Source organism: Ammoniphilus sp. CFH 90114 (genome assembly GCF_004123195.1).
GTDB lineage: Bacteria > Bacillota > Bacilli > Aneurinibacillales > RAOX-1 > YIM-78166.
In genome coordinates this window covers 346,029-394,587 of the sequence record NZ_SDLI01000005.1, presented here as the reverse complement: position 1 = coordinate 394,587, position 48,559 = coordinate 346,029, and the positions used below count along the sequence as shown (strand labels likewise).

Sequence of the window (48,559 nt, the reverse complement as noted above, 5' to 3'; positions counted from 1 at the left end):
AGTATAGTGCGCTGCCAAGCGCACTAAAAGGCCCTCTAAAAGAGGGCTCTGTTACACTAAAGTTGTTAAAGCATACCACCATGATTTAATCAGGTTCAATCCTTCACAGGTAATGTAATTGTTACCTCAGTTCCCTCTCCTTCAATCGAGCCAATATCAATCGTCCCACCCATGTCTTCTATGAGCTGGCGACTAATCGCAAGTCCAAGCCCAGTACCCGTTTCCTTTGTGGTGAAAAAAGGATTCCATATCTTACTCAACATATCAGAAGACATTCCTTGGCCATTATCCTGTATAACGAGATGGATAACCTTTTGCTCCTCCTTATATATTGCCTCTACATGCACCTTACCATGGCCACCTGTTGAAACGGCATCCATCGCATTACGAATAATGTTAAGACAGATTTGCTCCAGATCACTCGGTGAACCATAGAGCTCAATTTCACTTTCCGGGAGTTGATAGGTAAAGAACACGCTTTTCTCGAGAGCATAGAATTGAGCAAGAACATTCAATCTTTCCATTACAGATTGAAGAGTAAACACCTCGGCAGGTGCTTGTTTAGATTTATTGCGGGCTAGTGAAAGAAAATTAGAGACCACAGATTCAAGTGAATTCATTTGTTCTTCACAAACTTCCAAATAAAATTTTAGATCCTCTTTACCGAGTGTCTCTTTATTCATTTGTTCCATGATCAGATGGATAAAGCCCTTAATTGACGTTAAAGGATTACGAATTTCATGCGCCATACCCGCGGCCATTTGACCAATTAAGGAAATCTTCTGATGATGAAGATCAAACACCTGCTTGTCCTTTAATTGAAGATAGCCCTGGAGAAAGCTATGATCAGATGTAGAGAACGTCAGATATAAACGTTCAATGATATCCGGTTTATTGATGGATGATCCGAGTTCTGTTTCTAACAATTGGGCCACCGTCCGCATAAGATGCATATATAAATTTTGATTCAGTTGTAGTACATCATTCGCTGTTAGTTCAGGAATCTTCAGGAGAAACGTACTTCCTAGTTCTCTATTATCCTCCTGAAGTTTACGAAGATAAACTTGATACTCCTCGTCGCTCATGAAAATCGACTCCATCATGCCCCTTATTCCTTCCGTAAGAACAGGCTTCATTAAGAGTAAATGTTGATCGAAGAAGTTCTGAAATCTTTCGCTGCGGCAACACATATCACGTATATTGGATTGTAGGATTATAGGTGCTTGTCCAAGCAAACTCGCTTTTAATTGGTTGTTTGTCATTATAACTTTCCCTTGGAAAAAGTAGTCAATTATCAATATTATATCTTAAATCTCTTAAGATACATAGAATGGGAACTGCAAATAAAACTCATCAATTGCAAATTTAATAATTAAAGCTGCAAATATCATATTTAGACAATGGATGTTATTTAAAGTTCATATCAGCACAAAAACCTACCTGAAAGAATAGAATATCAAAAATCTAGGCAGGAGGTCATCATTGTGGAAAAAACGTCATTAACCATTGAATTGGATGTTGAATTATTAAAAAGAGTAGAAGAGATAGCTGAAGAAGCTGGAGTTTCAACTGCAGAATGGTGTGCTTATGCTATTACTCAACAATTCACAATGCAGGAATCGATGGAGGATTTATTAGTTCAAGTGGAGAATCTGGGATTGAATGTCGAAAAGTTGGATTTCGAGACCATCACTCAGCAGCTTTTTTCATCGGTTATTGATCTAGATCCTTTGGTGGAGGTTATTAACGAGAATGACGATGCACCTAAAATAATCCTCCCCAACTCTGCAACAAAGAAAGATACAAATAAGGACTAGTCATGTAAAAAGCATCAGGAGCAGGCATGAAGCCTGCTCCTTCTTTATGAAGAGAAAGAGCACTTTCAAGTACCATTCGTTGTTTCGCTTTGCATGATGATCGTGATGATCTCGTCACCAAATGTTGTCTGTAGTAAATCGCGACACCATTCCCAAGCGGGACGGTATCCATCAATAGAAAATAACTCAGGTGAAATCTGCTCAGCCTCTCTTATCTCCCTATTTACACAGAGGTGATCTTTGTATTCATATCCCCATCGAGAAAATGCTGTCGTTTCAGGGGTAATCGCGGTGACAAACAAAGTTGAATCCATTTGAATAATATCTAAAGGAAACAAAGAACAGCTCATTGGTTTTAAGTCTAATGGAGAACGCTGATGATCAAGTGCGTATCGGTGGATGCTGCAGTAGGATTCATCGTCATCTTTAACAAAAAAGAAACAATTTCCCTCACACAGTTTGATAGTCGGATGCTGCGGACCCACGGCGAACTTCTCCATATAACCAGATTGATCAGCCTCCCACTGTCGCTTCTCGTCAAGATAGGTCTTGATGATCGAAGGGGCAGCTTTCCTTAGCTTTTCCTCACTTTCCGGGTCTGTAGAATAAGGCTGTCCCCCCTCGCAGCACGTCATCACGTGCACCCGATGGCAATTTTTGCAATCAAGGTTTACATTAGTAAAAATAGCTGGATCAATAATAAAACGACCAGAACTAATAAAGGAATGCTTTTTGTAATATTTCTTGAGATGAAAAGCTTCCTTCTTAGATAATTGGTCCTGTGTTCCGTAATAGAAGAGAGACACTTACATCGCCCCGGCTTGGTCTATTTTTGGCATTACTTTATCCTTCATTCCCGTTGCAAATGTTTCAAAACCTAACCTCTTATAATAAGGCACCAATGCCTCCGTACACAATAATTGAATATGAAGACTGTCTTTTCTACATTTCTCCACTAACCTGTTAAACAGCTCCTTTCCTATTCCTCTGCCCTGATGCTCCGGATGTACAACTAGGCCACAGATCAAGGCTTGGATCGTCCCATCGGATATCACGCGCCCTGTTCCAATTAATTTATTCCTACTGTCATAAGCACTCATCACACACCAGCTTTGAACCATAGCTTGATGTAATTTTTCGGGTGGTGATTTTAGGTAATTGTTCCATCTTACCGCATCATATAGTTCAAATAAATCCTGGGGACTTGGAACATCTCGCGTATAACGAATGTCCATTCCAAGCTGCCCTCTCCATTCCTCTTCAAGAATACTCATCTCCACGAGATTCCAATACTCATTTTCAAATTTGCGAATATCCCTTAAAACTCCGTCCTGTTTAAACCCTACATTTCTGTAACAAGCCAAGGCTGTGGTATTAAAATCAAATACACCTAGGCTAACACGATGCAGTTTAAGTTCATCAATAGCGATTTTCAATACTTCCTTAACCATCTTTTCTCCCAGCTTCTGCCCGCGAAAATTCGGATCCCCAATCAACACTCTTCCAATCCTTGCCGAGCCATTTTGTACATCAATAGCTCCTAAGGAAATATGACCCACTACCGTTCCGGTCTCTCGATGTACGGCCTTATAGATCAGGCGATCGGAACCCTGTACATTTGCACCTTCAATGTAACGTTCTAGCTGTTCAACATCCAAAGGATATTGAAAACTTGGACCTGCCCATTGAAGCAAGAATCGGGAGGAGCCTGCCCATTGTATTAATTGTTCAAAATCCGCACTTTTAAAATATTGTAGTTCAACTTCCATTCTTGTTTTCTCCTTCTATCTAGCTTTTATGTAATAAAGAATAGATTACATTTACTCAAAAATAAATCTTTTTTTCGACACTACCATGACAAAAAACCATTTTCTATGCTACCATCTAAAAATCATCCACATCGAGTAATTAAGGGGAAGGGAGAAATACCTTTATGTATATAACCAATATCCAACCTCGTCTATCAGAAACGAACGGTACAGGTCATATCAGTAATACTGTTGTCCCTGTCTGGCTTGAAGCAGGTATTACTGAAATCAATACGTTATTTATACCTGACGTAGACTTTGCAAAGTGGAATCTCATTTTAGCTCACTCTTCGATCGATTATGTAGGACAACTTTACTATGGAAAACCAGCAGAGGTACAGACAACGATCCAAAAGATTGGCAATTCGAGCTTCACGATTTATCAGGAAATCTACCAGGACCATCAATTATGTGTAAAAGCTATTACAGTATATGTCCACTTTAATTATGAAACCCAAAAGCCTGAAGCCATTCCGGATTCTATACGGAGTGAACTTGAGAAACATAAGGACGAATAATTTTTCTAATAGAAGAACTCTCTACCAACCCAGGAAGAGAGTTCTTATTTATACTATGCAAGATATTTATCCAAAGCTTGCTGTAAGGTACCTTTCGTAATTGCTTTATTCTCGAAAGTTAAGCCATTGCTAATCATCATTTTTACAATTTCAGCGCGTAAGCCTGTTATAACCGTTTCGCAACCCATCATGCTAATACCATTAAGGACACTCATCACGCGCTGAAGAACAGCGGATTCCATACCCGCTACACCAGAAAAGTCAATAATCAGAGTTTCTATATTAAATAAACTAACGTGAGATATCACTTTATCTTCAATGGTAGCCATACGAATTTTATCGACGGTTCCGATTAAAGGCAATATACACATCTACTGCGTGAGGGGAATAATGGGTACAGACAGATCTTCAACGATACTCCTTTGCTCTTGTATTAGATGATCCTTGTATTCAGAATAGCTCATAAAGAAATAATTTAGAAAACGATCCATCAGTTCATTGACACTTTTTTCAAGGTTATAAATGTCTTCTTTACTATAGGAATCCTTTGATAGACGATCATAGTTAAAGAGAAAATCCCAAATTACTCTTCTTATCGCTTGTATCCATTCTAGCTTAAATGCGAGGGTTAACGAAAATTTGGCCCATGCCACTCCTTCATGTCTAGCAAAAGTAATTAATTCATGTTCCCTACCCTCTACAATATAGAGCACTAGCTTATGAGCATTATTAAGAAGGTCAATATTACCTATTTTTAATATTTCATCAATTTTATTTTTTACATTGACGGCCTCTGTGAGCAAACGCTTCTCGAAAAGATTTTGATTACTCAAAAAGAACGATTTCATATCTTGACCTTCTTTAAAATTCGGTTTCAGCGTAATCACTCCGCGACTTTGCTTAATCGTTTCTTTTGGTAATTTAATAATAAACTTTGAACCTTTACCTTCTACGCTCCGCACCTCAATCTTTCCATTGTGATCATAAATGACAGAAAAAACTTGCGTTAATCCCATTCCTGTGCCGTCTGACTTTGTTGTATAGAAAGGGGTTCCAAGCATTCGAATCTTTTTTTCGGGGATACCTATTCCCGTATCTTCAATAGAAATAAATATGTAATTACTTTCTTCATAATGTTCTACTGTGATAGTTCCCTCACCCGGGATGGCTTCAAACGCATTTTTCAATAAATTAAAAAGGGCTTTTTTAAGTTGATTTTTCTTTCCATAAACAGTTGAATCCGTGTGAGTGAGGTGTCTTTTTATCTGAACTCGATAGACTTGATCTTGAAAAAGGGGGAATAGTGCCTCTAATTCAACACTTGTGTTTAAGGATTGATAGGGCTCATCCTGTAAATCTGGTTTTGATACATCTAATAAATTCTCCAATGTTGAGATGGCATCCTCCAACTCGGTTTGGGCAATATCTATATATGCATCGTCATGCTTTTCTTTTAATAATTGTAAAAAACCCTTGACTGCCGTTAATGGATTCTTCACTTCATGAGCAATCCCAGCAGCAATTTGTCCTACTGAGGCTAGTTGATTCAGATGGACCTCATCTTTTGAGATCTTATCTCCATCATTTTGAGACAATGTGACTTCTCCTCTCAACACATTTTTAATATTTATCTACCTTTATTCTATTCTATTAAATGGTAGACAAACCCTTTTATTACTAACTTTCTTTTATTATGCAGTAAGGCGGAAATGAATCCCAAGGTTTGATAATGAATTACAAACATTTTCTGGGCCTGACGAATACATTAGGAAGCGAGGTGACCCTACATGAACAGACCTATAGTACTTGGCCTACAAGGTGAAAACTATATTACCTTAACATTTAACTTAGTGGATATACCCCTGCAGTATTTTGAGCTATATCTTGATCGTACCTATATCGGCTCTTACCTCCCTGTCCCCGTGTTACAGATCCCTACAACGTGGTTTAATAGCGGACATAAAAGTCTAAATATCGTTAGTATTTTTCTAGATGGAGGTAGAGTTCGGACCAGTTTATTCTATAATCATCATATTCAAACTGAAAGAGATCCGCGTGATTTCCAGCCTGGTGATATTCTTGTTGCCAGTGATAATACCAACGGGCTTCAACCCGGGTATATGGGACATTCGGCTCTAATCATTGATAAGAATACCATCGCAGAAGCCGTCATGACAGATCCCCAGGTTAGATTCTATCCTCTCGAGCATTTTTTATCAGAACACCCTAGACATGTACAATATAGACCTAAAGATCCCAATTTAGGCCATAAAGCAAGGAATTACGCTTATCAATATGTCCTGCAATATCAAAAAAACAAAAATAGTGGAAAGGAATACCCTGAGTTTTCATTTCTTCCCGACGTACCTCTTAATGATCAATGGGGTTCCATCTATTGCTCCAAGCTAATCTGGCTGAGTTATTACTATGGTGCGGGTCTTACATTAGAAAATGATTTCATTGTTTTTGCCCCTTTAAATCTTTCGTCATCTCTGGAAAACGACAACCGTTTCCAGCTTGTTTATAAACATCCAGATTTTCATTTCTTTATTGAGTTCCATTAAAAAATAGGACTTGAAGTCGAATAATGGGTGTTTGTCTATAACGCCCGTAGACTTTTTGAATAGGTTATAGAGAACCTATATTACTGGAGGCGATAATGAAATGAACCGCGCTGATCAATTCGATATGCTTAAACATCATATGGCTAAGATGAATTATTACAAGCAGAAAGTGGCTCAAGCAACGGACCAACCAACATTTCAAAAATACATGAGCAAGATGAACGAACACGCTATGAAAGCCTATCAGATGTATCAAGCTGTTGGAATGCCTTTCCTTCAGTTTAACCCTCAGTTACAGACGCATTTGCAAATCAATCCGCATCTCGAAGTGAACCCGCAGACTCAAGCATATTTTAACTTTGATCCTGACTTAAATATTAATATCGGCAATCGTTAATAAACTAAAGGGTAGCCTCTAACACTAGAGACTACCCTTTAATTTCACATATCCTTCATTCAGAGGTATACACTAAGGGATATTAATCTTAAACAATGGGAGCGGCATATGAGACTTGGGTATTCGTCCATCAATTTAAGTTTAGAAGGAAATTATCGTACTTGTCGAAAGGCAACATGGGAAAACCAAGGCTATTCCATTATTAAAGAATTGACCATTCACAATTTCGCTCGGCTCTTACATATTTTGCAGTGGAATATAATGCACCGCATTTTCTTTCATCGAATGAGTACGAATATTGTTCCGCTCGCAAGCTTTCCAGGGATGGACTATCGCTGGTGGGAAGATCCCGATGTTACAAAATGGACAGAGCAAATTCGACAACTCCAACAGACCTACGACCTGCGACTTTCCATGCATCCCGCTCAATACACTGTTTTATCTGCGGAGAATCCGGCTATAGTCGATAAATCTATCGAGGACTTAATTTATCATAATCGAGTGTTAGATTTAGTGGGTGGCACTGATCTCATTATTCACGGCGGTGGAGCTTATGGCAACATCGAGTCAGCTAAAAACAGATGGATTGCCAATTATCTCCGGCTAGAGAAAGGAATACGGGATAAGCTTCGTTTAGAAAACGATCACAACACTTATCATTTAAGAGACGTATTGGACATTTCCCAAACCCTCAAAGCGGAACACGGGGAGAAACTTGCTGTCTGCTTCGATATTCATCACCATAACTGTCATCATAATGATGAACCCCTGCCACCCATGCTAGATGAAGTATTTCATTCATGGAATGGGTTAGGAAAGCCGAAAATGCACATCAGCAGCGGTCGCACACATCCTTTGGATCCGAACCATCATGAATACATTTTCAAAGATGATTATGATCGTCTTATGGTTCTTCTTAACGGACGGGATATTGATTTAATGATTGAGGCCAAGCTGAAAGATAAAGCATTGTTAAGATTGTACGAAGACATTGGAGTGATAGACCCATTACCGGTATAATACTTTGAATAAGAAAAAGGAAGCTCATTCGATTAGAGCTTCCCTTTGTTTTAAGGGCTTATGGTCTAGAAATTGGTTTTCACAAAATAAGTTTCCCCATTCTTTTTGTACATCATCACACCCTCAATGATCTTAAGAGAAGTAATTTCCTCTTTAGTCAAATCATCAGCCTTAAATAAGAAGGCTCCCTTCAACGTAATAAAATCATCCTTCTCCATCATGCCATCAACCGTGAGTCTCAAGTTAGATTCTTTCATCCTAACTTTCACATCATTGAGAATGACAAGTTCAGCATAGTCAACTTCTACAGGAACCGAAGAAACATTTTCAACTCTAACCTCGTATGTATATTTTTGATAATTTGGATCGTGTTCAAACAACCCTACAGATGTATTCATATTTGTCATTTTTAATTCCAAAGATTCTTCCGTTGTTCCACAACCAGTAAGGGCTAAAACAGTAATAAGGAAAGCCAACACACTATATTTATATCTCACAGAAATCCCCCCTCTTAGAATATTGACGTAATTGAGAGGATTAAAGTTGCATCGTTTCATCACCTTATTGATTACATTAGTTCCTCATCAATATGTAAGCCATATAAATGACATAGGCAACTGCTAATATCATTCCTTCATATTTCCCAACCTTATAATAGGTGCGGGAAAATATAAGTAAAACACTTGTGAGCACAATCATTAGGATCACATCTACATAAATTTTACTGTCTACAGCAAGTGGAGATATCACTGACGCTGCACCGAGAACAAAAAGGATATTAAAAATATTACTTCCGACGATGTTACCAAGGGCGATTTCACTTTGCTTTTTTATCGCTGCGGTAATCGAGGTAATTAACTCAGGTAAAGATGTACCGACCGCTACAATGGTCAGACCTACTAATGTTTCACTCATCCCAAATGAAATAGCTAGTTCAGTTGCACTACTTACAACCAAGTCTCCGCCAAAGATTATGGCTGCTAAGCCACCAAGAGTAAACACAATATTCTTACCCCATGAAATCTCCATTGGCAATGCGCTTGCGCGCTTCCCTTTTTCTCGATTATGTCTAGCCACTTCAAAAATATAGTAGAGAAAAATCGCGAAGAAAAGCAAGAAAATAAGTCCATCACTTCTCGTAATAAGATTTTCACTCATCCCTTGAAGTAGAACATCATTAATCAAGACAAGTAGAACCGCACTGGCTAAGAGAGTAAAAGGAATTTCCTTTCGAATCGTTTCATCTTCGACACTAAGTGGATTCAAAAGCGCTGTCAATCCCACTACAAATGTAATATTAAAAATATTACTTCCCACGACATTACCTATGGCAACCCCCGCATTATTTTCAAAGGCCGCAACAATACTCACTGTGGCCTCTGGTGAACTGGTACCAAACGCTACAATCGTCAAACCAATCAGCAAAGGGGAAACCTGGAGACCTTGAGCAATCTTAGAAGCCCCTTCCACGAAGTAGTCTGCACCTTTGATGAGCAAGGCAAAACCGAGTATTAATAAAAGGTAGGTCACTTCAAATCACCATCCATAATGACAAGTGTAAATAATATCCAGTATACATTATTAAGGAATCAAATGGAATTCAAGCCAGCAAAATGAAAAAAGAAACGGTATGTTTCAACCGTTCCTTTTCACCTTTACTATTAATATCCCCATCCTGTACGACTAACAATGACAAGTAAAACGTAAAGCACCAAAATGAAGGCGATACCACCGCCGTATCCAACACCTACAGCACTCATGAGATAGACCTCCTTTCATTTCAGAAGATACTCTATCATATGAAGAATCCTGTGAAATGTAAGGGCGAGTATACTAGTCAATTGCGTAAAATGGAAGACCTCTTACTTCTCCTCCAATAGCTTCACTCGAAACAAGATGACGCGATCATATTCAAGCATCTCTTCAGGGACTTCACCCGTTTCGTCATACTGCGCAAAAAGTCTTCCGTTATAACTGATTCCATTACCGTCATCATCTTCTAATATTGTAAGGACAGTTACCGGCCGGTTCATCATTAGATCTACTTTTTCGTTTAAAGGGCTAGTTAATCGTCCTCCAGAGAGAACGGGAAGAGCCACCTCTCGTTCGGTACTCGAACTTCCCCCTTTATCCATAATCGATGCAGAAATATGCATGCTTCTTTCCTTTGAACCCTCTACCTCTTTAAAATCATATGAAAAAAGAACCTGGCTCTTTTTTCTTTGCTCTTGCATCGCATTTGACTTCCCCATTCCCATATGTAGCAAATCTTCTTGCTTTACCCCGTTTTCAAACCATTCCACCGACAAATGAACCATAAGAGGTTCAATCGTATTATTTTCTAAATCAAAAACTTGCACTTGGTCAAGTCCTAATCCACCAATTATCCGTTTTGTTTCATCTGACAATGAGGCTACCGATAAAGTTGGGGTAATCTCCGTGTTGATCGCTGGCTCGGGTTCTTTCTCAGTTTGCTCCACAGGTTGGCACCCAATCAAAAGAATTAGTAACAACAGTACGATAGGCATTGATATCCACTCTCCTCCCTCTTCTATAGACGATGAGCGACCTCCATTAGTTACAGTACCTTTACCTTTATTTTCATCCGAAAGGTTTCATAGATTCCTGTCCATCCATCCAAAGGCTGTGAAAGCCTTTTACTAAATGAAAAATAAAACCCTATTCCAAGAATAGGGTGATGTGAACAAACTTGAGTTTTTTCATTCATTTTTATCCCTCTTTGACCAAATCGATAGCAATCTTCCGTAGATATTCGGGAATGACATTTTCGCTTTTGCAGTTATCACAATAAATTTTTTTAACCGCTTCTTGGTGAATATATTGGATGAGTACGTGGGGAGATAACGGCTTAGGCAATCCACAGTCCTGGCAAAACATCAAATAAACGGTTTTCATCATTCCCGACCTCCTTTTGAGATTACAACAGCTACTATATAATATACTACACTTTTCTAAATTTTCCTTCTTTATAATATTACACAAGATATTTTCTTAATAAAACAACTACCGTAATTAATCAGTTTTGTAACCGATACCATATTTCGACGGATTTCGCAATACGTTTACTGAAATAAATATTGACGCACCACCTAATTTGGTATACGATGTACAACGTAGATAAATTAAAAACATTGGAGATGGCACGACACATGTTTAAGTATCTTTATGGTAAATTCGCAGAAAAGCAAGCAGAAAGAAAGTTACGAGAGATTGATCAAATGTTACACTACACAGAATATCACCAAGATGCTAGAAAGATTAGGTTCTTTTAATATAATGAATGCGAGAAAACCATCCTTTTGCGGATGGTTTTTTCATGTGATACGTAACGGTAGTTATCTAATGAAAGGTTGAAAACTCTCCCTGCCTATGCAACTTAGCCCCTTAATACTACTTTTCACACTGAAATTATCGCCATTCACAACCGATTTATGCGTAACATTCTAAAATTTATTATAATTATGCTAACCTAAATTCTAGATAATTACTCTATTAAAGGAGGAAAACCATGAAGGTAACGAAAAACAGATGGCTCATTGCTTTATCCGCTATTGCGATCCATATTTCCATCGGTGCTGCCTATGCTTACAGCGTCTACAAAAAGCCATTAGTTGAAACGGCAGGGTGGTCCGAAACAGATGTTACTTTATCTTTCACCATAATGATGGCGCTTGCAGGAATGTCTGCAGCTATTTTCGGTAAGTTTGTGGAAAGACAAGGACCAAGAAAATCAGCCTTACTTGCAGCAGTATTGTTCGGGTTAGGACAGGTAGGTTCCGGCTTTGCAGTATCGATCGACTCTTCTAAGCTCTTCTTGCTTACTTATGGTTTGTTAAGTGGCTTAGGTCTTGGAATCGGTTACATTTCTCCTGTATCTACTCTGGTTAAATGGTTCCCTGATCGAAGAGGATTAGCTACCGGGATGGCGGTACTTGGGTTTGGATCTGGCGCTCTTGCTACGGCTCCCGTAGCTGCAACTCTCATTGTATCAGTCGGAATTCCTAGTACGTTCTATATCCTAGGCGCATGTTATATCACCCTCATGGTGCTTGGTGCTTCTTATATCGCCCCTCCTAAAGATGGTTGGATGCCAGATGGCATGAAGAAGGCAATCGCATCTGGGCAAAAAGTGATCATTAAAGATTTAAGACAATTAACTTCTAAAGAAGCGGTAAAAACCAAACATTTCTGGATGCTGTGGTCTATGATGCTTATCAACACAAGTGCAGGAATTATGATGATTTCCGTAGCTTCACCTATGGCTCAAGATGTAGTAGGATTGTCCGCCGCAGCAGCTGCGACGATGGTCGGAATTATGGGTATCTTTAACGGTGGAGGAAGATTGGGCTGGGCTGCAGCTTCCGATTATATTGGTAGGCACAATATTTTCTTAATTTTCTTCATCATTCAAATCATAGCGTTTGCAACTCTTCCTCTTACGACCAATGTTCTTTTATTCCAGCTGCTCATCTTCCTTGTCGTCAGTTGCTATGGTGGTGGATTCTCTAACCTTCCTGCTTTTATTGGAGATTTATTCGGAACAAAGCAACTTGGGGCGATCCATGGATATCTTTTAACCACCTGGTCTCTTGGGGGAATTATCGGTCCGCTGCTAGTAAGTAAAATTCAAGGCGCAACAGGCAGCTACATTCCCGTCTTTTATGTTTTCCTAGGAATGATTACATTAGCTTTCTTCATCTCCATTATGCTTCGAGCTGATATTAAGAAGTACCGTAATCAAGAGCAACAAAAACAAGCAATTGCTTAATACAAAGAAGGATCTACTCGTCTGGAACGGTAGATCCTTCTTTTCCTTACTTTTTCAAACAAACGAGCTTCATTTCAGTCATTTCCTCAACCGCGTACTTTAATCCTTCACGGCCTACCCCACTTTCCTTTACTCCTCCATATGGCATATGATCCACACGGAACGTTGGGATATCATTGACCATCACACCGCCTACCTCTAAACTTTCAGCAGCTCGCAATGCAGTAAAGACATTGTTTGTATAGATCCCTGCTTGCAATCCATAACGTGAATCGTTAACATAACGAATGGCTTCGTCAACAGATGCTACTTTATTTATTAACACGATAGGAGCAAATACTTCTTGGCAAGAGACCTTCGCTTGTGGATCAACGTTAAGTAGGACAGTAGGTTCCAAAATGTTTCCATTCCTTTGGCCACCTGCGGCAACGATTGCCCCTTTTTGCTTTGCTTCCTCAATCCAGTCCAAAGAGCGCTCCACGTCCTTAGGGCTAATAAGTGCGGATACTTCTGTTGCTGGGTCCATTGGATCGCCTAAAGTTAGATTCTTTGTTTTCTCTACGAACTTTTCAACAAATTCATCATACATCTTTTCATGGACATAAACTCGCTGTAAAGAAATACATACCTGACCTGCAAAGGCAAAAGCTCCCATAATGGCACGACTTAGTATGGTGTCCACATCTGTACCCTCATCTACGATCAGCGCAGCATTTGAGCCTAGCTCTAAGGTGACTCTTTTTAATCCGGCTTTGTTTCGAATACCTATTCCAACGGCAGGACTTCCTGTAAAAGTAATGACTTTCACCCGATCATCAGCAATCAACTGCTCTCCAACCGTACTGCCGCTTCCGGTTACTACGTTAAAGGCACCGGCCGGCAATCCTGCCTCGTGTAAGAGCTCGGCCAAAAATAGAGAGCTCAGCGGGGTTTGAGTAGCCGGTTTGAGAACGATCGTATTCCCTGCGGCGATGGCAGGACCTACTTTATGAGCTACTAGGTTCATAGGAAAGTTAAACGGAGTAATCGCAGCGACCACACCTAAGGGTTGGCGAATCGTAAACGCGATTCTGTCTTCCCCCCCAGGGGCTGCATCCATGGGGATGGTTTCCCCATGGATGCGTCTAGCTTCTTGAGAGGCAAATTTATACGTCATAATTGTTCTTGCTACTTCCCCCTTCGCGGTGCTTAAGGGCTTCGCAGCTTCTAACGCGATGATGCGAGCTGCTTCATCTGCCTTCTTTTCAAGCAGCTGAGCGAGCCTTTCTAGTATATCTGCCCGCTGATGGGCAGGCATCTTGGCCATGATGGGGCGCGCATTCTCAGCGGAAGCAATCGCCATTTCGACTTCAGCGGCATCGGCGTAAGGAATTTCGGCAATTTGCTCCCCGTTATACGGACTGTATAGAGGACGATATTCTTTCGCTTCTAGCCATTCTCCATGAATATAAAGCTGTTTTCTCACTTAGTTATCCCCCCTTAATTTAAGCAAGCTCTTTGAAAATATCTTCAATGACGTCTAATGCTTCAGCCAACTGCTCATCGGAGATAACTAACGGAGATAGGAATCTTAATACGTTACCGTACAGACCCGCACTTAGTACGATGACTCCTCGTTGATAGCACGCCGCTACGATTTTAGCTGTCAATTCCTTATTTGGTTCTTTGCTAACAGGATCTTTCACCAGTTCGATTGCACACATCGCACCTAATCCACGAACATTTCCAATCACAGCGTACTGTTGCTGCAATCGTTCAAAACGGGAGATAATCGTTTGGCCAATGACTACGGATCGATCAACGAGCTTCTCTTCTTCCATCATCTTAATGACTTCAAGCGCAGCCACACATCCTAACGGACTTCCGCCGTATGTTCCTCCGATTTCTCCCGGAGCTGCTGAATCCATGATTTCTGATCTTCCTGTGACGGCACTAATCGGAAGCCCTGCACCGATGGACTTGGACATGGTCATGATATCAGGTACAATATCGAAGTGTTCCATCGCAAACATTTTGCCCGTACGTCCAAACCCTGTTTGAATTTCATCGGCAATAAACAAGATGCCATACTTTTCGCATACCTTTTTCACGCCTTGAACAAAGGTCTTGGATGGTACGATAAATCCGCCTTCCCCTTGCACAGGCTCCATAATGATAGCCGCGATCTCTTCCGCAGGTACTTCGGACAAGAAGAATTCTTCTAACTGATCAAGCACCATTTGATCTAGCTCTTCTTGGCTGACTCCAAGCGGGGCACGATAGTAGTAAGGGTAACGCATCTTGTACGTATCCGGAGCAAAAGGGCCAAATCCAAACTTGTAAGGTTTTACTTTACTGGTTAAAGACATCGCTAAGAGCGTACGCCCATGAAATCCACGGTCAAAAGAAATAATCGCTTTTTTCCCTGTAAATTTACGAGCTAATTTAATCGCATTTTCTACTGCCTCAGCCCCACTGTTAAGGAATATCGTTTTCTTAGCGTGGGATCCTGGTGTCATGGCATTCAACTTCTCTGCTAATTCAATATACGGCTCATACATCATCACATTGAATCCTGGGTGAATATACTTTTCCACTTGTTCTTTAAGAGCTTCAACCACCTTCGGAGGACAATGCCCTACATTCAGTGTTCCAATCGCTCCAGCTAAGTCGATGAACGTATTCCCATCAACATCCGTTAATAAAGCTCCTTCTCCTTTAGCAGCAAAGGAAGGAACCGTATTGGACACCCCTTGCGCTACATTGTTCTTTCTTCTTTCTAATAAATCGGATGCCTTCGGCCCCGGGATAGCTGTTTTTAGTTCGATATATTTTTGTGTTGTCTTTTCCATGGTTTCTTCCCCCTCTAAGTTAAGTGATCCCTAATGGATCTGTTACTTTTCATTAAGCAAAAGTCATGCCAACACTTTAAAGGTAGAATTTACGGGATTATTGCCATTTAAGTAGAGAGATTATTAGTAAGGTTATTCAAAAATGAATATATATTATTCAGTTTTGAATAATGATGAAAGATCCGTTAAACCGACTCCTAAGGGCACTCTCTCCCGTCTACAGTTTGCATCTTATGGCTAGAAAATCGCACCTCATTACTCAAAATTCATTTTTTCACTCAACCTGTTAAAATGCCGACTCATGGTTGGTTGACTTATTTCTAGAGCTTTTGCTGCTCTGGTTAACGTCTTGTATTCAGCGAGGGCCATTTTGATCAATTGATACTCTGTCAATTCCACGGCTTTTTCCATCGGAATAATAGCATTTACTTGAACAGGCGGTTTACGACGAGCGCTACCTGCTCCACTTCCATCAGGAACATGACTTCCTCCTAGAATCCGACTTAAATCGTTTGCCATGATCAAATGACTGGACGAAACCACCATGACTCTCTCCAGTACATTTTGCAGCTGCCTCACGTTACCCGGCCAATGATAGGCTTTCAGAAGTTCGAGTGCATCTTCCGAGAAGTGCATTTTCGTCGCAAACTTTTCATTGAAGTAATCTAAAAAGTGGTGCACTAGCGGTTCAATATCTTCAATCCGTTCCCGTAACGCTGGGACGAATAAAGGAATGACGTGGAGACGATAATACAGGTCTTCTCGAAAGGTTCCTTTAGCAACCATATCTTCTAGATCTCGGTTTGTCGCCGTAATAATACGGACGTCCACACGAACAGGATGCGTCCCCCCTATTTTCATCACTTCTCGCTCTTGGATTGCTCGAAGCAATTTCACTTGCAAATTTAGCGGTAGCTCTCCTACCTCATCTAGGAACAGCGTTCCCTCATCCGCTATTTCGAACAGTCCCTTTTTCCCCTGATGAAGGGCTCCGGTAAAAGCTCCTTTCTCATAACCAAACAATTCGCTTTCGAGCAGATTTTCCGGTATGGATCCGCAATTGATCTTTATGAAAGGCTTCTCTTTACGAGGACTGAGATGATGAATTGCATGAGCAATCAGCTCTTTTCCTACACCGGATTCCCCGTAAATGGTAACCGTGGAAGACACGCGAGCCACCTTTTCCATCTCAAATAGAAGTTCTTCCATTCGTTCCGACTTATAGATAATCGGCTTCTCATTCTCATGCTGCACCTTGCGTAAGATGTTCATTTCCTGACGGTACTTCTCATTCAGCGATCTTGCTTCTTCGAGCTCTTCCTTAAGATTGGTTACCTCCGTAATGTCCCTAGACGCAATCACGATCCGCTCGATTTCTTTCTTCCGATTAAAAATGGGATTCCCAACAGCTAGAATCTTCCGACCAAAGCGGTTTTGCTGTACAATGGAAATCTTCTTTTTTTCAGTTAACACTCGGCGAGTAACGGATGGTTTGAACCAGCCTTTTTCCTCAAGGTCCAGCATGTTCTTGCCCACGACAGAAGATAGGTTGACTCCCCATAGATTTAGATGACTTCGATTTGAAACCCGAAGCACCGTCCCTTGGCCATCGACCACCAATACTTCATCATAAATAGAATCAACAATTGCCTCTAAGTCAGTTGCCAAGTCTCTTAATTCTTGGGAGAAGGTTTGCTTAATATACTGAAGCTCAGCCGATCCCGCATCAAGCCACCCCACGATCTCTCCCGCTTCGTTCTTCACGATTAAGTATGGAGCTTGAAGATCTCCATGGGATAGGACACGGGATTGATCGACAACTCTAAAATCGGTCCGGTAATCTACTAGTTTTGAAGGAGTCTCGCTTTGCATAAGGAGATCATAGCTATCACATAGACCGATCGGCCTCTTATCTTTCATCATGATTATTACTCGCGCTTGCTTCTTTAGCATCAAGCTCGTGGCTTGCTTTACGGTTGAAGACTCATCTATTAAGATAAAATCGGTATTCACATCTTGAAGGCCCATCCCTTTATAACCCCTCTCGGTTGTATAGATCTGGCCGTCTATTTTCCATATAATTCAGCACTCCCTTAGAGGAAGTCGTTTCGTTAAGCGTAATCGGTACTACAGCCAAATCTTCATTATTTAATGATTTATACAAAGAAGTTCCCGTGGGGTGGATAATTTCACTTTCCCCAAAGAAGAGTGTGTCATTCTCCAATCCCACTTTATTGGCTGTAGCGACAAAGACATGATTTTCAATCGCGCGTGCACGGAGGTAGATATGCTGATAAGGCTGATACGGAATCATATTCGAGCTGAGGATCAAGATGATCTGGGCTCCTTTGATCGCAAGAACCCGTGCCATCTCTGGGAATTCCATATCATAGGTAATCATGATCCCGAATTTTCCTTCCGGAGTGTCAAATACCGGTATTTTTTCTCCGGCGGAAAAGTACTCCTTTTCATGATCGAACAGATGACTTTTTCTATACGTTCCTAAGATTTCTCCTTGTCGTCCGATAAATGCAGCAGAATTATAGATCTTCTCCCCAACTCGTTCCGGGAAACCAACGATTGCTCCTGTATTTAGACGCCTGGCCTGTTCCCTGACCCTTGTGATCGTATCTTCCTCCACGGTTTCAGCTAAATCATAAACACGATCCCCTAGGAAGTATCCGGTTGTATATAATTCAGGAAATAAAACATAGTTCGCCTGATTGGCGCTAGCCATGGCCATTGTCTCAAGCACACGGCGAATATTGGCTTCCTTCTCAAATAAATTGCTCCGCAATTGGGCTAAGCCCAAGTTCCAAGTTGCCATGTCCTATTCCTTTCTATATTCTTTCAGTTTTTTTACAATCGTAGATTGGTCCACTTCAAGGATTTCTGCCACTTTGTATGTATTCCCATAGAGTCGGTAAGCCTTCTGAATCAACTCTTTTTCTAGCTGTTTCTTTGCTTGTTTCAGCGGAGGAAACTGAAGTTCATCGTTAGACTGGGGAAAATCTCCTTTACCTAAGCCTTCTTGACTATTAGTCACAACCATTCTCTCAATCTTATTCTCTAACTCTCTTATATTACCTGGCCAATGATAATGCAAAAACTCATCTTTCACCTTCGGATGCAGTTGCATGAACAGTCCATATTTTTTATTGTATTTGGACATAAAGTAATTAATTAGGTGCGGAATATCCTCTTTCCTCTCACGCAAGGCCGGAATTGTTAGAGGTACGACGTTCAAACGATAAAATAAATCTTCCCGAAAAGCCTTTTCTTTCACCAACTGGGATAAATCCTTATTCGTAGCGGCTATGATACGTACGTTTATTTTCTTATTCTCCGTGCTTCCCACTTTTCTAATCGTATTTTCCTGGAGCACGTTGAGCAGCTTTGCTTGAAGGCGATAAGGAAGCTCCGCAATTCCATCGAGAAAGATCGTTCCCTCATGAGCAACCTCAAACAATCCTGTAGCACCACCCTTTTTTCCACCAGTAAAGGACCCATGCTCATAGCCGAACAACTCTGCTTCAATCAGATTTTCTGGCAAGGCTCCGCAATTCACGGCAACAAATGGCTTACTCGCCCGGTTACTAATGCGATGTATCATATTGGCAATGGCGCTTTTCCCTACTCCTGACTCTCCTAAAAGCAACACCGTAGAATCGACTTGAGAAACAGCCTGAATGATCTTGATTACGCGTTGCATAGACTCGGAATGCATTATAAGCCGATTATCCCCAGAGTTAAAACTCTCATCGATAGCAAGGCCCGTTGATGGTATAGTAGACAGATTAAGAAGAGTTAAAACGTATTGTACCCCATCCCCTGGATGGTGAATCTCCTTCCAGACATAGACCACCATCTCTCCTTGGTGGGTCATAAGAAGTTGGTGTTTCTTCTCTTTTTCCGGTGGGGTCACAAAACAAGCGTTCCAATCCACATCATAAATCGATCTTCCTGGCCGAAAGATACCGACTGGATCCTGAGTTTGGTTATTTCCAGCCAGATAACGTATATAGAGATATTTATCCAATAACAACGAAAGGCAACCTTGAAGGCCTGACTTGTGCGAGTTCATGGTCTCCCCTTTCTTTCCTCTGAAAAGGAAACAACTGATGATGAAAAAAATCATCAAGATAACTTGAACCTTGGTAGATATTGATTTGTTCCTATCTTTCGATTTATCAGGATGAAAAAAATCATCTTTTCTCCTTATTATAGGTTTTGAACTTCTCTAAATCAACAGAATTTATGCAGTTGCCAGACTTGGCATCCTTCTTGCAAATAAACTTGCAATCAATACTTAAGGAGGAATTTTATGAAAGAAGAAGTGGCCTTAAAAAGAGAACTAAGCTTGTACCAGGTCGTATTATTCGGGTTGGCCTATTTGACGCCTATGATTGTGTTTGGAATGTATGGCACACTTGCCGATGCCAGTCATGGTGCTGTCGTTCCGACCTTTGTCCTAGCACTGGTCGCGATGCTGTTCACGGCTTTCAGTTACGGAAAAATGGTAAAAGCCTATCCCATAGCCGGTTCCGCCTATACCTACACCCGAAAAACTCTTAATGGTCACATCGGCTTCATGGTTGGTTGGGCTATTCTACTTGACTACATTTTTATCCCTATGGTGATCTGGTTGATTGGGGCTCTATACTTCGGGACCATTTTTCCAGGCGTACCGATGTGGGTATGGATTGTCACTTTTATTATCCTCACTACAGCCGTCAACATTCTAGGAGTCAAAGTTAGTAATAAAGTAAACTTTTTGCTTATGATTTTTCAGTTCTTAGTTATTGGTATTTTCGTTATATTAAGTATCAGGAGTCTAATGACAGGTACTGGCGCAGCAACGATTTTCTCCATCCAGCCGTTTTTTAACGAGAATACTTCCTTTAATTTTGTACTCGCCGGTGCGGCGATCGCATGCTATTCCTTTTTAGGATTTGATGCGATCACAACATTTACGGAAGAAAAAAAGACCCTGAGAAAACAATGCCAAGAGCCATTATGCTTACTGCCCTTATTGGCGGGATTATATTCATTCTTGTATCCTATTTATCCCATTTGATCTACCCTGATTACACCCAGTTTAAAGACTTAGCTACCGCTGGGGACGAGCTGGCTTATATGGTTGGGGGAAATCTATTCAGTTCCATCTTCTTAGCCGGTCTAATTATCGCTCAATTTACATCAGGCCTGTCAGCGCAAGCCTCCGCCTCACGTTTGCTTTATGCTATGGGACGTGATTCTGTTTTGCCAAAATCGGTATTTGGCTATATCAACGCCAAATATCAGACGCCTGTGATCACACTTATCCTGATTGGGTTAATTGGGCTCCTTGCCATCAAGTTTGATATTCTAAGTGCAGCCTCTTGTATAAACTTTGGAGCGTTTGCTGCTTTTACGATGGTAAATCTAGCAGTCATTGCTCACTATTACGGAAAGAACAAACAGCGTTCAGGCAGTGGCGTGATTTTTAACTTGATTATCCCTCTTATTGGAGCCGTTTTAAATATACTCTTACTACTAAGCTTAGACCCAATGGCCAAGCAATACGGTATGGTATGGGGAGCAGTGGGGCTGGTTTATCTTGTTTATTTAACCAAAGGATTTAAACAGCAACCCGTAGACTTAAAAATGGATGAGGTCGTATAAATGAAAAAAACATGGAACATCGCTCTTGCTCAAATTCCGGTGCAAGACGGCAACAAAGAAGCAAATCTTAAAAAAATGGAACAGTTTATCCAAGAAGCTTATCAACAATCAGCTGACCTCGTTCTTTTTCCGGAACTCATCGTGACAGGACTTGTATCTAGGGATCAGCTTCCTCTGGTAGCTGAAGCCAAAGACGGGTACACGTGTAAAGCAATCCGGAGTATGATTCATAGATACCCAATCCACGTTGTGTATTCATTTATCGAAGCTGATGGTAGAGATGTATATATTACATCCTGCCTTATGAATAAAGAAGGCCAACTGCAGCACTATTACCGCAAGACACATCTGTTTACAGATGAGAATCTGCTTTTTTCTAAGGGAGACCAACTAGAAACTTTCGAGCTAGATGGGGTCACCTTCGGATTGCTCACTTGCTATGATATTGAATTTCCCGAACCAGCTAGAGCCTTAACCTTGCAAGGGGCCCAAGTGCTGCTCGTGAATTCCGCCAACATGTCTCCTTACGAGAATCAGCACCGTATCTTTTGTCAAGCGCGAGCGATGGAAAACCATCTCCATGTCGTGTATTGCAACCGCCTAGGAAGTAATGATCACTATGAGTACCATGGGGAAAGTCTCGTAGTCCATCCGAGTGGTAAGGTGCTACTAGATGGGGGTTCTGATAGAGAAGGCCTTGGCTTTACTACCCTTGTTTTGGAAGAGGACTCGGTTCATTCCTATCACTATTTAAAGGAACGCAGGCCGGAATTATACCGATAAAAAAACAGACCTGATCTCTGATTAATAGATCAGGTCTGTTTTCTTCGCTTTTTTACTACGCTTTTACTCCATAGCCCTTTTCCTGTGCGATATAATCCAAATGAATGGTTTGAATATCTAGTAGTTCAGAAGCGGGCTTATCTAGCATGTTTCGAATATCTAATACCTTGAGGTACCCGTGACATTGATTGCAGACATGAATTTGAGCTTTTTCTTCTCCTTCTACAGATAGATAGCGTAACTCTTTTTCATCTTCACACCCACAATGAGAGCATACAAGTCGATTTTCTTGCCATGAAGTATAGCATCGAGGACAGTTCAGCATTTTCTTCCCTTTTTCGAGTACAGCTAGTCTGACAGGTTCTCCGCAGCAAGGGCAGATACCCTGCTTGTCGAGTCCCGAGATTTCCTCATCAAAACTAGTGGAGACCACACGTAGAACGGGTCGTAAGGCTTGCTCTGCCACATAAGGTATAATCCATGGATCTACTTGCCAATCATTAGCCAAATTTTCCATAGTAGATTCTTGGAAGAAAAGGAGTTCCTGAGCCCAAGTTGCGGTGATTTCCATTGTCGTTTGATCGATCATCTTTTGCAACTGATCTTGAAGCTCTGGCTGTAACTCTTGTAACAAAACGAGCAACTCCATAATATTTTGATGATAGAGAGTTGGATTCACGTCGATAGCCGCTTGATAAACAAAGGGCAACTCAGGTTGGAGAGGATCCTTACTCCTAACTGGTAGGCCTTCCGCTGAAAGCCGCGCTTCCCAAAGCTTTTGATGCTCTATGATTTTCTGCTGATATTCAAGATACGCTTCTGAAACGACTGAGGTACTCATAGTCACGCTCCTTGCTTCTTTTTCTTTTCTTCTTCCTTGAGCTCATCATACCAGCGTCCGTGGTGTTCCTTCGCCCAAGTTTCAGAGACATCTCCTTTCGTAATTCCTCTCATTGCGTCCTTAGCCCCCGGAGCTAGAGTCGCTAGATACACATGCCCTACTACAACCGCAATGGCAAGAGCAAAGCCAATATTATGAAGGAGATAACCCCACACGCGAATATCGTATGGAATATAACTTGGGAACCACATCATAAATCCAGACGCGATAATGATAATCGTAGTGAATACTTGCAGCAGGGAATTTATTTTTTCCCCTGCGTTGTAGAAATCTTGCTTTGGAATATCCGCATGCTTTCCAAAGAACTCCTTAGCAAACGGAAGGAAAAAACCAAAGTCATGTTTTCTCCAAGTGAAGATCGACTTGATCCAATGGAAGAAGCTCTTCGGATCGCAAAAAATCATGATAAACATAGGGAGAATAAACAAGACAGCAAAGACTCGGTGTAGTAAACGTGCATTTGCCGGTCCCCCTAAGACAGGATAAAGCCAATCAAAAAATTCGGTGTACATGGGCAAGGCGGTAATGTAGAGGGCAAAGAAAGCTCCTGCATTCACCCAATGTGCAATACGAAACGTGAGACTAAAGCGCTTAACGTAACCTTTATTTTTCGTGCTCATCATGCGCCCCCCCTTCTTCAGTCTTCTTCTGCGTACGTTGGGCAATAAAAGCACCAATGACCGCCATGGTTGTTACACCAAAGAGAGACTTGCCGATAGGCTGGGCATAATCCTTCCACAGCTTGGCTGCGGTCGGAACCTTAGGATTCACTGGTAGATCGTACTCGCTCGGATGGTCGGCTAAAAGATAAACCGTGTGTGTACCATCTATGCTTTGCGGGTTATAAATGTTCGCATTCGGAAACCTGTCCTTCACTTTTTTCAATCGCTCTTTCGCAAGAGCTAGCATCTCCTCTTCCTTCCCAAAACGAATGGCTCCTGTATGGCACACATCCGCGCAAGCAGGTTGAAGATTCGCTTCTAGTCGATCGGTACATAGGGTACATTTTTGAGCTTTATAGTATTTCTTTTGTTTCTCATCGGTGTACTCAGCTAAATGAATAGACTCGAAAGGACAATTTTGCACACAGTATCCGCATCCAACACAGGTATCCGAATCAACCACTACGGACCCAAATTTTGTATAGCTGATGGCATTCTCAGGGCATACCTTTTCGCAGGCAGCATCGCTGCAATGCATGCAGGAGTCGTGTCGGAACAACCAATCAAGACTGCCGTTTGGCCGCTCTTTTTCTTTAAACGTAATCAAGTTCCAGGTATTGGCATTTAGTTTTTCATGTGACTGATAGCTTCCTTGGAATTCTTCCGGCACCGCCGGAAGGTCATTCCAATCTTTGCAGGCCACCATACACGCCCGACACCCATCACATAGAGTAACATCTACGAGTTTTACATATTTAGACATCCTTAGGCCCTCCTTATATCACAGAGGAATGCTTTATATTCCGGGATCATCGTATTGGCATCTCCTATGTGAGGCGTTAGGCTGTTAGCGGTTCCCCCTTTGACAAGCCCCTTGTAGCCAAAATGCCAAGGCATTCCCACCTGATGAACAACTTCCCCACGTATCCGATACGGCTTAAATCGCTTGGTTACCATCGCATAAGTCTCAATTTCGCCTCTGGCCGAGGAAACGACAACTCGGTCTTTATTTAAAATCCCTTTTTCTCTCGCCAACTCTTCGCTTATCTCTACGAACATATGAGCCGATAACTCCGAAAGCCAAGATTGATGTCTTGTCATCGCTCCAGACTGCCAGTGTTCTGATAAACGATAGGTTGTTGCGACGATAGGATATTTCGTTTTATCCCCTCGTGGATTATGCTTTCCTCCCCAGATCGTCACGGTTGGATTGAATTCTTGGCTGGAAAACGCATTTGGTATCGGACTTTCGTATGGTTCATAATGCTCTGGGAATGGCCCATCGTTTCTAACGGCAAACAAACCCGCTTTTCCATCCGCCAACATGAAGAATGGATCCTGTCCGCCTTTCCCATCAGGTGCAGTGTTTTTACCAAAATCAGGTACATCATAGCCTGTCCATTCTTTGCTTAGAGCGTCCCACCAGATCCCTTCTTTTCCTTTACTCCACGGTTTTCCGGCTGGATCGCAGGCAGCTCGGTTATAAAGAATCCGTCGATTCAACGGCCAAGCATAAGACCAATTCAAGTAGTTGCTCATGCCCGTATCTTTATTATCACGACGCTTGGATAGATTTTTACCTTCCTCCGGATAGAAACCACAATAAATCCAGTTCCCGCTGCATGTTGATCCATCATCTTCCAGTTTAGCAAAGCTCGGGATCTGCTTTCCGGTACGTGTGTCGTATCCATTAATCTCTTTGGAAACAATGTCAATGTCTGGATGATCGTGATCACCATAGTTCCAATAGAGCGCTTGAATCGGCAACGCCGACGCATCGGTCCTTCCATGGTACAGCTTTTTCAAACGTAGCATCAACATATGAATAATCTCTAGATCGGCTTTCGATTCATGTTTTGGCTCAATGGCCTGCCAACGGTACTGCATCCAACGACCGCTATTGGAAACGGTTCCTTCTTTTTCATAAGAAGCCGCTGCAGGTAACAAGAAGACTTCCGTCTGAATCTCTGAAGGGTCTGCTCCGGATTCTCTTGACCAAAATGTGGAAGTCTCATGCTCCCATAGATCGGCGGCAACAAGCCAGTCCAGCTTGCCTAGCGCTTCTTTTTCCTTCCCCGCATTGGGTCCACCAACGACCGGATTCGTTCCGAAGCAGAATAAGCCTTTTAATTCGCCCTTTGCCATCGCTTCGAACAAAGGAATATGGGAATAATTTTTCTTTCCTTTAGGCAAATAGTGATATCCGAATTCATTGTCTGCCGTGGCCTGTGGACCATAAAATGCTTTTAAGAGACTGATGACAAATTTAGGTTTGTTAGACCAATATCCCGTTTTCGGAGTCTCATTTTCTAGATAGGCCTGTAATGTAGCATGTTTCTCTGTTGCCGTCGGGGCCCCCAAGTAACCTGGTAGATCTCCATATAACAAGGCAAAATCAGTAGATCCCTGGACATTGGATTCGCCACGCAGCGCATTCACGCCACCGCCAGGTCTTCCTACGTTTCCAAGCAGCAATTGAAGTATCGCATACACTCGGACATTCTGAGTCCCGACCGTGTGTTGGGTCGTTCCCATAGCATAGAGAATGGTTCCCGTACGATCCACGGCGCTTGTTCCCAAGAAGGTCTTGGCAATATCGAGATATTGATCTTTAGGTGTACCCGTGACCGTACAAACGGTATCTATATCATAGCGGGAGTAATGTTTTTTCATTAATTGAAACACGGTTCTTGGGTTCGTTAAGCTTTCGTCCCTCAGGATGTCTCCATTTTCATCTCTCTGGAACGTCCAAGTACTTTGATCATATTTTCGATTAGACTCATCATATCCAGTGAACAATCCATCCTTAAAATCAAAGTCATCATGAACAAGAAAAGAAGCGTTCGTATAGTTCACAACATATTCTTTGTGATACAGCCCATTCTCTAATGCGTAATGAATAAGTCCTCCCATGAACGGAATATCCGTACCGGAACGTAGGGGGGCATAGAGATCCGCTTGACTCGACGTTCGGGTAAAGCGAGGATCGACCGAAATAATCTTCCCTCCGTTTTGTTTTGCTTTCAGTAGCCACTTGAAACTAATCGGATGATTCTCAGCTGGATTAGCCCCGATAATGAGGGCACAGTCCGTATATTGCAGGTCATTCCAGTGATTCGTCATTGCTCCACGTCCAAAGGTAGGTGCCAGACCGGCAACCGTAGAGCTGTGTCAGAGGCGCGCTTGGTGTTCGATATACGTCAGTCCAAGCCCTCTCATCATTTTAACTAGTAAGTAACATTCTTCATTATCTAGGGCGGCTCCACCTAGACTTGCTATCGCCTCTGTTTTATTAACAAGAATCCCATTTTCCTTTTCCACAAAGGTGTTATCTCTAGTCTTCTGGATTTTCTCAGCAATACGATCCAGCATCCAATCCCAGTCTTTTTCTTCCCATCGATCGCTTCCAGGTGCACGATACAACGGTTTCTTCACCCTTTGATCGGAAGTGTATAACTGGCGAATCGTCGTTCCTTTGCTGCACAATGATCCTTGATTAATCGGATGATCCGGATCTCCCTCGGTAAATACAACATCATGGTCCCGGGTATGCACAAGAATCCCGCATCCTACGGCACAATAAGGACATATCGTCGGTGTCACTTTTGTCTCTGCTATCTTAAGTTGTCTTGTTTTTGCTTGAGCTTCCTTGGAGTTAAAACCTAGCTCCACCACGGCTAACGTAAGCGCGGTTGCCCCAGATAATTTCAGAAACTGTCGTCTGGTTAGATCAGGCATCACTCTTCCTCCTTTTACATGATCCCTTGCTTTTCCGATAGATCGTCTACCACTCTACCGCATGAACTGTAAATTAACGTCATACGACCGCGGAGATAACCCACCACCTCAATCTGTAGAAATTTGGCAAGCTGAACAGCTTGTTTCGTTGCTGCTGTTCGTGAACCAACGATGCCAAAGCCAAATCTTGCTGCTTTCGCTAGCATTTCATATGAAATGCGTCCTGTCGTTAGAAGGATTAAGTCTTCTGCTTTCCATCGATTACGAACCGCGCACCCAATCGCCTTATCTACCGCATTGTGGCGCCCAATGTCCTCCCGAATGGTAAGGTTCCCATTGGAGTCAATGAGACAAGCTCCATGCATGCCTCCGGTCTCGAGATACATCTCACATCGTTGCGCGAATTCATTTCTCTTTTTTAATAAGTACGAAAGCGGGACTCTAGCTTTGTTTTTGACTTTCTTGAACTGCTTGACATCTGTCATCGAAAAGAAGGTTACCCCTTTTCCACAACCTGCTGTAAAATGTCTTCGCTTCTCTAAGAACTTTTCTACATCAAATCCGGGTCCTGTGGTCACCTGTATTGACCCTTGTTCTTCCTTGATTAGTAAACTATCAACATCATCTATGGATTGAATCATTCCTTCAGAATAGAGATAACCGATCGCCCAATCTTCTAAATCAGCTTTCGTAAGTTGAAAGGTTGCAATCTCCTTTTCATTCACCATCAAGGTGAACGGATACTCTTCCGGACAATATTTATTCACTTGGGAAACACCTCGCTTTCCCCTGGTCTAGGTTAAATATTTTGTTGATAAATAAAGCTTACCGTTTTAAGATTTCGAAGGCAGTGAAAAACCTCACTTTACAAACTGGAAATACCATCCATGTTGATATCTGTGGCTAAGCCATTTCCATTCTGATAAAGATGCGATCCCCTTCGATCTCAATAGGAAAGGTTTTTACTAAACCTTTATGAGGTGCCTGTACGGTTCCGTCACGAAGGGATATTTTCCAGTCATATAAAGGACAATAGACGAACTCTCCACTGACAAGCCCTTCAGAAAGTACGCCGCCTTTGGGATGTGGACTTCTGTTTTCAATAGCTCTCACTTCTCCATTCGTTAGACGAAACAAAGCGATTTCCCACTGACCTACGGTAATGGCCTGTCCCATTCGTTCAGGGAGCTGACTATATTCAGCAACTTGGATACGAGCTATGGTTGTTTTCATCGGGTTACCTCCACGTTTACATTGCGGTGACTATAGTAATGATCTTGAAGGCTGGATTCCTCTAAAGTCTGTCCCCAAGGATCAACATATCGAGCCAAGGTTTGCTCGAGCCGATCATTGAGTTCTCTACAAGTAGTTGGATCTGCTAGGTGCTCCTGAACCTGCTTGAGATCTATACGCTCCATCCACTTCGAAGTGCGTTCCAGATAAAGAGCGGTCTCACGATAATATTGTAAATAGGCTCCTGTAAGTTCCAACGCCTCTTCTTCGGTCTTAACTTTGGCTAAAAACTCCCCAGCACGTAAGTCTGTTCCACCGTTCCCCGCGACGTAAATTTCCCAACCTCCGTCTACTCCAACAAACCCAATATCTTTAATACCGGCCTCTGTGCAGTTGCGAGGACATCCAGACACGCCCATTTTCACTTTGTGTGGTGTATCTAAGCGCTCAAATCGTTTTTCTAATTCGATTCCAAGTCCCATGGAATCTTGTGTACCAAAACGGCAGAAGGTTTTACCTACGCAAGTTTTTACGGTTCGTAGGGTCTTCCCGTAGGCGTAACCTGAAGGCATCTCCAAATCAGACCAGACTTGAGGAAGCTCTTCTTTCTTAAGTCCGAATAAGCCAATTCGCTGCCCACCCGTTAATTTCACCAAGGGTACCTGATACTTGTCTGCAACGTCGGCAATTTTCCGCAAGTCATTCGCCGTGGTCACACCACCATACATTCTTGGAATAACGGAGTAGGTTCCATCCTTTTGGATATTGGCATGAAGCTTTTCGTTAACCAACCGCGAATCGCGGTCATCCTGATAATCAGGGTAAATCATACCTAGATAATAGTTCAGGGCTGGACGACACTTTGTGCACCCTTCCTCGTTCTTCCAACCAAGGACCAACATGACCTCTTTGACCGAAGTAAGTCCCTTTTCACGAATGCCTGCCACGACTTCATCTCTGCTCCAGGAGGTGCAGCTGCATAAGGTAGGTTTGAGATCAGCTGGTTCAAAGGAGCCACCTAATGTATGCTCGAGGATGTTCTGGATCAGCGGCTTGCATCGGCCGCAAGAGCGTCCTGCATTCGTACACCCTCCGATCTCCTCCACGCTGGTCAGCCCACGGGATTGCACAGCCTCAACAATCATGCCTTTATTGATCCCATTACAGCCGCATACGACCTCATCAGCAGGCATGGAGGAGACATCTTGGAAGCTCTCCACACCTCCCCGCTCATTGAAAAAGGAGATCGTGGTTTTACCGGATACGTCCTCTTTTCGCATCATCATTCCGAATAAACGATTACTGTCACTCGTATCCCCGTATAACACAATTCCCGTAATGCATTGATCTCTTAGAATCACTTTTTTATAGATTCCATTCCATTCGTCATGAACTTTAATCGTTCTCGTTTCCGGACTTTCCTTGATTTCCCTTGCAGAAAACAAATCAACGTCAGATATCTTCAACTGCGCTCCTACAATAGACCCAACATAGGGATCCGGACTTTCTCCGGAAAGCTTTTTCGCCAATACTTGGGCTTGTTCATACAGCGGAGCCACTAGGCCATACAGGGTTCCAAGGTGCTCTGCACACTCTCCTACGGCATACACATGAGGAAGGCTCGTCTCCATAAAATTGTTGATGACGATTCCTCGATTCACTTGTAGACCGCTTGCTTTGGCTAGATCAACATTAGGTACAATCCCAGTTGCCATCACCACAAGATCTGCTGGCAATACGCTTCCATCCCGAAAATAAATACTAGTAACCCGCTCATCTCCAACAATTTCTACTGCTTCCTTACTCATATGAAATTTCATTTCATGACTTTCAAGTTCCATTTGAAGCATTCTTGCAGCCACTTCGTCTAATTGCTTTTCCATCAAGTAATCCATGAGATGAACAACATCCACTTCCATACCTAGACTCAATAGCCCTTTCGCCGCTTCAAGCCCAAGGAGTCCTCCTCCAATCACCACAGCTCGCTTCGCCGTCTTAGACGTTTCCATCATCTGAAGACAATCGGCTATGTCGCGAAAACCAATTACTCCCTGTTTATCTGCACCTGGAATCGGTAGAATGAAAGGGGATGAACCCGTGGCGATAATTAATTCATCATAAGAGACGATTCGGTTGTCCGAGTAAACCAGCTTTTGGGTCGTGTTTATTGTTCTAATGGCTTCGCCCGTATATAGTTCAATCCCTCGATCACTGTACCAGTCCCAATCATTCATCACGATGCTTTCTATCGTCATATCCCCTTGTAGTACATGGGACAACTGGATTCGATTGTAATTCGGATAAGGCTCTTTCCCAAAAATCGTTATATCATAAAGTTGACCATTCACCTTAAGAATTTCCTCAATCGTTCGAACACCTGCCATTCCATTGCCAATCATCACTAATTTTTTCTTGCTCATGATGTCTCCTCCATCTGTTGCGATTTGTACAACGGATTTTCTCTTGTTGATTGAAGTATACTTGAGGTTAACAGAATAACTTGTGAAAAACATCACAAAAGTGGCTTATTCACTAGATTGTCAAAATCATAAACAAAAGGGAGCCTAGCTTGTGGGCTCCCCTTACCGAGTTACTATTTTATGAACACCGGTTCTTTAAACTCGGCTAGTTTATCAAAGGAGCTTTTGGCTACGTCAGCATGTAAGCTATTTCCGTGAGAGTCCATCGTAACAATGGCCTTGAAGCCCTTCACCTTAAGGTGCCACATGGCTTCTGGAATTCCAAATTCAAGATAGTCTACTCCCTCCACTTTTTCAATGCAATTGGCGTAGTATTGCGCTGCTCCTCCAATTCCATTGAGGTAAACGGCTCCATGCTCTTGAAGACCGGCTAATGTCTTTGGTCCCATGCCTCCTTTACCGATCACGGCACGAATACCAAACTTTTTGATAATATCAGCCTGATAAGGCTCCTCACGAATACTTGTAGTAGGTCCAGCGGCTTTCACATGCCATTCTCCCTCATCATCCTTGAGCATCACAGGTCCACAATGGTAGATCACTCCACCGTCTAGATCTGTTGCACAATCATGATTCATGAGGTAACTATGCAAGGCGTCGCGCCCCGTATGGATGAGTCCATTGATGACGACGACATCTCCTACCTTCAAGGAACGAATTTGTTCTTCTGTGATCGGAGCTTCAAGCACCACAACGTCTTTCCCTTGCTCTTGCTCTTGGTCTGAGCTCGCCATATGAACTTCTTCATCCTTATATAGCCACTCTCGAATCTCTCCTGTCTCGGGATTAAGGGTCACACCTTGACGACGGAATGCCCAGCAATTATAGGCAACAGAAACGAAGAAACTTGCAGGCAAGCGATTCATGACGCCCACTTTACACCCCAACAACGTTGCTTCTCCACCAAAACCCATGGTACCGATTCCCAACTGGTTGGCTGTTTCCATCACGTAGGTTTCTAATTCAGCTAGAGTGGGATCCGGATTTAAATCATCCACTTTTCGAAACAATTGTTCTTTTGCCAATGCATACCCTGAAGTCCGATCTCCCCCGATACCAACCCCGATGAATCCAGCCGAACACCCTTGCCCTTGAGCTTGATAAACACTATGAAGAATGCATTTACGAATACCTTCTAAGTCCCGACCAGCCTTACCTAATCCTTCTAACTCGCAAGGCAAGCTGTATTGGATATTCTTATTTTCACATCCACCGCCTTTTAAGATAAGCTTGACCTCGATTTTATCCTGATCCCATTGTTCAAAGTGAAAGACTGGCGTTCCCGGACCCAGGTTGTCCCCACTATTCTCTCCGCTTATCGAATCTACAGAGTTCGGACGTAATTTCCCATTTTTGGTTGCTAAAGCTATAGCTTCCTTGATGATTTTCTTCATTTCCACTTGGTTCGAACCTGCTGGTGTTTTGATTTCAAATGTCGGCATACCTGTATCTTGACAAATTGGTGACTGGTTCACTTCCGCAGTATGGATATTACCTACAATTGTGGATAAAGCAAGAGCTGATCTTGTTCCTTCTTGTTCCCTTTGCTTGGCCTTAAGCATAGCTCGACGAACGTCTGGCGGTAAATTTGTTGATGTCTCTACAATTAATTGATAGATACTTTCCTGTAACTGTTTCAACTCCTCAACCCCTTTCAAGAGAATCTGCCTGAATGAGTTCTTCTAAACTTTCCATCCAACCAACCGTAGCCTTTAATGCAGCCGCTCCTTTCTCAACTTTAATCCAACAGCCTGTGTCCGTGTCCTTAAAATAACCTGTAATCGAGGTGGATTTCGGGTGAAAAGATTGGTGAAGGGAATATATCACTCCATGATGAATATCACTTTCTTCATACACATCATGAATCCATTCATCATGCTCGTTGAGCAGCCAGAGCACCTCCCCTCCCGCTAAGCCTACTAGCTTGGCTCGCTTCTGGTATTTTCGGTACGTGAACTTCACTTAGAGCACCACCCTCCCGAGATCTATTAAGCGAATGTCAGTGTTTTCTTTAATGTTGGTATGGCATCCATAATATGTCGGTTAATAGCTAGCTCTTCCGGTTCAAACCCTAGGGCCAGTCCAATCAGCTGAGGCAAATGTAAGATCGGCATGGTGATGTTTTCATCGCAACCCTTTTGAGCGTCAGGTTGATACATATCCAATTGCATCTGGCACAACGGACAAGGGGTAACCAGGCAATCCGCTCCTGCTGCTTTTGGAGACAAGCAATTGATCCGGGTCATGCCCATCACCTCTTTTTCCGCTGGAAATACGGCATGGAATCCACAGCAGGCTAGACGTTGGTCAAACTCTACCGATTCAGCTCCTAGGACTTCTGCTACCATCTCCATGGATTGAGGGTTCATATGATTCTCGAATCCCATGATCTTCGGTGGTCGGACAATATGACATCCATAGAAATTCGCTACCTTCAATCCCGTCAGAGGTCTTTTCACTTTTTTTCGCAAATTCTCTAACCCGTAGTCTCTAATCAACGCCCAGAGAAGATGGGTCACTTCACTTGTTCCTCTATACTCTAGATTCGCTTGTTGTAAGCCTTCATTTACTTTGTCCTTGAGATTCTCATCGTGATCGAGTCTATCCTTGGCAGTCCTTAGCATGAGGGTACATGTGTTGCATACCGTCAGGATCGGAGCATCAAACTTTTCACCTAAAGCAATATTTCTTGCATTGACGGCCACTCCTAAGAAGTCATCGACATCTTGAATATGACTAGCCCCACAGCAGGTCCATCCTTCGAGTTCTATAAGTTCAATTCCTAATGCAGAGGCTACTTTCTTCGTAGATATCATGAGTTCTTCAGCAGCTGATTCTAAAGTGCAACCTGGGAAAAATCCGTATTTCATGGCTGGTCCACCCCTTTGGCATACTCATAAATTTTTCGCACTCCAGCAATTCCCTCCACTTCCTTAGGCATGTGAAGCGGATTGATTTTTCCTTTGCTTATCATTCTTAAGGCAAACGGAACTCGTTTCATCGCTGTCTTCACAACCCCTTCCGTTTTCATTGGAAGTGTCATTTCATTTAATCTTCCTTTGTTCTTGACATCATCATGGAAAGCATAAGCATGGCGAGCTCCTAAGTTCTGGGTTTCCCCCATTTTCATCGTTTCCTGTCTAAGGTAAGCCACTTCTGCGGACAGGTTTATATCTTTCGGACATTGAGATACACATTGCATGCAATGGACACATTTCCATAGGTCATTCTCAAGAACGGGTCGGATGTGCTCCTCTGGCGCGCCATCCCTTGAATCAACCGCAAATCGATAGGCACGATTTAAGATAAACGGCTCGAGATACCCTTCTTGATTCATGGCGAGTTGCGTACATTCAGATGCACAAATCCCGCATAGTATACAGTCAGTGGGAGAAGCGATCTTCTGAAACTCTTGCTCTGATTGTTTAAAGCCTGTTGTTGGGCTTCCTGATTCTTTTGGAATGATCCAAGGCTTAACGACCTTCATTTTCTCAAGCTTCGGTTTCCAGTCAATTACTAGGTCACGAACGACATCAAAGTTTCCTAAAGGTTCGCACTTCAGATCATCCGTCTTAAAGGTATCGAGAATTTCATCTAGGGCCGTCTTACAAGTGAGAAATGAATTTCCATTCACTCGAATGGCACAGCTTCCACAAATCGCGTGGCGGCAAGCTGAGGTAAAGTTCAACGTGGGGTCTTGCTCCTCGCGAATTTTCGTTAAGGCCCAGAGCAAGGTTTTGCCGTTTTCGTATGGTAGATCATAGCGTTGAAGCCAGTCTTTATTTCCGTCGAAGCGTTTAATGGTAAAAGTAATTTTCCTCATTAGTACTTCCTCTCCTCCGGTTGATACTTGGTGATTCGTACGGGTAGATATTCCAGTCTGAATTGATCATTCTCCATGTAAATCAGCGTATGTTTCAGAAACTTCTGATCATTCCGTTCAGGATAATCCCCTCGCGAATGGGAACCTCGGCTTTCTTTACGATTTAAAGCCCCTATGACAACCGCCTTTGCTAGTTTCAAGAGATTGCCTACTTCTACATAGTTTATAAAGGCCATATTATATCGAACAGAAGCATCGCCAATGTAGGTGTCCTTGTATTCTTCTAGCAGTTGATCAATGACTTGTAGTGCTTCGGCCATTTCGTTTTCGGTACGGAAAATGCCCACATTGTACCACATCGTTTCAGCCATCTTATTGCGAATCTCAAAGATGTTATTTCCTGTATTCTTCTTTCTCATCGTGGCAAACTGACTCTTCCACTTCTCGACTTCAACCTCCATTTTTGTCGTCGTACCAAAGGTTCTTTTCATCGCAGATTCCCGTGCACCAAGTCCTGCGTATTTTCCGAATAAGACCACATCAGCTACAGAGTTTCCACCTAATCGATTCGCTCCGTGAATCGATACGCTTGAACATTCCCCTGCTGCATGGATCCCTTCAATAGGAGTACTGCATGTCTTAAAGTCCGTAACATGAATGCCTCCCATCATATAGTGACAGCTCGGGCGAATAGGAACCGGCTCTTTGATCAGATCTACTCCTTCAAATTCCATGGCTAGTTCTCTTACTTGCGGAAGACGTTCCATAATCTTCTTTTCTCCAAGATGACGAAGATCCATAAGAACATAAGATCCCATCTCTTCACCAAAACCGCGACCTTCTTTAATCTCCGTTTCAATGGAGCGAGATACCAAATCACGTGGTCCAAGTTCCATTTTTTCCGGAGCGTAGCGTTGCATGAAGCGCTCCCCATCCTTATTGAGGAGATAGCCACCTTCCCCTCGGCAAGCCTCAGACAAGAGGACACCCGTGGAGGCTAAACCTGTAGGATGGAACTGCACGAATTCCGGGTCCTTGAGTGGAATACCTACTTCAAAACAAGCCGCCGTCCCATCCCCTGTCATATTAATGGCATTGGTCGTTCGGCTCCAATAGATTCGGCCGAACCCTCCTGTTGCCAAAACAACGGCCTTGGCTTGGATCGGATGGATGTCCCCTGTTTTCATATCCATCGCTACGAGACCTTCTAGCTTTCCATTTTCAACAGCAAGAGAGAGAAGAAACCATTCATCTAAGAACACTACATCTTGTTTTAGACATTGCTCGTATAAAGCGTGAAGGATCACGTGACCGGTTTTATCTGCAGAATAGCATGTTCTTGGACTCGAAGCCCCCCCAAATGGGCGCTGGGCTACGTTGCCATTCTCGTCTCGGGAAAAAGGAACTCCGAAATAATCTAATTCTTTGATAATGTCCGGCATATTAGAGGTGAAGAATTCAACAGCATCCTGGTCAGCTAGAAAATCGCTTCCTTTCACCGTATCGCGGAAATGCTTTTCCGTTGAGTCGGTCGAGTCACGATTTTTCATCGCGGCATTAATCCCACCCTGCGCCGCCCCCGTATGGGAGCGGGTTGGGTAGATTTTACTGATCACAGCCACTTTAAGGTCTTCTTCCTTACTTGCATTCAGCGCAGCCATCATGCCTGCCCCTCCTGCACCTACAATCACAATATCGTATTGAAGCATGGGATAACCCCCTTCAAATTAAGTTTTCTACCAAAGTCCAATCACTTTCCACCAAAGTCCGCCCACAACTAACCAGATGATGATGTGTAAAATGGAAATTCCAAATCCTAAAGACCACCAACGATTCTGTGTGACATAACCAGCACCGAAGAACACGGGAGCAGGTCCTGTACCGTAATGAGTTGTAGAAGCAAATAAGTTACTGAAGAAAGCCAGGAGTAAGGCAGCTAACATCGCTGGTGCCCCAGCTGCTAGCATGACCGCCAAGAAAGCAGCGTACATAGCACTGATATGAGCTGTCGAACTAGCAAAGAAGTAATGCGTGTAATAGTAAACTAGAGCGAGAACAACGAGAGCTGCAACCCAAGACATTCCGCTTACAGACCCTTCCATCGTTGCACTAAACCAAGGAACCATACCTAACTTATTAAGGAACGTAGCCATCATGACCAAAGCCGCAAACCATACTAACGTGTCCCAAGCCCCTTGTTCCTTCTTAATATCATTCCAGGACAACACTTGTGTTAAGAGGAGGATGGACAACCCAATGAAAGCCGTTGTTGTCGCATCAATAGCTAACTTATCACCGAAGATCCACAAGCTTAAGATGATGAAGAACACACCCAGCATATAAAATTCTTCTTTTTTTACTGGTCCCATTTCTTTTAGCTTCTCTTCCGCCATCTTCGCTGCACCTGGAGTTTCTTTGATTTCAGGTGGATAGACCTTATAGAGGAAGTAAGGAATCACAATCAAACTGACTAATCCTGGGACAATCGCTGCCCATGCCCAACCTGTCCAAGTAATATTAATGCCGGCGACATCATTAGCCAACGTAGCAATGAGCGGATTTGCCGCCATGGCGGTCATAAACATGGCAGAGGTAACTAAGTTTCCTTGAAATGACGTCTTTAAGAGGAATGAACCTATTTTTCTTTCAGTCCCATCCTCTGGTTTAGACCCATAGGTCTCAGATAAAGAACGGATGATCGGGAAGATAATTCCTCCCGCCCGAGCTGTATTACTTGGAATAGCCGGCGCGAGGAGCAAGTCACTGACTAAGAGTGAATAAGATAAACCAAGGGTCCTTTTACCAAATCGCTTAACGAACATATAGGAGATTCTTGCTCCTAATCCAGTCTTAATGAAGCCCCGGGAAATAAAGAAGGCGATGACGATGAGCCAAATGGTGGTATTTCCAAATCCACTTAACGCATCGGATGTCGACAAGGTTCCGGTCACTGCTGTTGCCATTATTGCGGCAATGGCTACAGCTCCCATTGGAAGAGGCTTGGTGATAAAACCTATGATCGTTGCTACAAATATGGCAAATAAGTGCCAGGCTTTCTGATCTAGCCCTTCTGGTGGTGGAATAAACCAGATGATTACACCGACAGCCAACGTCAGGAGTAAAGGCAGAAGTTTTAATTCGGATTCAGATTTGGTCTTGGCAGGTTGACTCGTGTTAGTCTTTTTAGGAAGTTGAAAACTCGGTTTTGGTTTAGCAACCATCTTCACACACCTCAGCTCTTGTATTTTTTATTACAAAGGCATCTTACGGTAAATCGCGTAATTAATTGTGAAGTTTTTCACATAAATAGTTAGATCAAAATCTTGTTTCATAAATCTTTCTACACTCGTTGGCTTTATCCAACTGTCGTAGAATCTGGCAGTTTCCGCATGACATATAAGGGTCATCATAACTTAAGCATAAGTCGATACAGATTTCTTGAAGCCTCTTTTCATCCTCCCTGTGCGTTAGGTTGTTTTTTCTTGTCATGCTGTTCCCTCACTTTCATTTCTTAATTTGAGTTGTTATGGTGTTCCTTGCTACACTCTTATTCTTTCATATCGACGTGGATATCGGAAATCAATTTCCCTTATGAAGTCATTTATAACTTTTATAACTCCTTTCACAGATTGTTCATTGATTCACAAAGAGTTCTATTTAAATTATGCTACAATTTATTAAGAGTAAATAAACTGCGGGGAGAGGTTTGAATGGAACTAAGACATCTTGAATATTTCTATAAGGTAGGCAAACATAAAAACTTTACTCATGCTGCCCATGCGCTCCACGTCTCCCAGCCTACTGTTACGAATGCCGTAAATCAACTTGAAGAGGAACTTGGCGTCAAGCTGCTAATCCGGAATACGAAAAATGTATCTCTAACCCATCATGGTGAGCTGTTTCATAAAAGAGTTGAGTCGATTCTCGGTGAGATTCAAAGTTCTATTGAGGAAGTAAAAGACCGTCTCAGTAAAATTAAAATGGGTCTGCCTCCCATGATCGGGGCCCGGATTTTTCCCAGTGTTTATAAGGAGTTTAAACATTGTTTTCCCGCCATCGACATCGAAGTTATGGAAAAAGGATCTGTTTCCACCTGTGAGTTGTTGGAAACCGGTGAACTGGATTTAGGACTCATCATCTTACCTGAAGACCAAAGCTCGTTAAACGTAATCCCACTGATGGAAGAAGAAATTATGGTCTGTATGCATCCGGATCATGCCTTGGCAAAGAATAAAGAAATATGCTTCAGTCAATTAAAAGACGAGGATTTCGTAGCCTTAACCCCCGATTTCTTACACCGCAAACTCACCTTAAAAGAGTGTGAGAAGCATGGTTTTACCCCCCGCATTGTCTTTGAATCGCATGAAGTGAGCACTGCAAAAGAACTTGTGGCAAACGGTCTTGGAATCTCTCTTTTTATGAAACTCATCGTAGCAAAGCGTTCGGATATTGTTCAGATTCCATTATCCAATCAGACGAAAGTTCAGATTGGCCTCGCCTGGAAGAAGAATAAGCATCTCACAAAGAACTGTAAGCAGTTTATTGATTTTGCAGAAGCGTATTTCACCCAATTATGATGGAGCGTTACGGCCCTATACTTTAGTAGGTGTAAGCAGGAACGTAAAGGTGCGAGATGAATCTACTCATGTGATCAGAAAGGACTCCTTTTTTCGTTTTAAAAAAACAGCAGTCCTTTTCCTTTCACACGGTAGACTCTGACTAGTTTTCCTTACTATCATTCGATTGAACCAATACTCCTGCCCATGAAAGCTTTTGTAATAACACGTATTCCACTCCTTAATAGGATAATTTATACATCTAAAGTTAATATATAATACTAAGTATTTTTTTGCAACGCACATTTCAAAAATATACTACTGAGTTGATTTTCAATACTCAGTCCATCATACTATAATCTAGATGTTAAAATCCGGAAAGGAAGTTCCTACTGTGCCTAAAAATTATAATCTCCCCTGCAACATTGCCAAAACCCTAGATATTATTGGTGATCGCTGGACCCTATTAATTATTCGTGAACTACTAAAAGGTAAAACCAAATTCACCGAACTTAAAGAAGCCTTAGAGGGCCTAGCCCCTAATATCCTATCAGATCGGTTAAAATTGCTCGAAGAGGAATCAATTTTAACCTCCAACCTTTACGTCTTGCACCCACCACGTTATTCCTATGAACTCACACCAAAGGGCAAGGAGTTAAGACATATCCTGAACTCCATTGCCATTTGGGGTAATCGCTTCCTTGATGATAAATATTATTCGATCGTTCACCCTGATTGCGATCACGAGGTTGAGGTTGCTTATAAGTGCACGCACTGCAATCAAACAACACGCGAAGTTAATTTTTTGTCCAATTAAAGTCCTGGCTGTTTACCACCGTCTATTACAATCTCTGTTCCGGTCATAGAAGGGATGATATCGGATGCTAAGATTAAAGCCATGGTGGCAATTTCTTCAGGTTGTACCATCTGTCCAAGGGGGATTCCAGCATTATCCTCCTTTTTTTGTTCTTCTATCGTAATACCATTCGCTTCTGCATTCTGCTGTGCAAGCATTTCTGCACGTTCAGTAGCGGTAATTCCAGGAGAAATCGCATTAATTCTAATCCCGTAGGCTGCGAGATCTCTAGAAATTCCTTTTGTAAAATTTAAAAGCGCTGCATTTACAGTCCCTCCTGGAAGAAAGGTAGGGCTAGGCGTTCGTCCTCCTGTTCCAATTATATTGACAATCCTCCCTCTTCGTTGGGGCTTCATATGTATAGCTGTTTCCCTTACCATCTCAACATACCCTAAAAATTTAAGATTCCAGGCCTGGATAAAATCCTGTCCTTCCAAATCCCAAAAGATACCTGCACGGGCTGATCCTGCATTATTAATCAAAATATCGATATTTCCTAGTTTAGAGATCGCTTCCTCCACACTCCTCTTTGGTGCACCACAATCGGTTAAATCTTCACAAATCGAGAATATAGAACGGTCTGGGGCAATGTTTTTCAAGATGGCCACTGCTTTATCTAATTTCTCCTGATTCCTACTGATAATAACGACATTGGCCCCCTCAGCTGCAAGTGCTTTGGCACAAGCAAGTCCAATTCCAGCACTTCCACCCGTAATCACAGCGTTCTTTCCAGTTAGTCCAAGTTTCATCGTATACTCCTTTTCTAGCGAGGATTTTTCTTTCCATTGAATTAGGCTAATAGAATAATAGCAAAGTTCAGACGCTGCAGTCAAAACTTTTCGAACAGACAGAATATTCTCCGTCTTTGCCTGAAGATTTTAGCGTTCATCCATGGTTTAGAAGACGCAGTACGACGAAGTACATGGCAATTTTGTTTTGAAAAAAAATGGATAATAAGTAATGCCATCCTTCCTCTTACAGTTAAAGGGTCTGCATATTTTTCTGCACATCTAGTTAACTGACGATCACAATTGCAGTTACGCCAACCGCGTCTTCGATAGCATCGATCATGCGACCGACAGCAAGCATCTAAGCCGTCTATTGGTCTATTGGGCCCACTGCATCCTGGTCCACACCAGTTTCCATAAAAACAAGGAAAACTAAACTGTTTTACTTTGGGTATCTTGTTTGTTTTGATCATTTACTAGATCTCTACCTCCTGTTCATTCAATATATGTTCTTATAGAGTTAATGGTTTAAAAGTTCATCATTTACCCACCTGATTTCCCAGAAAATTGTTAGGTAAATAAAAATAGTTTACAAATTATTTAATTATGGTAAAATTCTCTTATCTGAATTATATTAGTATATTACATATTGGAGGTTCCCCTATGAAAAAGAAAAGTACTCTACTGATTAAAGGCATGTTGGCTTTATCCTTATTTGCTGGTGGTTACTTGACAGCGCTTTCGTCTCCTGCTGTCGAAGCATCGAAAGCTCCATCTACGGTTCAAGTCGTCGCAGATGGCAAATCAATCCCAGGCGCTGTAGTTGATGGTACTACCTTCGTTTCAGCAAGAGCCATTGGAGAAGCATTAGGTCGGGTTGTTTCTTGGAATCCGGAAGAGAACACAGTAAATATAGAGTCTCGTTTAGACGCTATCATCAAGAGAGGCTATATTCGTGTAGGAACGGCTGGAGATTACAAACCGTTTACGTACCTTAATCCAAAAACAGGAGAATATGAGGGATACGATATCGACGCAGCCAAAAAGATGGCAAAAGATTTAGGAGTAGAGGTAAAGTTTGTTCAGACTTCCTGGCCAACACTAATGAGTGACTTACTAGCCGATAAGTTTGATATTGCTATGGGCGGAATTACAAGGAATGTGGCCCGTCAGAAAACGGCTCAACTCACACATCCATATATCGAATTTGGTAAATCTCCTCTCATTCGTTTAGAAGACAAGGAGAAGTTTAAGAGTCTAGCAGACATTGATCAACCCCATGTAAGAATCGGAGTAAACCCTGGCGGAACCAACAAAGTATTTGTTGATGCTAATTTCAAAAAGGCTCAAGTTACGGTAGTCGAAAATAATTTAGATATTCCTGGACTAGTTGCAGAGGGCAAGTATGATGTTATGATAACGGACAACATTGAAGCTATGCTTTATTCAAAGGAAGATAAACGTTTATATGCTGCTTTAACAGATGATACATTTACTACGGATGAGAAAGGTTACCTCATGCATCGCGGGGATCAAGTCTTCACTAACTGGGTGAACCTCTGGATGGAAGAAATGACTTTGAAAGGCGAGTTTGAAAAATTGGAAAATCAATGGATTAAGTAGAATTAAAAAAGCTACCAACAGAGTGATCCTCTTTGGTAGCTTTTTTTTGCTTACATTATTCGAAAACAGCAATAACCGAACCTTGGTACTTCTCTTCAATAGGCCCCTTAACAGAGAGTCATTCTATTTGAAACTAGTTTAAATTTTACGAGACGTCATTTTAGCTTGAGTAAATAATAGGAGATAATCAAATCCGCCAGCTTTGGAATCTGTTCCAGACATATTAAATCCTCCAAATGGATGAACCCCTACCAACGCTCCGGTGCACTTGCGGTTAATATAAAGGTTTCCACAGTGCATGGTTTCTAACGCATACTCAATACGCTCTTCCACCTTAGAGAAGAAGGCACCTGTTAAGCCAAACTCCGTGTCGTTATACAGATCAATGGCTTCCTTCCAGTCCTTTGCCTTGGCTATAGCAAGAACAGGTCCAAAAATTTCTTCCTGCATAATCTGCGCTTTCCCATTCACGTCTGCAAATACTGTCGGTAGGATATAGTATCCATTGCCTTCTGCTTTTCCACCGCCGGCAACTAATCGACCTTCACCTTTTCCAATCTCGATATACTGTAGGATTTTTTCATAAGCATTCTGATCCGCAACAGGACCCACCGCAAGATTTTCCTCTGGCAACCCGATTTGCAGCTGCTCGGTTAATTCTGCTACCTTTTCTACCACGACATCATATACCGATTCAACAATAATAGCGCGGGAACCAGCAGAACACTTTTGACCTTGGAAACCAAAGGCGGAAGCCACGATTCCCGCAGCTGCTGCATTAAGGTCGGCCGTTTCATCGACAACAATACCATCCTTTCCGCCCATCTCAGCGATGACTCGCTTAATCCAGATTTGACCTTCCGTCGTTTGTGCTGCCAGGCGGTTAATACGCAAACCCACTTCCTTAGATCCAGTAAAGCTGATAAAACGAGTTTTCGGATGAGTCGTTAAGTAATCGCCAACTTCCGCTCCACTCCCTGGGATAAAATTAATAACACCCGCAGGCAAGCCGACTTCTTCCATCAACTTTACAAATTTATGAGCAATGACAGGAGTAATGGAAGCCGGTTTTAACAAGACTGTATTACCAGATACGACCGCTGCCGTCGTCATCCCGACACAGATCGCTAGAGGGAAGTTCCAAGGCGGGATCACCACACCTACCCCTAATGGAATATAGCTTAATTGATTGTTCTCTCCAGGAATTTTCACCAGCGGTTGATTCTCATTGACTTCACTAAGACGGATCATCTCCCGAGCATAGAACTCCATAAAGTCAATGGCTTCCGCGGTATCGGCATCCGCTTCACCCCAGTTTTTACCTGCTTCATAAACCATCAGAGCAGAAAATTCGTGTTTTCTTTCTCTCATCAGCTGAGCAGCTTTAAAGAGACATCCCGCACGTTCTCTTGCCGGTACCTTTTTCCATGTTTCAAAAGTAGCTAATGCGACTTGCATGGCACGTTCCGCTAATTCTTGCGTTGCTTTACTCACACGACCAATCACCTGATCGACTTGCCCCGGGTTGATGGATACTATTTTATCCTCTGTCATGATCTTTTCCGCTCCGATATGAAGAGGCAGATCCTGATCAAGTTCCTTTTTTACCTTCTCTAGAGCCGCTAACATCGCTTGCTTGTTATCCTCTTGTGAAAAATCAACAAAGGGTTCGTTTAGAAATGCCGGAATTTTAGTTAATGAAGTCATCTTCATTCATCCTCTCTTATCTAGTTCTCTTTATTTAAATAGATTTTTTAATACGAACCATACATTTGCAGGTCTCTCTGCTAAACGACGCATGAAGTAACCAAACCAATCCACTCCATAGGGTACGTAAACTCGAACCTTATATCCTTCCTCTACCAGCCTCTTCTGCAGATCAACACAAATCCCATATAGCATTTGGAATTCAAACTGGTCCTTGGAAATATTGTTTTCTCGTACCAAGTTCTTTGTATATTCAATGATGCTTTCATCGTGGCTGGCTACCGCTGTGTAGTTTCCATTAAGCAAATGAACTCTTATTATTTTTTTATAATTTTCATCCACAACCGCTTTCTCCGGGTAGGCAACCTCAGGAGACTCCTTATAGGCACCTTTCACTAAACGAAGATTCGCTTTCACTTCATTTAAATCTTTCATGTCCTGTTCCGTACGGTAGAGATAAGCTTGGATGACGAGGCCGACATTATCATAATCCCTGCGCAATTCTTGATAGATATCGAGCGAAACCTGGCAATGCTCATAATCTTCCATATCAATGCGGACAAAATTACCATGAGTCTTCCCACGATCCAGGATGCGGCGCATGTTGGATATACACAATTCCTTACTGATATCTAAACCTAAAGAGGTCATTTTCAAAGAAAGGTTAGACTGAACACCGGCTTGTGCCATGGCATCCAATGTTTGGATACACATGGATGCTGACTCATTTGCTTCCTCCATCGTAAATACGAATTCTCCGAGATGGTCTAAAGTAGCCACTCTACCTTCTCTATTCAACTCTTTTACAACCACTATGGCTTTTTCAATCGATTCCCCTGCTACAAAACGTCCAGCACCAAATTTTAATCCATATTTCTTCGCCCATTTATTAGCGGAACGATTCTTGCCTAAGGCTTGAAACATATTTCTCATTAATAGTTCCATGAGGGCTCTTCCTCCTGTTCAATATTGAACACATGATTATTATGTACATCTTGGTGTATTTCCTGAATTTGATTATACATCTTTTTAACACATTTGTATATATTGTATATTGACTTAAAATTGTATAATTTTGAACACAAATAAGCTATGTTCCAATAAACATAGCTTTGGTATAAAAATATGATTTGAACTTTAATATGTAAACCCTCTTTAATACACCCGCAATTCCTCCTGCAGCCTTTTCAGTAATTTGACTTTTTCCTGATCGCTCTCCCACTCTTCTTCCATGGCTTGATAGAAACGCTCGTACTCTTCATTCGTAATGAGTTCTTCCTTAAGCAAATGGTCAAAACACTTCAGCTTGTTTTGCGTTTTCTGCACAATACAGGCATAGTCAATCCCTTCACTCATCTTCCGTTTATTGTAAAGAACATGACCTGCTTCATGAGCCAGAATCTCCAAAAAGTTTATAACCGGAACCTTATCTTGATTGCCAATTACATAGATAACATGGCCTCCATTCTTATATTCCACAAACCCATTCGTTTTCTCTTCGTGATGAATAAAATAAATTTCACACCCTATATGCTCCTCCAACCAACGTACACATCGCATAAGATTCTTTTGGTCTGTCACCATTGAATCTCTCCTCCGCCTTAGCTTCACTTACTAAAAACTAAGACTATTATGAGTTTCCGGGAGACACTCTATGCCTTTTTTACTTATCTTCCCAAAATTACTCGTCCTTTAGTAACAATCATTCCTTATAAATATAAAGTTAAGGTTCCTAAGTATAGCTAAAGCTTTTCAAATACATAGAATTTCACAATGACACCTAGGAAGATATAAGCGAAAACAACGGGCCAGCGGATGATGATTTTTTCGTCCTTTTTCACAAAGGCTCCCATCCCAAGAAAGGCCCAGAACCATTTTGAATTTGTAAAATTATTGCCTCTGTTCGATGTGTCACCCATGTTTTTATAAGCAACCCAACCGATAATGATAAAATCAGCAATTAACGCAATACTAAAAGCTGTAATTATTAATTTCTTATCTTCTTCAGTAAACTTTTTTCTTTTTTACCCTCTTTTCTCTTTCGCTCCTCTTCTTCTCGTGTCGTCTCCGTTTTAACAAACTTGCCATCCTTGAATTCAATCTTTAGAATCGGCTGCTCTTTCTTCTCTGCTAGCACCACAGGAGTTATGGATAAATATAAAAGAAAAATAAAAGGGAAGATGATAAGTATCCAGCGTCTAATGTTCATAAGTGAATCTCCTTAGCTGTTAGTACGTGACCAGAAGCGCTCCCACAAAATTAGACGCATTGCGATTGCGGTTTATTACAAGGAGCCATTTACGTAGTAACTATCCTCTCGATAGGTGTTAAAAGCGATCTCTATCTCCTTGATTCCTAGTGATTGAACATGGTTCGCAACTGTTCGAGCGAATCGATCACGGGTTTCCTGTCCTCGCTCAAACCAGGATACTTCAATAAATGGGAATGATTCTACGATTTTACCGGAGAAAACGGCAGTCGTATGTAAGCATTCTATCGTAAAATTATCTAATTCACATTCACAGATGACAGCTAAATCTTCTATTAATGATTCACTTATGACCATCATCTGCTCTGGCTTAATTCCTCTAACGACTAATAGCGGCATTCTTATCTTCCTTCCTACACATGTATTTTCCTTATTAGTTTAGGAATAAAAAATCATTATAGCAAGGTTCCACAAAGTTGAAAAGGTTCTTCCCCCTTAGGAAGAACCTTATTGCATTGGAAGATGATTATTTATGAACACCACGAAAACGACTTAGGAACTCTTTTGTCCGTTCTTGTTTGGGATGATTAAATATCTGCTCAGGTGTTCCTTGTTCCGCAATCCGTCCCTCATCAATAAAGACGATACGGTCTGCTATATCGCGAGCAAAGTCCATTTCATGAGTAATCAGCAGCATCGCAGTATCCCCTTCCTTGGCAATCTCCTTAATGACACTCAAAACCTCCCCTACCAACTCGGGATCAAGGGCTGATGTGACTTCGTCAAAGAGCATGACTTTAGGCTGCATCACAAGAGCGCGTGCAATAGCTACCCTTTGTTGCTGACCTCCCGATAATTGGGCAGGATAATGATGAATTCTTTCACTAAGACCCACTTTTTCTAGCAGGGCTTTAGCCCGTTCGATTGCCTCTTCCTTTGGCATACCCAATACATGGATAGGAGCTTCAATACAATTTCTCAGGACCGTCATATGAGGGAACAGGTTAAACTGTTGGAACACCATGCCAATATTTCCGCGGACACGGTGAAGGTGCTTTTCATCCGCTGGTACTAATTTCCCATTCACCTTTTTATGCCATAACAGCTCTCCACCTACGGTAATTGTACCTGATGTTGGCTGTTCTAGTGTCATCAACATACGAAGAAGTGTCGTTTTTCCGGATCCACTCGGTCCAATTACACACACCTTCTCTCCAGGTGCAATGTCTAGATCTACTTCTTTAAGAATCTGGTTTTTTCCAAAAGCCTTGCTAACCTTCTCATAACGAACCAAGGGCTGTTGTGCAAGGTTATTAGAAAACTTGATATCTAAATGTGAGGGAATGGCAGCGCTCATTTTGTACTCCTCCTTTTTACGTGTTGTTTTTTCTTAAATAAGGCTGTTTTAATCGCTCTTCTAATCGTCGGAACAGCAACGAAGATGGATAACTTAGGACTAAAAATAGTAAACCAACAATGGTAAAAGCTTCAAAGTAACGAAAAGACTCCGAACCGATAATCTTCGCCATTCCTAGCATCTCTACATAGGTAATAGCCGACAATAAAGGCGTTTCCTTAAACATAACAATAAAGTAATTTCCAAGGATGGGGATGATAGGTGGAACAGCCTGAGGTAAGATTACACCTAACCAAGTTCTTCCTTTTGAAAAGTTTAAAGCCCTACACGCCTCCCATTGTCCCTTCGGAATCGCATCAATCCCAGAACGAAACACTTCGGATAAATAAGTTCCATAATGTATCCCTAACCCGATAACCCCCGCTGCAAAGGGGGATAACGTCATACCTAATTGCGGAAATACATAAAAAATGAAGTAGAGCTGAACCAAAAGCG

At 42.1% G+C, this 48,559-nt stretch carries 46 protein-coding genes and 1 pseudogene (1 of these 47 running past the window's edge); 11 read left to right on the top strand and 36 right to left on the bottom strand.

All coding sequences use genetic code 11. The annotated features are described in order from the left end of the window. Window positions 1-95: 95 nt before the first annotated feature. A complete protein-coding gene (locus EIZ39_RS14205) occupies window positions 96-1,262 on the bottom strand; it encodes a sensor histidine kinase (protein ID WP_129200634.1) in 1,167 nt (388 codons plus the stop codon). 222 nt (window positions 1,263-1,484) lie between these two features. Here EIZ39_RS14205 and EIZ39_RS14200 point away from each other — a divergent pair, with 222 nt between their 5' ends. Beyond that, window positions 1,485-1,817 (top strand): hypothetical protein, encoded by a 333-nt coding sequence (locus tag EIZ39_RS14200; RefSeq protein WP_129200633.1) that lies wholly within the window; start codon window positions 1,485-1,487, stop codon window positions 1,815-1,817. A gap of 65 nt (window positions 1,818-1,882) precedes the next feature. On the opposite strand, the gene EIZ39_RS14195 is transcribed toward EIZ39_RS14200, so the two are convergent. Beyond that, window positions 1,883-2,623, bottom strand: a complete 741-nt coding sequence (locus tag EIZ39_RS14195) for a DUF3109 family protein (RefSeq protein WP_129200632.1) — start codon at window positions 2,621-2,623, stop codon at window positions 1,883-1,885. Continuing rightward, a complete protein-coding gene (locus tag EIZ39_RS27745; protein WP_164985096.1) occupies window positions 2,624-3,586 on the bottom strand; it encodes a GNAT family N-acetyltransferase in 963 nt (320 codons plus the stop codon). It lies immediately after the preceding gene. A 164-nt stretch (window positions 3,587-3,750) separates the two neighbouring features. Here EIZ39_RS27745 and EIZ39_RS14185 point away from each other — a divergent pair, with 164 nt between their 5' ends. Then, on the top strand, window positions 3,751-4,143 hold the full coding sequence (locus EIZ39_RS14185; RefSeq protein ID WP_129200631.1) for an acyl-CoA thioesterase: 393 nt from the start codon (window positions 3,751-3,753) through the stop codon (window positions 4,141-4,143). A 53-nt stretch (window positions 4,144-4,196) separates the two neighbouring features. Here EIZ39_RS14185 and EIZ39_RS27740 read toward each other — a convergent pair whose 3' ends face one another. Continuing rightward, window positions 4,197-4,505 carry an STAS domain-containing protein gene (locus EIZ39_RS27740; RefSeq protein WP_368666319.1) on the bottom strand — a complete coding sequence of 103 codons (309 nt, stop codon included), beginning with the start codon at window positions 4,503-4,505 and terminating at the stop codon, window positions 4,197-4,199. Window positions 4,506-4,514: 9 nt separating this feature from the next. Further along, window positions 4,515-5,738: an ATP-binding protein gene (locus EIZ39_RS27735; RefSeq protein WP_368666318.1), complete on the bottom strand. Its 1,224-nt coding sequence runs from the start codon at window positions 5,736-5,738 to the stop codon at window positions 4,515-4,517. A gap of 192 nt (window positions 5,739-5,930) precedes the next feature. Between EIZ39_RS27735 and EIZ39_RS14170 the strand changes: the two genes are divergently transcribed. From EIZ39_RS14170 to uvsE, 3 genes are all read left to right on the top strand, one after another. After that, window positions 5,931-6,707, top strand: coding sequence for a YiiX/YebB-like N1pC/P60 family cysteine hydrolase (locus tag EIZ39_RS14170; protein ID WP_129200630.1), 777 nt, complete (start codon window positions 5,931-5,933; stop codon window positions 6,705-6,707). 100 nt (window positions 6,708-6,807) lie between these two features. After that, entirely contained in the window at window positions 6,808-7,104 is a 297-nt protein-coding gene (locus EIZ39_RS14165) for a hypothetical protein (protein WP_129200629.1), read from the top strand. A 108-nt stretch (window positions 7,105-7,212) separates the two neighbouring features. Beyond that, window positions 7,213-8,124 (top strand): UV DNA damage repair endonuclease UvsE, encoded by a 912-nt coding sequence (gene uvsE, locus EIZ39_RS14160; protein WP_129200628.1) that lies wholly within the window; start codon window positions 7,213-7,215, stop codon window positions 8,122-8,124. Window positions 8,125-8,189: 65 nt separating this feature from the next. Here uvsE and EIZ39_RS14155 read toward each other — a convergent pair whose 3' ends face one another. From EIZ39_RS14155 to EIZ39_RS14135, 5 genes are all read right to left on the bottom strand, one after another. Next, window positions 8,190-8,621 (bottom strand): hypothetical protein, encoded by a 432-nt coding sequence (locus tag EIZ39_RS14155; protein WP_129200627.1) that lies wholly within the window; start codon window positions 8,619-8,621, stop codon window positions 8,190-8,192. A 76-nt stretch (window positions 8,622-8,697) separates the two neighbouring features. Beyond that, window positions 8,698-9,654: a calcium/sodium antiporter gene (locus EIZ39_RS14150; RefSeq protein WP_129200626.1), complete on the bottom strand. Its 957-nt coding sequence runs from the start codon at window positions 9,652-9,654 to the stop codon at window positions 8,698-8,700. Between the two features lie 131 nt (window positions 9,655-9,785). After that, window positions 9,786-9,884, bottom strand: a complete 99-nt coding sequence (locus tag EIZ39_RS14145) for a sporulation protein YjcZ (protein WP_129200625.1) — start codon at window positions 9,882-9,884, stop codon at window positions 9,786-9,788. Window positions 9,885-9,986: 102 nt separating this feature from the next. After that, window positions 9,987-10,652, bottom strand: a complete 666-nt coding sequence (locus EIZ39_RS14140) for a hypothetical protein (protein WP_129200624.1) — start codon at window positions 10,650-10,652, stop codon at window positions 9,987-9,989. 202 nt (window positions 10,653-10,854) lie between these two features. Beyond that, window positions 10,855-11,043, bottom strand: coding sequence for a hypothetical protein (locus EIZ39_RS14135; RefSeq protein ID WP_129200623.1), 189 nt, complete (start codon window positions 11,041-11,043; stop codon window positions 10,855-10,857). A 610-nt stretch (window positions 11,044-11,653) separates the two neighbouring features. Here EIZ39_RS14135 and EIZ39_RS14130 point away from each other — a divergent pair. After that, the gene (locus EIZ39_RS14130) at window positions 11,654-12,913 is read left to right on the top strand and encodes an L-lactate MFS transporter (protein WP_129200622.1); all 1,260 of its coding nucleotides are present in this window, start codon (window positions 11,654-11,656) and stop codon (window positions 12,911-12,913) included. 46 nt (window positions 12,914-12,959) lie between these two features. Here EIZ39_RS14130 and EIZ39_RS14125 read toward each other — a convergent pair whose 3' ends face one another. The 5 genes from EIZ39_RS14125 to EIZ39_RS14105 form a co-directional block, all read right to left on the bottom strand. Further along, entirely contained in the window at window positions 12,960-14,378 is a 1,419-nt protein-coding gene (locus EIZ39_RS14125) for an aldehyde dehydrogenase family protein (protein WP_129200621.1), read from the bottom strand. Between the two features lie 19 nt (window positions 14,379-14,397). Beyond that, window positions 14,398-15,744, bottom strand: a complete 1,347-nt coding sequence (gene gabT, locus EIZ39_RS14120) for a 4-aminobutyrate--2-oxoglutarate transaminase (protein ID WP_129200620.1) — start codon at window positions 15,742-15,744, stop codon at window positions 14,398-14,400. Window positions 15,745-15,999: 255 nt separating this feature from the next. After that, window positions 16,000-17,772, bottom strand: coding sequence for a sigma-54 interaction domain-containing protein (locus EIZ39_RS14115; protein ID WP_129200619.1), 1,773 nt, complete (start codon window positions 17,770-17,772; stop codon window positions 16,000-16,002). Window positions 17,773-17,776: 4 nt separating this feature from the next. Then, window positions 17,777-18,571 (bottom strand): carbon-nitrogen hydrolase family protein, encoded by a 795-nt coding sequence (locus EIZ39_RS14110; protein ID WP_129200618.1) that lies wholly within the window; start codon window positions 18,569-18,571, stop codon window positions 17,777-17,779. A gap of 3 nt (window positions 18,572-18,574) precedes the next feature. Beyond that, window positions 18,575-19,828, bottom strand: a complete 1,254-nt coding sequence (locus EIZ39_RS14105) for a sigma-54 interaction domain-containing protein (RefSeq protein WP_240675807.1) — start codon at window positions 19,826-19,828, stop codon at window positions 18,575-18,577. A gap of 240 nt (window positions 19,829-20,068) precedes the next feature. Between EIZ39_RS14105 and EIZ39_RS14100 the strand changes: the two are divergent. Together EIZ39_RS14100 and EIZ39_RS14095 are read left to right on the top strand one after the other, a co-directional pair. After that, window positions 20,069-21,408, top strand: a pseudogene (locus EIZ39_RS14100) (APC family permease). Continuing rightward, complete coding sequence (locus EIZ39_RS14095; RefSeq protein WP_129200617.1) at window positions 21,409-22,191, top strand: nitrilase-related carbon-nitrogen hydrolase; 783 nt, start codon at window positions 21,409-21,411, stop codon at window positions 22,189-22,191. Between the two features lie 55 nt (window positions 22,192-22,246). On the opposite strand, the gene EIZ39_RS14090 is transcribed toward EIZ39_RS14095, so the two are convergent. From EIZ39_RS14090 to EIZ39_RS14030, 13 genes are all read right to left on the bottom strand, one after another. Continuing rightward, the gene (locus EIZ39_RS14090; protein WP_129200616.1) at window positions 22,247-23,032 is read right to left on the bottom strand and encodes a formate dehydrogenase accessory protein FdhE; all 786 of its coding nucleotides are present in this window, start codon (window positions 23,030-23,032) and stop codon (window positions 22,247-22,249) included. Between the two features lie 2 nt (window positions 23,033-23,034). Further along, window positions 23,035-23,715 carry a formate dehydrogenase subunit gamma gene (locus EIZ39_RS14085; RefSeq protein ID WP_368666317.1) on the bottom strand — a complete coding sequence of 227 codons (681 nt, stop codon included), beginning with the start codon at window positions 23,713-23,715 and terminating at the stop codon, window positions 23,035-23,037. Beyond that, window positions 23,696-24,517: a 4Fe-4S dicluster domain-containing protein gene (locus EIZ39_RS14080; protein ID WP_129200615.1), complete on the bottom strand. Its 822-nt coding sequence runs from the start codon at window positions 24,515-24,517 to the stop codon at window positions 23,696-23,698. The genes EIZ39_RS14085 and EIZ39_RS14080 overlap by 20 nt, the downstream gene beginning before the upstream one ends. Before the next feature lie 2 nt (window positions 24,518-24,519). Continuing rightward, the gene (gene fdnG / locus EIZ39_RS14075) at window positions 24,520-27,492 is read right to left on the bottom strand and encodes a formate dehydrogenase-N subunit alpha (protein WP_129200614.1); all 2,973 of its coding nucleotides are present in this window, start codon (window positions 27,490-27,492) and stop codon (window positions 24,520-24,522) included. Window positions 27,493-27,506: 14 nt separating this feature from the next. Beyond that, complete coding sequence (fdhD, locus tag EIZ39_RS14070) at window positions 27,507-28,259, bottom strand: formate dehydrogenase accessory sulfurtransferase FdhD (protein ID WP_240675806.1); 753 nt, start codon at window positions 28,257-28,259, stop codon at window positions 27,507-27,509. A 136-nt stretch (window positions 28,260-28,395) separates the two neighbouring features. Beyond that, on the bottom strand, window positions 28,396-28,725 hold the full coding sequence (gene nirD / locus EIZ39_RS14065) for a nitrite reductase small subunit NirD (RefSeq protein ID WP_129200613.1): 330 nt from the start codon (window positions 28,723-28,725) through the stop codon (window positions 28,396-28,398). Next, window positions 28,722-31,145 carry a nitrite reductase large subunit NirB gene (gene nirB / locus EIZ39_RS14060; RefSeq protein WP_129200612.1) on the bottom strand — a complete coding sequence of 808 codons (2,424 nt, stop codon included), beginning with the start codon at window positions 31,143-31,145 and terminating at the stop codon, window positions 28,722-28,724. The genes nirD and nirB overlap by 4 nt, the downstream gene beginning before the upstream one ends. A 173-nt stretch (window positions 31,146-31,318) precedes the next feature. Further along, window positions 31,319-32,845 carry a fumarate hydratase gene (locus EIZ39_RS14055; RefSeq protein WP_129200611.1) on the bottom strand — a complete coding sequence of 509 codons (1,527 nt, stop codon included), beginning with the start codon at window positions 32,843-32,845 and terminating at the stop codon, window positions 31,319-31,321. A gap of 4 nt (window positions 32,846-32,849) precedes the next feature. Beyond that, entirely contained in the window at window positions 32,850-33,167 is a 318-nt protein-coding gene (locus EIZ39_RS14050; RefSeq protein ID WP_129200610.1) for a molecular chaperone GrpE, read from the bottom strand. 26 nt (window positions 33,168-33,193) lie between these two features. Beyond that, entirely contained in the window at window positions 33,194-34,075 is an 882-nt protein-coding gene (locus EIZ39_RS14045) for a CoB--CoM heterodisulfide reductase iron-sulfur subunit B family protein (RefSeq protein ID WP_129200609.1), read from the bottom strand. Beyond that, window positions 34,072-35,028, bottom strand: a complete 957-nt coding sequence (locus EIZ39_RS14040; RefSeq protein ID WP_129200608.1) for a succinate dehydrogenase/fumarate reductase iron-sulfur subunit — start codon at window positions 35,026-35,028, stop codon at window positions 34,072-34,074. Before EIZ39_RS14040 ends, EIZ39_RS14045 begins: the two co-directional genes overlap by 4 nt. Then, window positions 35,028-36,737: an FAD-binding protein gene (locus EIZ39_RS14035; RefSeq protein ID WP_129200607.1), complete on the bottom strand. Its 1,710-nt coding sequence runs from the start codon at window positions 36,735-36,737 to the stop codon at window positions 35,028-35,030. The genes EIZ39_RS14040 and EIZ39_RS14035 overlap by 1 nt, the downstream gene beginning before the upstream one ends. A 27-nt stretch (window positions 36,738-36,764) precedes the next feature. Beyond that, window positions 36,765-38,249 carry an anion permease gene (locus EIZ39_RS14030; protein WP_129200606.1) on the bottom strand — a complete coding sequence of 495 codons (1,485 nt, stop codon included), beginning with the start codon at window positions 38,247-38,249 and terminating at the stop codon, window positions 36,765-36,767. A 489-nt stretch (window positions 38,250-38,738) separates the two neighbouring features. Here EIZ39_RS14030 and EIZ39_RS14025 point away from each other — a divergent pair, with 489 nt between their 5' ends. Together EIZ39_RS14025 and EIZ39_RS14020 are read left to right on the top strand one after the other, a co-directional pair. Then, window positions 38,739-39,605, top strand: a complete 867-nt coding sequence (locus EIZ39_RS14025; protein WP_129200605.1) for a LysR family transcriptional regulator — start codon at window positions 38,739-38,741, stop codon at window positions 39,603-39,605. Between the two features lie 373 nt (window positions 39,606-39,978). Then, window positions 39,979-40,401 (top strand): winged helix-turn-helix transcriptional regulator, encoded by a 423-nt coding sequence (locus tag EIZ39_RS14020; RefSeq protein ID WP_129200604.1) that lies wholly within the window; start codon window positions 39,979-39,981, stop codon window positions 40,399-40,401. Here the strand turns inward: EIZ39_RS14020 and EIZ39_RS14015 are convergent. Then, window positions 40,398-41,189 (bottom strand): SDR family oxidoreductase, encoded by a 792-nt coding sequence (locus EIZ39_RS14015; protein ID WP_129200603.1) that lies wholly within the window; start codon window positions 41,187-41,189, stop codon window positions 40,398-40,400. The two genes, EIZ39_RS14020 and EIZ39_RS14015, sit on opposite strands and share 4 nt — an antisense overlap. 642 nt (window positions 41,190-41,831) lie before the next feature. On the opposite strand from EIZ39_RS14015, the gene EIZ39_RS14005 reads away from it, so the two are divergent. Then, window positions 41,832-42,791 (top strand): transporter substrate-binding domain-containing protein, encoded by a 960-nt coding sequence (locus EIZ39_RS14005; protein WP_240675805.1) that lies wholly within the window; start codon window positions 41,832-41,834, stop codon window positions 42,789-42,791. 138 nt (window positions 42,792-42,929) lie between these two features. On the opposite strand, the gene pruA is transcribed toward EIZ39_RS14005, so the two are convergent. The 7 genes from pruA to ehuD form a co-directional block, all read right to left on the bottom strand. Then, entirely contained in the window at window positions 42,930-44,498 is a 1,569-nt protein-coding gene (pruA, locus tag EIZ39_RS14000; RefSeq protein WP_129200601.1) for an L-glutamate gamma-semialdehyde dehydrogenase, read from the bottom strand. A gap of 30 nt (window positions 44,499-44,528) precedes the next feature. Continuing rightward, window positions 44,529-45,443, bottom strand: a complete 915-nt coding sequence (locus tag EIZ39_RS13995) for a proline dehydrogenase family protein (RefSeq protein WP_129200600.1) — start codon at window positions 45,441-45,443, stop codon at window positions 44,529-44,531. 210 nt (window positions 45,444-45,653) lie between these two features. Further along, on the bottom strand, window positions 45,654-46,082 hold the full coding sequence (locus tag EIZ39_RS13990; protein WP_164985095.1) for a hypothetical protein: 429 nt from the start codon (window positions 46,080-46,082) through the stop codon (window positions 45,654-45,656). Between the two features lie 403 nt (window positions 46,083-46,485). Then, the gene (locus tag EIZ39_RS13985) at window positions 46,486-46,707 is read right to left on the bottom strand and encodes a hypothetical protein (protein ID WP_129200598.1); all 222 of its coding nucleotides are present in this window, start codon (window positions 46,705-46,707) and stop codon (window positions 46,486-46,488) included. A gap of 75 nt (window positions 46,708-46,782) precedes the next feature. Then, window positions 46,783-47,106 (bottom strand): DUF1904 family protein, encoded by a 324-nt coding sequence (locus tag EIZ39_RS13980; protein ID WP_129200597.1) that lies wholly within the window; start codon window positions 47,104-47,106, stop codon window positions 46,783-46,785. 127 nt (window positions 47,107-47,233) lie between these two features. Beyond that, the gene (ehuA, locus tag EIZ39_RS13975) at window positions 47,234-48,064 is read right to left on the bottom strand and encodes an ectoine/hydroxyectoine ABC transporter ATP-binding protein EhuA (RefSeq protein WP_129200596.1); all 831 of its coding nucleotides are present in this window, start codon (window positions 48,062-48,064) and stop codon (window positions 47,234-47,236) included. Window positions 48,065-48,080: 16 nt separating this feature from the next. Beyond that, a protein-coding gene (ehuD, locus tag EIZ39_RS13970) for an ectoine/hydroxyectoine ABC transporter permease subunit EhuD (RefSeq protein ID WP_129200595.1) crosses the window boundary here: on the bottom strand, window positions 48,081-48,559 show its 3' portion. It continues 193 nt past the right edge of the window; the window shows 479 of its 672 coding nt (coding positions 194-672); its start codon lies beyond the right edge, outside the window; the stop codon is at window positions 48,081-48,083.

What these genes read in the sequence shown, in the direction of transcription:
- EIZ39_RS14205 (WP_129200634.1), bottom strand. Translation starts at nt 1,262, where the DNA reads ATGACAAACAACCAATTAAAAGCGAGTTTGCTTGGACAAGCACCTATA.
- EIZ39_RS27745 (WP_164985096.1), bottom strand. Translation starts at nt 3,586, where the DNA reads ATGGAAGTTGAACTACAATATTTTAAAAGTGCGGATTTTGAACAATTA.
- EIZ39_RS14185 (WP_129200631.1), top strand. Translation starts at nt 3,751, where the DNA reads ATGTATATAACCAATATCCAACCTCGTCTATCAGAAACGAACGGTACA.
- EIZ39_RS14170 (WP_129200630.1), top strand. Translation starts at nt 5,931, where the DNA reads ATGAACAGACCTATAGTACTTGGCCTACAAGGTGAAAACTATATTACC.
- EIZ39_RS14165 (WP_129200629.1), top strand. Translation starts at nt 6,808, where the DNA reads ATGAACCGCGCTGATCAATTCGATATGCTTAAACATCATATGGCTAAG.
- uvsE (WP_129200628.1), top strand. Translation starts at nt 7,213, where the DNA reads ATGAGACTTGGGTATTCGTCCATCAATTTAAGTTTAGAAGGAAATTAT.
- EIZ39_RS14145 (WP_129200625.1), bottom strand. Translation starts at nt 9,884, where the DNA reads ATGAGTGCTGTAGGTGTTGGATACGGCGGTGGTATCGCCTTCATTTTG.
- EIZ39_RS14140 (WP_129200624.1), bottom strand. Translation starts at nt 10,652, where the DNA reads ATGCCTATCGTACTGTTGTTACTAATTCTTTTGATTGGGTGCCAACCT.
- EIZ39_RS14135 (WP_129200623.1), bottom strand. Translation starts at nt 11,043, where the DNA reads ATGATGAAAACCGTTTATTTGATGTTTTGCCAGGACTGTGGATTGCCT.
- EIZ39_RS14130 (WP_129200622.1), top strand. Translation starts at nt 11,654, where the DNA reads ATGAAGGTAACGAAAAACAGATGGCTCATTGCTTTATCCGCTATTGCG.
- gabT (WP_129200620.1), bottom strand. Translation starts at nt 15,744, where the DNA reads ATGGAAAAGACAACACAAAAATATATCGAACTAAAAACAGCTATCCCG.
- EIZ39_RS14115 (WP_129200619.1), bottom strand. Translation starts at nt 17,772, where the DNA reads ATGGGCCTTCAAGATGTGAATACCGATTTTATCTTAATAGATGAGTCT.
- EIZ39_RS14110 (WP_129200618.1), bottom strand. Translation starts at nt 18,571, where the DNA reads ATGGCAACTTGGAACTTGGGCTTAGCCCAATTGCGGAGCAATTTATTT.
- EIZ39_RS14105 (WP_240675807.1), bottom strand. Translation starts at nt 19,828, where the DNA reads ATGAACTCGCACAAGTCAGGCCTTCAAGGTTGCCTTTCGTTGTTATTG.
- EIZ39_RS14095 (WP_129200617.1), top strand. Translation starts at nt 21,409, where the DNA reads ATGAAAAAAACATGGAACATCGCTCTTGCTCAAATTCCGGTGCAAGAC.
- EIZ39_RS14090 (WP_129200616.1), bottom strand. Translation starts at nt 23,032, where the DNA reads ATGAGTACCTCAGTCGTTTCAGAAGCGTATCTTGAATATCAGCAGAAA.
- EIZ39_RS14085 (WP_368666317.1), bottom strand. Translation starts at nt 23,715, where the DNA reads ATGATGAGCACGAAAAATAAAGGTTACGTTAAGCGCTTTAGTCTCACG.
- EIZ39_RS14080 (WP_129200615.1), bottom strand. Translation starts at nt 24,517, where the DNA reads ATGTCTAAATATGTAAAACTCGTAGATGTTACTCTATGTGATGGGTGT.
- nirD (WP_129200613.1), bottom strand. Translation starts at nt 28,725, where the DNA reads ATGAAAACAACCATAGCTCGTATCCAAGTTGCTGAATATAGTCAGCTC.
- nirB (WP_129200612.1), bottom strand. Translation starts at nt 31,145, where the DNA reads ATGAGCAAGAAAAAATTAGTGATGATTGGCAATGGAATGGCAGGTGTT.
- EIZ39_RS14045 (WP_129200609.1), bottom strand. Translation starts at nt 34,075, where the DNA reads ATGAAATACGGATTTTTCCCAGGTTGCACTTTAGAATCAGCTGCTGAA.
- EIZ39_RS14040 (WP_129200608.1), bottom strand. Translation starts at nt 35,028, where the DNA reads ATGAGGAAAATTACTTTTACCATTAAACGCTTCGACGGAAATAAAGAC.
- EIZ39_RS14035 (WP_129200607.1), bottom strand. Translation starts at nt 36,737, where the DNA reads ATGCTTCAATACGATATTGTGATTGTAGGTGCAGGAGGGGCAGGCATG.
- EIZ39_RS14030 (WP_129200606.1), bottom strand. Translation starts at nt 38,249, where the DNA reads ATGGTTGCTAAACCAAAACCGAGTTTTCAACTTCCTAAAAAGACTAAC.
- EIZ39_RS14025 (WP_129200605.1), top strand. Translation starts at nt 38,739, where the DNA reads ATGGAACTAAGACATCTTGAATATTTCTATAAGGTAGGCAAACATAAA.
- EIZ39_RS14015 (WP_129200603.1), bottom strand. Translation starts at nt 41,189, where the DNA reads ATGAAACTTGGACTAACTGGAAAGAACGCTGTGATTACGGGTGGAAGT.
- EIZ39_RS14005 (WP_240675805.1), top strand. Translation starts at nt 41,832, where the DNA reads ATGAAAAAGAAAAGTACTCTACTGATTAAAGGCATGTTGGCTTTATCC.
- pruA (WP_129200601.1), bottom strand. Translation starts at nt 44,498, where the DNA reads ATGACTTCATTAACTAAAATTCCGGCATTTCTAAACGAACCCTTTGTT.
- EIZ39_RS13995 (WP_129200600.1), bottom strand. Translation starts at nt 45,443, where the DNA reads ATGGAACTATTAATGAGAAATATGTTTCAAGCCTTAGGCAAGAATCGT.
- EIZ39_RS13990 (WP_164985095.1), bottom strand. Translation starts at nt 46,082, where the DNA reads ATGGTGACAGACCAAAAGAATCTTATGCGATGTGTACGTTGGTTGGAG.
- EIZ39_RS13985 (WP_129200598.1), bottom strand. Translation starts at nt 46,707, where the DNA reads ATGAACATTAGACGCTGGATACTTATCATCTTCCCTTTTATTTTTCTT.
- EIZ39_RS13980 (WP_129200597.1), bottom strand. Translation starts at nt 47,106, where the DNA reads ATGCCGCTATTAGTCGTTAGAGGAATTAAGCCAGAGCAGATGATGGTC.
- ehuA (WP_129200596.1), bottom strand. Translation starts at nt 48,064, where the DNA reads ATGAGCGCTGCCATTCCCTCACATTTAGATATCAAGTTTTCTAATAAC.